Below are 57671 nucleotides of genomic sequence, written 5' to 3' on the forward strand. Positions count from 1 at the left end.
GGGCGGGCTGGCCGGCTTCGGCGATGACCCAGTCGACGCCGGCGTCGCGGGCGGCGGCGATGCGGGCGGCGATGACGGCTGACTGGGCGCCACGATTCCGGTACGTCGGGAGGGTGGCGCCGGCGTTGACGACGCCGGCCGACTGGTGGAGGTAGAGGTTGCCACCGGCCACCAGCTGATCGCCGTCCCAGGCTGCGAAGGGGCGGAATCCGGGGTGGGTCACGCTGGCGGCCAGCATCGCGTCCAGGCCGCCCAGGGGCATCCCGAAGGTGCTGACGATCAGGCGTCCCCACTCGGCCGCGTCTTCCGGCGTGACGGGCCCGACGCGTAGGTCGGTCTTGGCGTCTTCGATCTGGACGTCCGCGATCGGCGCCATCACCTTGACGATCTTGCCGCCCTCGGTCAGGCCGTGCTTGGCGGCGATCTCGGCCCAGTCTCCCGGGAGCAGCTCGGGGGCAAGTTGCAGCGCAGCGATGGGCGCCTGCTCGGCGCGGTAGATGTCGAGGATCTGCCCGATCAATTTGTCCGTGATGGCGGTGAAACCGAGCGCCTTGTTCCAGTAGCCGGTCACGTCGTTGCGCATGACGGTGACCACGCCGTCCCCGAGGCGGTGGGTGCTGATGCCCAGGGCGGTCGCCGCCTCGGCCGGAGCGCCACTCTCGTACTGAAACATGAACTCGGCCTCACTTTGTTCGGCCAGAGCGGTCAGCTGTGCACGGTTCAGGTCAGATGTCATGCCTGCAGGATGCAGCAGGCCGTCGCAGAGTTCGATTCTGCTACCGGATATTTTTGCCAACCGGTAATTTGGAGGGGTGGTAAGCCCTCTCCTGCTCGAATCGGCGCCTGACCAGGCGACCGATGCGGAGCTGGTGCGGGCTGCCCAGCGCGGCGAGGTCGAGGCGCTCGGCCTGCTGCTGACCCGGCATCAGGCGCCGATGCGTGCGGTTGCGCTGGCCTTCCACGGGCACCGGCCGGCGGCTGAGGACGCTGTCCAGGAGGCGTGTCTGACAGCCCTGCGCCAGATCGGGACGGTCCGCGATCCCGAGGCGATCGGTCCCTGGCTGCGGATGCTGGTCCGCAATATTTGCCGGATGCAACTACGCGGCCGGTCCGCGATCCCGGTCGACGACCCCGGCGTCTTCGCTCCCCCGTCGACGGAGGCCGACCCGGCCCAGGTCATCGATGCGCATGCCAGCCGCGACTGGATCTGGACCGCCATCGGCCAGCTCTCCCCCACCCTGCAACTGCCCGTCATGCTGCGGTACTTCACCGAGGCCACGACCTACGAGACGATCGCGAAACTTTGCGGCGTACCGGTCGGGACCATCCGTAGCCGCCTGAGCCAGGCGCGCACCAAACTCTCCGAAGCGCTCCTGGCCACCGCCACCCAGCCCCACGACGACATCGCCGACCTGACCGCCCGGCGCCGTCAGGAAGCGCTCGACATCCTGAAGGCGCCGTACTCCGGTGAGATGGGCTCCGTCCTGGGCGCCTTCTGGCTACCCACCGTCGAGACGTTCTGGCCGACCGGCCGCCACACCGTCGGCTATCACGACATGATCGCCGCCATGGACCGTGACCTCACCGCGGGCGTCCGGCACGAGCTCACCTCGGTTGTTGCCAGCCGCAACCACGTCGTCTGGGAAGCCAATTTGATCAACCCACCCGACGATCCTGAGCACTGCCCGCCCTCGGTTGTCTGGGTTCTCGGGCTCGAATCCGGGCGCGTCTCCACTCTCCGCCTGCACCACCAACCCCGCCCCAACTGACTCGCCACAAACCGTTTCGGCGGTGGCTTTTTGTGGGTAGGTTGACGCGACAGGGGAGGTCTTCGGATGAAGATTATTGCGTTGTCCTGCACGCAAAAACGCTTGCCGTCGATGACGGATGCACTGCTCGAGGCAGCGATCAATGGGGTTGTCAGAGAGGTCGGCAACGCGGAGGTGCAGCGGATTCGGCTAATCGATCATCGCATCCAGATGTGTGAGGGCGAGGACACGTGTCTTGACCCTGCGGTCGGGCGGTGCACGATCGAGGACGATTTCGAGCGGGTGGTCGCGATGGCCGATGGCGCCCAGGCGATGCTGCTCGCAATGCCTGTGTATGCAGGGAATGTGCCTGCGATCCTGAAGATCTTCCAGGAGCGCTTGAAGAGCTTCATGAATGCCAGCCACCGCCCTTTCGGCGATCTCCTCGTGGGCACGATCGTGCATTCGCGAACGATGCTGACTGAGCCTGCCCTCGGGTCGTTGTTCCCGTGGTACCTCCGGCTGAAGAACAAGAACGTCGCCTCCGCATGCTTCACCCAAGGCGATCACCCCGATCTCACGCAGACCGCGGCGTACGACATGTGTGTCGCCGTCGGTCGCCAGCTCGGCATGACGCTTGAGGCTCGAGACCGAGCGCTGCTACCGCTTGCACAATCAGCCGACCGCCCCCGCTGCGGGGCCTGAAGACTCCGCACGCCAAGTGCACCCGTCGCCCGACTGCTCGCAGGACACCGTCACTTCGGGTTCTACATAGCGGTCGGCGATGGCGGTGTTGAGTTCCTGGCAATAAGGACATGGCGAAGAGAACGTCAATACGACGCCCGCCCGCGCAGCGCGTTTGCGATACCGCAGGATCCCGCAGTCGGCGTTGCGCAGAACCGTTCCGGTCGGCTCTGGCTCGCTCGTCACGGCCGAGTCGTACAGCAACAATTGTCGTTGCAGCCGGCCCATAAAGTGATCGGTGGCGGACTCCCCCGCCGGCCGTTGCGCCTGCAGTAGCTGCGCCGTGATGCGCGAGTTCGCGTCGATCCAGCCGGTCAGGCCTTCCTCGCCGTGCTCCCCCAGGATGAATTCCTCGGCCGCAGCCTGCGCTTCGAAGTACCGCTGCCGCCACAGGTCGACCTTCTCCGCCGGGTCGAGTGGCGCCGGTTCAGTCGTCATGTTCGGCATCCAGTTCGGCGAAGACCTCTTGGGCGACCCGCAGTCCGTTGTTGGCGACCGGCCAACCGCCGTAGTAGGCGAGCTGAATGATGACCTCGACAACCTTCTCGCGTGACATCCCCATATGCAGCGCGGCGCCGATGTGACCGCGCAACTCCCAGTCGGTACGTGCCAGCGTGACCGCGGTCAGCGCGACCAGTTCGCGCTCCTCGACGCTCAGGTGCGGGCGGGTCCAGATCTCGCCGAACAGGTGGTCGACGGTGATGTCCAGGAAGTCCGGGTAGTTGCCCGGGCGTGGCTCGCGGCCGAAGACCTGCTGGAACATGGCCTTGCCCTGCTCGTGCCGATTCATCGTTCACTCCCTCGTGATGGGCGGATTCTTGCCAACGTCAACGACGCCACGAAGGCGCCGATCAGCAGTACGGCGCCGCTGCCGAAGGCGGCCGCGATACTCGCGCGCTCGGCGATGAGTCCGACCACGACCGGTCCGACGACAGCGCCGATGTCGGTGCACATCGAGAAGACAGCGACGCCGCTCCCGGCCCGGCCGGCCACGACATCACCGATCAGCGCAGCCGGTGCGGCATTCAGCAGCGCCGACCCGGCGGCGTACAGGCTGAGCAGTACGACGAGCCAGGCGTAACTGTCGATGACCACCAACCCCGTGATCGCGGCGGCAGCGATCCCGGTGCCGGCGATCATCGCGGGACGACGGCCGGCCCGATCGACGATCCGCCCAGCCGGCAGGATCAGCGCCGCCTGGACAAGAGCAGAGATCGTGAACGCCCAGCCGACCAACGTCACATCGTGGGACCACGCGACCACCACTGTCGGGACCAACGCACTGCGCAGCCCGAACAGCACCCAGCCTTGCGACAACGCCGCGAAGCAGGCCACCACATAGCGCCGGTCCTGGAACAGCACCGGCAGACCGACCACCTCTCGGCCTGCCTCCGCACCAGCAGTCCGACTCGTGCGTAGTACAGCCAGCGTCAGTACGGCGGCCGCCAGCAACAGGACGGCGTACACGAGGAAGGGCGTGGACAAGGCGACGAGCGCCAGGAGCCCGCCCAGCGCCGGCCCGCAGACTCCACCGAGCAGGAAGCCCGCCTCGAAGACAGCACTGGCGCGGCCGCGCTGATCGGCCGGGGCGATCGCCAGGAGCATCGCCAGTGCGGACACCGAGAAGAGCACCGAGCCGATGCCACCGAGACTGCGGAAGAGCAGCAACTGCTCGTAGGAACCGGCAAAGGCCATCAGCGCAGACGAAACTGCGCACAGCAGCAGGCCGACGACCAGGACCCGCCGCTCGCCGAAGCGACGCCCGAGCTGACCACAGAACGGACTCGTTGCCAATCGCATCAAAGCGAACAGCGCAACAAGCACTCCGATCTGGGTAGGCCCGGCGCCGAACGTCGCGGCGTACACCGGAAGCACTGGGAGCACGAGCCCCAGCCCGAGCATGACGCAGCCGCCGACAACGCTGAGAACATAGATCTCGCGCGGAAGCCGGGAGACCTCGGCAGAGACGCTCACAGGATGATGCTGAGCTTCCCGTGCTCGTACAAAGTCTCATGATCCAGTACGACGACCCGTTGCCGAATCCGGAACGAGTTGCCGTCGGCAACGAGCTCGAACCGGCATTTCCCGACGTACGCATCGGAGCGGCCATGCCCGAACCGGTGCACGATCAGGTTCGCCGCCACGTCGAGATGCGTGCCGCGATCGGTCAGGATCTCCACATTGCTGAGCATCCGATTCGTCCGCGACCGCGGATTCTCACACCACACCTCGTCGTTGAGGAGCTGCTCGATCCGCTGCCGCAACCGGGCCGCGTCGTCCTCGATGAGTCCGAGCGCACCGGCGACCTCACCGCGTACATCGGTAGCCGGCACCGCGTAGCGAATGTCCTCGGTCAGCATCTCGTCGTACCACTCGAGTAAGCGCCACTCGTCGAGCAGCCGCGCCTCTCGGAACAGAAACTGACTCACCTGATCCCACAACCGCACGTCGATCGTCAGCTCGGTCGTCATCGTGACTCCTCATCGCGCATCAACCGATCCCATTGCCGCCAGAACTCGCGGGCGGGCAGCTCGTCGGTCGTCTCCGGCACCTCTTTGTTCATGCCGCGGGACAGATCCGAGTAGCGAACCGTGCGGTTGAGATAGCCGCGCTGGCACGACTCGACGATCTCGATGTCATCGGGCGTCGCGAAGCCGGCCGGGCCGAGGAACGTCAGGTAGTGACTCTTGCGGAGCTCCCGGATGTCCGGGTCCTCGTCCTTCGGCGCCAGCGCCACCGAAGTGATCGCCATCTGGCCCGCGCCGACCGGATCGATCTTGCGGATGGTGATTGCGATCGCGTCGATGATCATCAGGTTGGGAAAGATCAGTACGGCGCGGTTGGTGCCGGTGATCCGTTCGGCGCGCTCGGCGCCGAAGCGCTCGACGAACCGGGCGGCCGTCGCCTCGATCCGCGGCCGGACCTCCTCCCCGAACATCGGCGTCCAGTAGGCCAGCGGCCGGGCCGCCGCCGGTGGCAGCTCGTTGGCGCCGTGCCCCAGACCGAGTGCGCTGCCGAAGCCACCGCGTCGTCGGGGCGGGGTCGATCCCAGCGACTCCATATAGCTGACATAGCGCTTGTGCAGCGCCCGGAAGTGGTAGATGTCGACGCTGTTCTCCATCATCAGCTTCCAGTTGGCGCGGGCGCCGTGTAGCTGCGCGCCTTGGATCACCTCCATCCCGACCTCGGACTGGTCATCGATCAGGTCGAGGTAGTCCGTCGCGCCCGCCAGGTACTCCGGCAGCGTGCGCTGCTGCTCCGGATCGAAGGTGACGAAGACGAAACCGCGGTAGGTTTCGCTCTGGTGCTGCGCGAGGCCGAAGTCCGCCTTCCGGAAGCTCGGCCCGTACCCGTCCGGGATCGGTACGCCGACAAGGTCGCCCTGATTGGAGAACGTCCAGTCGTGGTACGGGCAGCGGAACGACTTGGCCTGCCCCGACGGCTGTGAACAGATCAGCGCGCCGCGGTGTGTGCAGCTGTTCGCGAATACCCGGATCTTCCCGTCGGATCCGCGCGACATCACGACCGGCCGGCTGCCGACATCGCGGGACACGTAGGAGCCCAACTCGGGCACCTCCGACTCATGGCCGACGTACAGCCAGCAGCGGTCGAAGATCTTGGTCATCTCCGCGGCGGCCACCGCGTCGTCGGTGTAGGCGCGGCGATCCACCCGGAACGAAAGCTGCTCGAGGTCCTCGACCACGATCCGGTCGTCCACCGGCCGCTGCAATTCGATCGTCACTGCTCCCCCTTGACCGTGGCGAGAACCAGCTCGGCAATCCGTACGGCGGAGTCGCCGCACTCCGGCTGAGCAGCCTGCAACCGCTCCCCGTACGCCGGATCCAGCAGGCCGGTGACCGCAGCGGCGACTGCCACCTCGGTCACCTCGGCCGGATCGAGCGCCGTACCGAAGCCTGCGCTGGTCACGAAGGTCGCCTGGATCGGCTGGTCAACAGCCAACGGAATCACCAGCATCGGCGTCGCGGCCCGAATCGACTCCGCGACCGAGTTGTAGCCGCCATGGGTGATGAAGACATCGGCGCGCTCAAGCACCTCACGCTGCGGCACGTACGGCGCGGTGATCACCTCGTCAGGCAGTTTCAGCTCCGCGGCGAGATCGCCCACCGCCGCGATCACCTGGGCACCGGTCGCCACCGCCCCGAGAATCACCGAACGCAACAGCTCCGGCCGCCGGTAGAAGATCGTGCCGAAGGAGACGAACACGACCGGCCGATCGGGGTCGAGCTCGGCCAGCCCCGCGAAGGCGACCTCGTCGCCGCGGGTCCCCGGCGCGCCCGGCAGCCCGACCAGCTGAACGCCGTCGTCGGTCACCCCGGCATCCCCGACGAGCGCGGGAATCGTCGGCATCAGGTTGAGAAGCGGCGATCGCGCTGAATGCGTCTTGGTCGACCACAACACCCCGTGCTCGGTCAGATAACTGCCGACCTGTTCGTCGTACGCCCAACGACCGCGCCGATGCTCAGCCGGGCAAACTCCCCCGAGGTTGGCCCAGATCATCCCGTACGGCGTGCCTGACGCCTCCACACCGGCCATTGCCGCGGCGGTGACCGGCAACGAGTCGACGAGCACGAAGTCCAGGGCAAGCTCGCGCAGAACCTCAGCTGTCCGGCCGGCCACTGGCGACTTCCGGAGCATCGGGCCGATCGCAGCCGGCTCACCGCTCCACGGCGCCATCGCGACCTCGCCGATTGCATGCACTTCCGCTTTGCCCAAGGCCTCGCGGCGTTGGTCGTCAAGCGCGCCGCCGTCAGCCGAGAGCAACAGCAGCGCCACCTCGCTCCCGGCTGCCTGCAGTGCATTGATCACCGGAATATAGGGATTCAGATGACCATGCTGGGTCGTGGTCAGGAGGGCAACGCGCATCAGATCTCCGATCCATCACAAGCAGAAGGACCAGGCATGCAGGCGAAAGCAGCCGACGACGCCCGGCACCAGGACATGGCTCCAGACATCCCCCACCCACCAAAGGGGGAACACAACGATCGACGTAGCCGATCGGGTTCACCACCTGTCCCCAGACAGGTTTGGCAAAGCCTGCCGGGATGTTCCATCGTTGTCAACGTTTCGCCGGGTACCGGTCATCGCCGTAATCCCTGCCAAACAGCGACTTCAAACGGTAATGACAGCTAAGCATTGAGTAACCAACCTCTTGTCAGGCGGCCGCTCCGGCGTCACAGTGCTCCTCACGATTCCCGTCCCAATCGTGAGGAGCAGTGCTGTGAAAAGACGTCTGATGGCTGTGGGTGCAGTCGGGGGGCTACTGGTGTCTGGGCTGGCCGTCGTACCGGCGGCTGGAGTGGCCGCGGCGGGTGAGGCGCGGCAGGTGCGTGATGTCGTGCGCGACGCCGACGGCGGCGAGTTCGTCCGGTACGAGCGCACGTTCGATGGACTGCGGGTCGTCGGTGGTGACCTGATTGTCCAGCGGGGTAAGGCGAAAGCGGAGCTGACCACCTACAACCGCGGGGTGAGTTCAGTTGCGGTGGAGTCGACGAAGCCGAAGCTCAAGTCGGCGAACGGCGAGCTGATCGTCTACGTGACGGCGACCAAACCAGTGCTCGCGTACGACGTGGTGACCCGCAGCGTGAAGCCCGACCAGACCCCGTCCGTGCTGCACACATACACCGACGCGAACACAGGCGCCGTACTGGGCAGCGATGACGAGATCAAGGCAGGCGAAGGCAATTCGACGTACGCCGGGATCGTGTCGCTCGGAACGTCGTACGTCGCCCCCAACTATCTGCTGAAGGACCCGAGCCGGGGCAACGGCTACACCGTCCACGCGGCGACGAACGCGATCTTCACCGACGCCGACGACATCTGGGGTAACAGCCTGCCGACCAACGTGCAGACGGCCGCGGTCGACGCGCACTTCGGCGCCCAGGTCACCTGGGACTACTACAAGTTCGTGCACGGCCGGCTCGGCATCTTCAACAACGGCGTCGGCGCCAAGTCGCGCGTCCACTACGGCAGCAACTACGCCAACGCCTTCTGGGACGGCACCCAGATGACGTACGGCGACGGCGCGGGCAACGTCCATCCGCTGACCTCGCTCGACGTCGCCGGTCACGAGATGAGCCACGGCGTCACGCAGGCCACGGCGAACCTGAACTACTCGAACGAGGCCGGCGGCCTGAACGAGTCGACCTCGGACATCTTCGGCACGATGGTCGAGTGGTACGCCAACAACGCCACCGACCTCGGCGACTATCTGATCGGCGAGAAGGTCGACATCTTCGGCACCGGCGCTCCGCTACGCCGTATGGACAAGCCGTCGTCCGACGGCTCCAGCGCCGACTGCTGGAGCACAAGCGTCGGCGGCCTCGACCCGCACTACTCGTCCGGACCGCTGAACCACTGGTTCTACCTGGCCGCCGAAGGCACCGGCGCCAAGTCGATCAACGGCGTTGCCTACAACAGCACCTCCTGCAACGGTACGACGTTCGCCGGCATCGGCCGCAATGTCGCCGCGAAGGTCTGGTACCGCACCTTGACCACCAAACTGACGTCGTCGAGCAACTACCTCGCCGCCCGCAACGGCGCAATCCTCAGCGCCAAGGAACTGTACGGCGCCGGGTCGGCGCAATGCCTCGGCATCCAGCGCGCGTTCGCCGGCATCAACGTTCCTGCCGGCGCCCAGGTCTGCTAGCCCCGCTAACGTCCGAACGATCGGAGGGCACGGTCTCCGGTTCTTCGGACGTTAAATCACTGCCGCGCTAACGTCCGAACGATCGGAGGGCACGGTCTCCGGTTCTTCGGACGTTAGCTGCGGCGGTGGGGCTGGGGTGGATGGCGAGGTCGGCGACCGGGCTCGTTGAGGTTCTGAGCTTCGGCGGGGTCAGTGCAAGGGCCCGGATTGGTGACCGTTTACCGGAGGGTCGGGGAGTATTACCTGTCGATTCCGGTACGTAGCGCTCCCCAGCCCCCCGCCAGACAGCAGCGCACAGCACTCCTAGGGGATAACCCCTCACATAGGGGGTTGCCCACTCAGATTCTCAGTGGGCAACCCCCCATCTCAGGGGGCAACCACAGCCCAGCAACCCCCAGCAACGAGCCACGCGACCGCAGACCTCGCCAAGCAGCCCAACCACCGCGACGACCAGCCACGCCGCCGTTAATCGGCCGCAGCGGCGACCCGCCATCCCCAGACGCCACCGGCCGAGCCGCTCGCCAACCCACCGCTGACCGCAACATTCCCCGCCGACCGCAACCCACGGACTACCGACCAACCGCGAACCACCCGGAGACAATCCGCCGTACCGGCACCAACTCGGGACCGAAGACACCTCACCACATGTCCACGGTCCCCAGGTGTACACAGTCGCCGCAAATGTCCCGGCACAAGAAAGCGCCCGTCCTGGAGATCCAGGACGGGCGCTTCACCAGAAGAGTGTTACTGCTTGCCCCGTGTTACTTGGTGAGGGCCGACAGCTTCGGGTCGTTCGCGTAGGCCTCGGCCGCGTTGGCCTTGGTCACGATGACCGGCGGCAGCAGGAACGACGGGACGACCTTGGAACCGTTGTTGTACGACTTGGTGTCGTTGACGGTCGGGGTCCCACCGGTCTGCAGCGCCTTGACCATGTTGATGGTCTCGGACACCAGCTTGCGGGTGTCCTTGTTGATGGTGGAGTACTGCTCGCCGGCCATGATCGACTTGACCGACTCGACCTCGGAGTCCTGACCGGTGACGACCGGGAGCGGCTTGCCGGCGCCCTTGACCGAGGTCAGGATCGCGCGGGCCAGGGTGTCGTTCGGGGACAGCACGCCGTCGAGGGTCTTGCCACTGGTGTAGGTCGAGGTCAGCAGGGAGTCCATCCGCTGCTGGGCGCCCTCGGCCTTCCAGCCCTGGATGGCGGTCTGCTTGACGTCGGTCTGCTTCGAGCCGACGATGACGTCACCCTTGTCGATGAGGGGCTTGAGGACCTCCATCGCACCGTTGAAGAAGACCCCGGCGTTGTTGTCGTCCGGCGAGCCGGAGAACAGCTCGATGGTCCACGGGCCGGTCGCCTTCTTGGCCTTCATGCCGTCCAGCAGGGCCTGGCCCTGGAGCTGGCCGACCTTGAAGTTGTCGAACGCGATGTAGTAGTCCAGGTCCGGCGTGTTGGTGATCAGGCGGTCGTAGGCGATGACGGTGACGCCCGCCTCCTTGGCCTGCTTGACCTGGGTGGACAGCTGCGCCGCGTCGGTCGCACCGATGACGATGACCTTCGCGCCCTTGGTGACCATGGACGAGATCTGGCCCTGCTGGTCGGCGACGGTCGTCGACGCACCGGCGTACTGGACGTCGCCCTTGAAGCCGGCTTCCTTGAGGCCGTTGGTGAACAGGTCGCCCGCGAGCACCCAGTTCTCCGAGGTCTTCGACGGCAGTGCGACGCCGATCAGGGAGTCGGCCGCGAAGCCCTTGGCCGCCGGCGCGTCGCCGGGCTTGTTCTCGCCCTCGCGGGAGTTCCCGCAGGAGGCTGCGCCGAGTGCGAGTACGGCGACGGCACCGACCGCGACCGCCTTGGTGATGATCTTGTACATCGTGGATACCTTTCGTGGGTTCCCACCGGACGAAGTCCGGCAGGAGTGTCCGCTTTCGCGGGCGTTGGAAACCTCAGCTGGCGGCCGGGGTCTTGTCGTTCTGCCGGGGCGCGTCTGCCGCAGGCACCGCAGCCGGTACCTCCGCACGACGGAACGGACGAGTGAGCGAGTCGATGATCGAGAACCGGCCCTGACTCTTGTTGTAGACGTCGATCGCGACGGCGAGCAGCAGTACCAGGCCCTTGATCATCTGGACCAGGTCGACACCGACACCCATCAGCTGCAGACCGTTGTTGAGCAGCGCCATCACCAGACCACCGACGATCGAGCCGCTGACGGTACCGAGACCACCCGAGACCGCGGCGCCACCGATGAAGACGGCGGCGATCGCGTCGAGCTCCCAGCTCAGGCCGTCCTGCGGACCGGAGGCCGCGGATCGAGCCACGAAGATCATTCCGGCCAGGGCGGCCAGGATCCCCATGTTGCACATGACGAAGAAGTTGACCCGCTGCAGCTTCACCCCGGACAGCTCGGCGGCGCGGGCGTTGCCGCCGACCGCGTAGATGCGCCGGCCGGAGACCGTGTTGCGGGTGTAGAAGGAGTAGATCAGCACCAGGCCGATCAGGATGATGCCCGAGACCGGCAGGCTGGTGCCGACCCGGCCACCGGCGAACCGCAGGGTGGCGAAGACGATGACGCCGACCATCACGGCCAGCCGCAGACCCGAGATCCACAGCGGAGCGGGCGCGGCGCCCATCTCCTGCCGGGTCTTCCGGGACTGCCACTCACGCCACGCCACTGCGAGACAACCGATCAGGCCGAGCAGCAGCGTCAGGTTGTTGTAGCCGGTGGCGGGCCCGACCTCAGGCAGGTAGCCCGCGCCGATCGTGCGGAAGCCCTCCGGGACCGGAACGGTGTCGGCGTTGCCGATGAACTGGTTGCCACCACGGAACAGCAGCATGCCGGCCAGCGTCACGATGAACGCCGGGACGCCGACATAGGCGACCCAGAAACCCTGCCAGGCACCGATGAGCGCGCCGACCACCAGGCCCAGCACGATCCCGAGCGGCCACGGGATGCCGAAGTGCGCGATCGACTTGGCGACCACGATCCCGACGAACGCGGCCACCGAGCCCACCGACAGATCGATGTGTCCGGCAACGATCACCATCAGCATCCCGATCGCCAGGATGAGGATGTAGGAGTATTGGCTGACGACCGCGATCAGGTTGCCCGATGTCAGCGTGAGGCCGTCGGTCAGGACCTCGAACAGCAGGACGATCGCCACCAGGGTGAAGATCATGCCGAACTGGCGGCCGACAGTGGTGGTACCTCCGAAGAGGTTCTTCTTGAGGTCTTGGAGTCCGCTCATCACGCCGTCTTCTTCGTAGTGGTCATCTGCTTCATCAGACGTTCGGGGTCGGCCTCCGCGCGCACGACCTCACCGGTGATTGTGCCCTCGAACACGGTGTAGATCCGGTCACACAGGCCGATCAGCTCCGGCAGTTCCGAGGAGATCACCACGACACCCTTACCTTCCTCGGCAAGCTTGTGGATGATCCCGTAGATCTCGAACTTCGCCCCGACATCGATCCCGCGGGTCGGCTCGTCGAGGATCAGCAGGTCCGGGTCGCTGAACATCCACTTGGCCAGCACCACCTTCTGCTGATTGCCGCCGGACAGCTTCGAGACACCCTCGTCGACCGACGGCGTCTTGATCCGGAGCTCCTGGCGGTACGACTCGGCAGCCTGGTGCTCGGCCACCTCGTCGATGACACCGTGATGTGCGACCTTGGCCGGCTTGGCTGCCACGATCGAGGTCTTGATGTCGTCGAGCAGGTTCAGGCCGATCGCCTTGCGGTCCTCGCTGACGTAGGCCAGGCCGTGCTCGATGGCCTCCGACACCGTCCGCAGCCGGATCTCCCGGCCGTCCTTGAAGACCTGGCCACCCAGCCAGGTGCCGTAGGAGCGGCCGAACAGGCTCATCGCCAGCTCGGTCCGCCCGGCGCCCATCAGGCCGGCGAATCCGACGACCTCACCCCGCCGTACGGAGAAGTTGGCGTGCTTGGTGACGAGGCGGTCGGTGATCGGGTGCCGCACGGTCCAGTCGCGGACCTCGAAGAAGACCTCGCCGATATTCGGCGTGTAGTCGGGGAAGCGGCTGCTCATGTCGCGGCCGACCATCCCGCGGACGATCCGGTCCTCGTTCACACCGTCGGCCAAGACATCGAGGGTCTCGATCGTCTTGCCGTCGCGCAGGATCGTGATCTGGTCGGCGACCGCCTCGATCTCGTTCAGCTTGTGCGAGATGATGATCGAGGTGATGCCCTGGGTCCGGAAGTCGCGCAGCAGGTCGAGCAGCTGCCGGGAGTCGGACTCGTTCAGCGCGGCGGTCGGCTCGTCGAGGATGAGCAGCTTGACGTCCTTCGCGAACGCCTTGGCGATCTCGATCAGCTGCTGCTTGCCGACGCCGATGTCCTTGATGAGCGTGTCCGGGTCCTCCTTGAGGCCGACCAGCTTCATCAGCTCCAGCGCGCGGCGCTGAGCGGTCTTCCAGTCGATGGCCAGACCCGTCCGCGGCTCGTTGCCGAGGAAGATGTTCTCGGTGATCGACATCCCCGGGATCAGTGCCAGCTCCTGGTGGATGATCACGATCCCGGCGTTCTCACTGGCCCGGATGTCGGCGAACCGCGCCTCAACACCTCGGTAACGGATCTCACCGCTGTAGTCACCGTACGGATAGACGCCGCTGAGCACCTTCATCAGCGTTGATTTTCCAGCACCGTTCTCCCCGCAGATCGCGTGGATCTCGCCCTCGTTCACCACCAGGTTGACGTCGGCGAGCGCCTTCACACCAGGAAACGTCTTGGTGATATCGCGCATTTCGAGCAGAACCGGAGCGTCCCGGTCTGGCATTGGCATCACTGATCCCCGCAAGTCCTGTCGATCACTGCCTGTGGCGAGGACTGTAAATCCAATTGATTTACTTAGTCAACGGTCTGAGGGAGACTGGCGTCGATCAGTGATCTGGAGGGTCAACGGGTGCGTCAAGCAGGAACGAATCTCCCCAAGGTCGGCCGCTACAACCAAGCGGTCGTGCTGGAGCGGATCCAGCGTGCCGACGGCGTCACCCGACAGGAGATCGCCCAGCACACCGGCCTAACCCCGCAAGCGGTTTCCGGCATCGTCAGGCGTTTGATTGACGAAGGCATCGTGCGCGAGGACGGGGCCAGCCGGGAGTACAGCGCGGGCAAGCCGCGGACCATTCTGCGGGTCAACGCCGACGCCGGCCGGGCCATCGGGCTGCACTTCGATCCGGCCGAGCTGACCTGTGTCGTGGTGGATCTGCTCGGTCAACCCTTGGTTACTCAGCGTATGCTGATCGCGCCGGGGACAGCTCCGAATCAGGTCATCGCAGCGATGGCGAAGCTGGTCGAGGAGGTCCTCAGGCTCGCCGAGGTCTCCCCCGACAGCGTCCTCGGTCTCGGTCTGGCGACCCCAGGTCCACTCGACCGCAAAGAGGGCGTCGTGGTCTCGCCGGCTCAGCTGCAGCACTGGGGCCGGGTCCCGATGGCCCGGCTGCTGAGCGAGGCCACCGGTCTGGCGGTGACGCTGGACAACGACGCGTCGGCCGCCGCGGTCGGCGAGCGCTGGGCCGGATCGGGTCGCGGCGTCGCCAACTTCGCCTACTTCTTCTTCGGTACCGGCATCGGTGGCGGCCTGATCCTCAACCAGCAGGTCTACCGGGGTGGCTCGGGCAACAGCGGCGAGTTCGGCCACATGTCCGTCGTACAGGACGGTCTGCCGTGCACCTGCGGCAACCGGGGCTGCCTGGAGACGGTCGCCCGGCCCGCCGCGATCGTCTCCGAGACCCATCGCCGGCTGCAGGCAGGCAGCGCGAGTTCACTGGACCGGCGGTTCCGCGCGGTCCCCGAGTCGGTCGACCTGCGGGCGATCGACTCCGCCGCGATTGCCGGCGACCCACTGGCGGCCAGTGTGCTGGCCCAAGCCGCCGACTACGTCGCAACCGCGGTCGTCAACGTCGTCAACATCACCGACGTCGATCTCGTCATCCTCGGCGGCCCCAGCATCCGCGAGCTCGGGCAGCGCTACACCGACGCCGCTGCCCGGGCCGTCGCCGCGCGCGTGATGTCGAGAACCATCCGCCCGGTCGAGGTCATCCTGTCGCCGCTCGGTGCCGACGCCGCCGCGGTCGGCGGCGCGGCCCTCGTCCTGCACCGCGCCTACTCCCCCCAGCTGTCCGAGCTCCTCTCAGACTGAGCGGGGTTAATCGAGCGCTCGGCACACGTGCGAGCCGGCTGGGCGGGACCCGCGCGAGAGGCTCAGATCCCGTACGGCGAAGGAACGGCGCAGCCAACGGTCGTTGCCGTCGTACCGGGGTACGAACGAGGTGCGTCCGTGGACGGCCTTGCGGTTGTCGACGACCATCAGGTCACCGGCCACGAGGACCATCCCGACCATGACCGAGAGTCGGCGATCGCGTGCAGCGTTGCCTGGGGTTGCTGGGCTGTGGTTGCGGCCGGAGATGAGGAGGCCTGAAAACTGACCCGCCGCGGTGGCTTTCAACGACAGGTCAGCTTGTTCCGGGGTGCTGCGCGCTGTTGTCCGGCGGGGGCGGGGAGCGCTACGCACCGGAATCGACAGGCAGAACTCCCCAACTCCCGAACAATCAGCGAGAACCTACTGCCCCACAGCGGCAGCAGAAACTCGCAAAGGCGGCCCCGCCCACCGTCACCCCAGCTAACGTCCGAAGAACCGGAGCCGGGCCCTCCGATCGTTCGGACGTTGGCGTGAGGGCCGTGCGGTCGGACCCGACCTCTTAGGTGAGCGGCATTGGACTCCACCCACCCGGACTGACTCGCGGCCGAGACGTCAGGACTGTTTGTAGACGCCCACCTCGGCAATCGAAAGCGGTCCACTCTGATTTTCGAGCTGAACGCGGACATAGCGGCCGGCGGCGCCACCAAAATTGAGAGTGGTGGGCGAGCCGGCGGGACCGGCCTGGCGTTTGGCGGTGACCCCGGGTGCGGTGCGGGCGGTAGCCAGGTCCGGCGCGGTAATGGGTGCGGCGGAGACGAGCACCCAGAAGTTGCTCAGGCGGGAGCCGAAATCACCGTCGGTACGGTTGTAGATCTCGACGTCACCGATCGCGGCCGAAGCGCCGAGATCGACCTGCCACCAGGCTTCCTTGGCATCGACGGTGGTGTGCGTGACGGAGTTGTTGAAGTAGCTGCCGTCGGTGTTGCCGTCGACGGCTCGGCCTGCGTCGCCGTTGTAGTCGGTGGAGATCTGGGTGGCCTGCTTGTTCAGCGCCAGGTTGCCCGGGCGGACGGGGTCGGCGATCAGCTCGGCGCCGAGGTACTCGTGCGACAGCGGGTCGCGGTACTTCACGTGCAGCAACTCGACCGGCCCGGCGACGAGATCGAGACCGGCCAGGTTGAGGTCGACCCGGCCGTCACCCCTGACCGTGAACGGAACGGACTTACCCTTGGGCGTCTTCACCCCGACGACCTGGTTGTTCAGGTTGGGCACGGTCAGGAGGTTCGGCTCTCTGGCCGGACGCCGGAAGAGGAACACGTTCATCGTCGAGTCCTGGAACGTGGTCGCCGCGATCGGGCTGGGGCGGATCGGGCCGCCGCGGGTGCCGTAGATCGCCGTACCGTAGGACTTCATCCACTGGCCGACCTCGGCCAGCCGGTCACGCTGCGGTTTGTCCACTTCACCGGACGGCTTGGGACCCACGTTGAACAAGAGGTTCCCGTCACCGGTCGCCGTCGAGATGATCGTCTTGACGATGGTCGCGAGCGACTTCACCTTCTCATTGGGCCGCCAGGACCACTGGTCTCCGATCGTGATGCACGACTCCCAAGCGCGCGCCACGTCGAAGGCCCCGACACGCTGCTCTGGCGTCGAATAGTCACCGGCCAGTGTCGGCTGCGGATCCGCCCAGCCCATCGCGTAGCCGCGGTTGTTGATCAGGATCCCGGGCTGCAGGTTGCGCGGAACCGAGTGGAACGTCGGCGGGCGGTAGTCGCTCAGTTCGGTCGGCGCGATGCCGTCGTACCAGAGGAAGGAGATGTCGCCGTAGTCGCTCATCAGCTGCCGCAGATGGTTCATCATGTAGCCGTAGTACTCGTCGTTCTTGCCCGCGACGATCAGGGGATGCGTCCAGTCCCAGCCGGAGTAGTAGAGGCCGAACTCGATCCCGCGGCGGCGGCAGGCGATCGCGACCTCGTCGACCAGATCCCGCTTCGACTTGCCTAGCGGGGTGGACGCGAGGTCTGGGTAGAACGAGTCCGCAGCGTTCCTGGCCCGGAACATCGGGAAGCCGTCGTGGTGCTTGCTGGTCAGGACCAGATACTTCATCCCGGCCGACACGGCGACGTCGGCCAGTTGCTCGGCCCATCCCTTGGCCGGGAGGAACGACTTGTAGGCCACGTCGTACACGGGGTCGAACAGCTTGGTCGGATCGTTGTACGGCGATGACGTCTCGTCCTTCTTGCCGGCTCGATAGGCCTCTCGCCCCCAGCCGGTTTCGCGGCCGGTCAGGCTGGCCGGGCCGAAATGGACGAACAGGCCGAACCGCAGCCGGGCCAGTGCCTCCTGGGCGTCGACCCGTTGGCCGGTCGCGATCGGCCGGCGCATGGCCGGGGCGGCTTCGGCCTGCGTAGTGCCGCCAAATACGGCGGCGGCCGCGCCGGCCGCGGGCACGCTCAGCAGGATCGACCGGCGGCGGACGCCCTCGGCGGGAGAATCGGATTGCGGCATCGGAATGGCCTTTCGGAGCGCTGGGCGGCGAGGCAACCGAAAATCGGATACGATATTGGAAATTAGAAGCTGCGCAGGCTGCTGTCAATGGCCAGGCGGAGAGGCGACCGTGGATCAAACTCAGGCACCGAGGCTGCAGCCCGCTGCCCGGCTGATGCTGCGCGAGAGCGTCTACGAGTCACTCAAACGGCTCCTCATGGACAACGCGCTGGAGCCCGGCTCACGCCTGTCGATCGACGGCCTCGCCCGCGAACTGGAGGTCTCCCAGACCCCGGTCCGCGAAGCCCTCTTCCGCTGCGAAGCCGAAGGTTTGGTGGTCCGCCGCCCGAACGCCGGCTACCTCGTTGCGCCGCTGATCACCCGCGACGCCCTGCTGGATCTCTACGATCTCCGGCTGCTCCTCGAGCCAACGGCCGCGGCCCGCGCCGCCACCAACGCGACCGACCGCGATCGCCGAGACATCAAGGACGCCGTACGGGCGATGGGCCCTGCCGTCCACGGCGACAGCTACCAGGCGTATCGCGAGTTCGCCGAAGAAGACGCCAAGCTCCACACCACCATCGCCACCGCCGCCGGCAACCCGCTGATCGCGGAGACGCTCGACCGTCTCCGCGCTCACGTCCACTCCTACCGCCTCTACTTCCGCCACGGCATCGCCGAAGTCACCACCACCGAACACCAAGCCATCAGCGACCGCATCCAGGCGCACGACCCGCCCGGCGCCGAACAGGCCATGCGCGCCCACCTGGAAAACTCCCGGACCCGCCTGCTCGCCGCGTACGACGAGACCTTCTAGACGTCTCGGCGGTGGATGGCGACGACCGCGCCAGCCATCAAGGCGACGACCCAGCCGATGAGGACCGCGGCGCCCGCTCCAGCACTAAGGGTGCTGCCACCTGCCATGCCCACCTCGGTGAACGAGGCAGCTGCCGAGCTGGGCAGGAGCTGCAGAACCTTGTCCCAGCTGTCGGGGAGCAGGGCCGAAGCAAGCGCCGGAACGATCAGGAGTCCGCCGACCACCGTGCCGATGCTGCCTGCGACACTGCGCAGCAAGCTGCCGAGGCAAAGCCCCAGTACGGCGACCGCCACGAGGTAGCCGACCATGCCGAGCAGCGAGGACAGTACGCCGTCATCGGTGAGGGCGACGGTCGCATTGCCGTTGGCGCCCAGGATGCCCATGGCAACTCCGTAGGCCCCCATGACCGCGATCACGGCGGTCGGGATCATCACCGCTGCCAGCGCCGCGGACTTCGCGACGATGACCTGCCAGCGCCGCGGCATCGTCGTGACCGTGGCGGTGATCATGCGGGAGCCGTATTCCCGGGCGCCGGCCAAGCTGCCGAGCACTCCGACCAGCAGGACCGCGAGGTTCGCGCCCGACAGCGCGGTCCCCAGCGGGCCGGCGCCGGCGAACGGCGGGCCGCCGTCACCGCCCGGGTCGGTCACCGAACCAGTGGCCATCGCCGCCGCGAGGGCGCCGAAGCCGATCATGATGACCACGACTGTCGCCAGGCCGATCCAGGTACTGCGGAGCGTGCGGACCTTGATCCACTCCGAATGGATGCCTCGGGCGAGGCTCTGGGCGTGGGTGCTGACTGGACGTTCGAGTGCGATGGTCATCAGGCGGCCTTCCGCGTCGTACCGGCGTACTCGACGCTGTCCTGGGTGAGTTGGAGATAGGCAGTTTCGAGCGACGCCTGGGTCGGGGTCAGTTCGTGGATGCGGAGGCTGTGCCCGCTGGCGATGTCGCCGATCTCCGGGGCGGTGCGGCCGCGAACCTCGAAGCGGCCCGGCTCGCGGGTGGTCAGCGTGACGCCGTCGCCGGCCAGCAGCGGCGCCAGCAGGCCGGCGTCGGGAGAAACGACAACGACTGCGCTCCCGCCGCCCGACTCCTCGATGAAGTCCTGGATCGACGAGTCGGCGAGGATCCGGCCCTGGCCGATGACGATCAGGTGATCGGCGACGAGCTGCATCTCGGTCATCAGGTGCGACGACAGCAGCACAGTGCGGCCGTCGGCAGCGAGCTCGCCGAGCAGTTCGCGAATCCATTGGATGCCGTCGATGTCGAGACCGTTGACGGGCTCGTCGAGCAGCAGGACGTCGGGCTCGGCCAGCAGCGCGGCGGCGATGCCGAGGCGCTGTCCCATGCCGAGCGAGAACGACTTCGCCGGGCGGTGGGCTACGTCGGTCAGTCCAACCGAGGCGAGGACGTCCTCAACGCGGCGTTTGCCGATACCGACGGTGGCGCCGAGGGCCAGGAGATGATTGCGCGCGCTGCGGCCGCCGTCGACCGCCTTGGCATCGAGCAACGCGCCGACCTCGGCCAGCGGTGCGCGAGTGGCGGCGTACCGGTTGCCGTTGACGAGTGCGGTGCCAGAGGTGGGGCGGTCCAGGCCGACGATCATGCGCATCGTGGTGGACTTGCCGGCGCCGTTCGGCCCGAGGAACCCGGTGATGATGCCGGGCTTGATGGTGGCGGAGATTCCGTCCACGGCCGTCTTGGCGCCGTACTTCTTGGTGAGTCGTTCCAGCTCGATCATGTTTCCAACCTTGCTGGAGACCTGGGGCGGTTCGCGTCCTCCAGTTGCGGACACTTCGGCAGCCCGGGCTACCACATCCGCGGTAGGACGCCGTAACCAAGTACTACGGCCGGTCGACGACTCGGGCTGCGGTGAGCGTCTACCGTGGCGGGTATGGAACGGTCGGGGATCGGACGGTGGTTTGCGCAGCACCAGATGATCGTGGATGTCGTGCTGGGGCTGTTTGTCGGGACCGCCGCAATCATGGCCGAGCTCCACGGGATGCACGGCAAGAGCGACGGAGTCATCGGATTCAGTGACGTCGCAGCGGTCGTGATCGCGTTCGCTGCCCTGCTGGTCCGTCACAGGTGGCCGCGGCACACGCTGGTGGCGGTGGCCGTTGCCGAGTCGGTGCTGCTGGCAACGACCGGTACCACGCAGCCTGCACTGTTCGTGGCCACCGTGCTGGTCACCCTCACGATGGCGACTCACACTGAGCGCCGCGCCGCGATCCTGCTGGCCGCTCCGGTCGCGATCGGCCTGTACTTCGTCATTGCGTTCTCGACTACCGGTTCTGCGTGGTCGCCGCCGAGCGTCGGGTTGTTGGCGTGGATGGGGATGGCCACTGCCGCCGGTGACGCCATCAGTAGCCGCCGCGCTTACGTCCTCGCAGTAGAGGAGCGGGCCCGGCGCGCTGAGCAGACCCGCGAGGAGGAGGCGGCACGCCGCGTCGTCCAGGAGCGGGTGCGGATCGCGCGGGAGCTGCATGATGTGGTTGCCCACCACATCGCAGTCATCAACGTGCAGGCCGGTGCCGCCAGTCATGTCCTGCACCGCAACCCCCAACAGGCCGACCAGGCGCTCGGCCACATCCGCGCCGCCTGCGAGACCGTGCTCACCGAACTCGCCTCGATCGTCGGCGTCCTCCGGGCGAGCGACGAGTCCGATTCGGCTGCCGAACCCGTGCGGGGGCTGGCCCGGCTCACCGACATGCTGGACGCATTGGCGGCGGCAGGGCTCACCGTCGAGCGCACCCAGGTCGGCGAAGCCCGCGAACTCCCCGCCGTGGCCGACCTCGCGGCGTACCGGATTCTGCAAGAGGCGCTCACCAACGCCCATAAATACGGCACCGGTACGGCGCGCGTGACCATCACCTACTCCCCCGACACCATCGCCCTCGACGTGGTCAACCCGGTCACCACCGAGTCCGTCCCGCCCCGGTCCGGCTACGGGATCCTCGGTATGAAGGAACGCGCCACCAGCGCCGGCGGGACCATCGACGTCCAGCGCCGGCCCGACGGAAGGTTCACCGTGCACGCCGAGCTCCCTGCGCCCACACTGAAAGCAACGGTATGACGATCCGCGTGCTGCTGGCCGACGACCAGGCCCTGATCCGGGCCGGGTACAAGATGATCCTCGACAGCGAGGCCGATCTCGAGGTTGTCGGCGAAGCGGTCAACGGGCGTGAAGCAGTCCTGATGGCGCGCGCCACCCGCGCCGATCTCGTGCTGATGGACATCCGGATGCCGGAAGTCGACGGTATCGAGGCGACCCGGCGCATCGTGGCCGACGAGGATCTGGCCGGCGTACGGATCCTGGTGCTGACCACCTTTGAGAACGACGAGAACGTGCTGCACGCCGTCCGGGCTGGTGCTAGTGGGTTCCTCGGCAAGAACGTCGGTCCGGACGAACTTCTGAACGCCGTACGGGTTGTTGCTTCGGGCGACACCCTGCTGTCGGCCAAAGCCACGCGATCGCTTGTCCAGCATGTGCTTGCCCAGCCGGAACCTGTGCGCGAGGCGAGCACCACGCTCGACCAGCTCACCGACCGCGAACGCGAGGTCGTTGTGCTGGTCGCGCATGGTCTCTCCAACGAGGGCATTGCCGAGCGGCTGCATCTGTCGCCCTCCACCGCCAAGACCCACGTCAATCGTGCAATGACCAAGCTGGGTGTCCGCGATCGGGCCCAGCTGGTCGTGATCGTCTACCAAAACGGCCTGATCCAGCCAGGCCGTCCGCTGTTATAGCTGGTGCTCTAAGGCAACAGCGCTCAGGTGAGCGGCCGGCCCGCCCGAAGGCGACGACGTAGGTCCCAGAGACAGGCGTTGAACGGGAATCGTCGTACCGGGCCTGGAAGACGCCGTACGACGAAGCCGATGGCGCGGAGGGTGGCGTCGAAACGGCGCTGATCTTTTGGTGCCCAGGGCAACTGCATTTCGGTGCGGAGGTGGTCGGGCAGGAAGCCGGTGGTCATGAAGCGGTGGAAGCGGCGGCCGATCAACGCGAGCCAGGAGGGCAGGAACTCCAGGTCGACGAGGGAGGTCAGGTAACGGCGGATGTCTTGGTCGATGCGAATCTCTTGGAGGGTGGTACTCCAGTAGGCCTCGAAGGCCTGTCGGTCTGGCGGCCACATGTCCGGGCGGACTTGGAGCATCGTGCCGAAGACGGCGGCTTCTTGGTAGTGGGGTGCGGCGTCCACCCCGAGGAAGGCGTGCTGGGTGTCCTCGAAACCCTTGTAGAGACAGGCCGCAACCCATAGTTGGAGCTCGGGGTCGAAGGCGTTATAGGCGACCGGGCTTGTTGCGGTAGAGCGGACCTGGGCGTGTGATTTGTTGACGGCATGGCGATACGCGGCGCGTTCGGCATCGGTGCCCATGGTGGCGACGGCGAGGTAGGTGAGCGTGGTGCGCGTTCGTTTCACCGGGTGACGGAAAAGGTTGCCGCTATCAACCTTGCTCTCCAGTACGCCGTACCCGACCGGCGCAAAGGAGAGTTGCATGATCACGTTCGCGGTGCCGGCCAGCAGCGAAACCCCCAGTGCTGTGTTATTCAAAGGTGGCCGCGACGACGTTGCGGTGGTACTCGAAGATGACGCTGGTGCGGGTGGAGGCCACGCTGCGCTCGCCGGAGAGGTGGTCGACGACGAAGCGTCGCAGCTCCGACGAGTCGGGGACGGCGACGTGGAGGAGGAAGTCGTCGGTGCCGCCGACGAAGAACAGCTGGACCACCTGCGGCAGGCCGCGAACGCCGCGCGTGAACTCACTGATGCTCTCCTGCCGGAGGCCGGCCCGGAGCGTGACTCCGATCATTGCCTGCAGCCCATTGCCGATCGCGGACTGATCCACCGCGGCATGGAAACCGGCGATCACGCCATGGTCCAGCAGCGAGCGCACTCGTCCGTGCGCTGTCGACGCGGCGATGCCCGCGGCCTGCGACAACTCGCTGTTGGTCGCTCGCCCGTCGACGGCCAGCCGCGCCAGTAGTTGCTCGTCCACCGAATCAAGCGCTGGAGTCGGAAGATTCTTCGGCCGGGAGGCCGAGTGTGCGCCGGTCGTCGAACGCATGAGCAGATATCTCCGTTTCGATCGGAAAATATTCAGCATCAGGCTAACAAGCCCGAACCTCATGCGACAGTTTCGGGGAATCCGCGAACGGCAAAGGAGAGCAACGATGCGCGTCGGCATCCCTACCGAGATCAAGAACAACGAGAACCGGGTGGCAATCACCCCCGCCGGGGTCGACGCCCTGGTGGCCCGGGGCCACCAAGTGCGCGTTCAGCAAGGAGCCGGTCTCGGCTCCCGGATCTCGGATGCCACGTACGCCGAGGCCGGTGCCCTCATCGTCGACACGGCCGAGGAGGTCTGGGGCGAGTCCGAGCTGGTGACCAAGGTCAAGGAGCCGATCGCCAGCGAGTACGGCTTCCTCCGCCCCGACCAGGTGGTGTTCACCTACCTGCACCTCGCCGCCGACCGCCGGCTGACCGACGCACTGGTTTCTGCCGGTACGACGTCGATCGCCTACGAGACGGTCCAGCTTCCGGACCGGTCGCTGCCGCTGCTCTCCCCCATGAGCGAGGTCGCCGGACGCCTGTCCGTCTCGGCGGGCTCCTACTTTCTCCTGAGCGCATCGGGCGGGCGCGGAACGCTGCTTGGCGGTGTCGCCGGCACGCAGCGAGCCAAGGTTGTCGTGATCGGCGGCGGTGTCGCCGGTGAGCACGCGGCGGCGAACGCCATCGGCCTCGGAGCCGACGTCACCGTCATCGACCTGTCCCTGGCCAGGTTGCGCGAGCTCGAGCACCGCTACTCCGGCCGTATCCGGACCGCTGCCTCCAGCCGCTGGGAGATTGCCGAGCAGGTCGAGACGGCAGACCTGGTCATCGGTTCGGTCCTGATTCCGGGCGCCGCGGCACCCAAGCTCGTCACCGACGAGATGGTCTCCACCATGAAGCCTGGCTCGGTTCTCGTCGACATTGCCATCGACCAGGGCGGCTGCTTCGAAGGCTCCAAGCCGACCACGCACGACGCCCCCACCTTCCCGGTGCACCAGTCGCTGTATTACTGCGTCGCGAACATGCCAGGCGCCGTACCGGAGACCTCAACACGAGCCCTCACCAACGCGACCCTCCCCTACCTCACGACGCTGGCCGACCAGGGCTGGGAAGCAGCAACTCAGCAAGACCCGGCCCTGGCGAAAGGCCTGAACACCGTCGCCGGCCGCATCACCAACGCCGGAGTCGCCGAGGCCTTCGGCCTGGAGTTGGCCACCGTCTAGTTGCGGTAGAGGCCGCTGCTGGGTGGGGAAAGCTTCGCCGTGCGTGAGCGCCGGGCGCCGGGAACCTGTAGTCGTTCGTGCCGCGAAGCGGACGCCGTACGAGATGTCGGTCAGCTGCACGAGGGACTGCGGGTGCTGGCCGAAATCCCGGGCTGGTGGGCCGGGGTGAGCCCCATCCAGGCGTGCGCGGGCGCGGTGGTGCTGACCACCTGCAGTTGTTCGTGCCGCGAAGCGGGCGCCGTACTGGGTGTTGGTCAGCTGCGCGTAGGACTGCAGGTGGTGGTCGAATGCCCGGGCGGGTGAGGGCCGGGTGAGCCCGTCCAGGCGTGCGCGGGCGCGATGGCGTTGACCACCTGCAGTTGTTCGTGCCGCAAGCCCGACCCCGACCAAGGCGCCGACGAGCGACACGAAGGACCACAGGTAGTAGCCGAGATCTCAGGGGAGATCCCCTCAACTCGCCAAACCTCCCGCGATGAGTCTCAGCGGACGGACATTCGCCGTGACTGCGTCCGCCCCTTGTCCCGCGTAACGTCCGAAGGGTCGGAGGGCGTGGTCTCCGATTTTTCGGACGTTATGAGGTTTTGTTCGCGCGGAGCGGGGTTGGTGGTGCGGGCGGCTGGTTTGGGGAGCGTAATGCACCGGAAGTGGTCGGTTCGGCTCCCCGAAGCGGTTTAGGGAGTAGCCGTGCTGACCCGGCGTCCTTCCCTCAACCGGTTCGGGGAGCGCTACGCACCCTCCGCCGCTCCGGCACGCCCAAGCACCGCCAAACGCTCAACGGCTCCTCCGCCAGGTGCTCCTCCCCATCGAAAACCCCGCACCTGAGATCGACCGCGGCTGGCCTCCGGCCGACTCGGGTGGATTACCGTGTGTGGTCATGACCGGAGGTGAGCGGTGGCAGTGACGATGCGGGATGTCGCGCGGCATGCGGGCGTTTCGCCGAAGACCGTCTCCAACGTGATGAACGGGTATCCGTACATCCGTGAGGAGACTCGGGTGCGAGTGCTCGCGGCGATCGATTCGCTCGGGTACCGGGTCAACATCTCCGCCCGGACTCTCAAGTCCGGCCGGACCGGTGTGATCGCGCTGGTGCTGCCCGAGTTGAGCAACCCGTACTTCGCCGAACTCGCCGACGCGGCCATAGCCGCTGCGGGTGAGCACGGCCTGACGGTGATGATCGAGACCACCAACGCCGACCGCGAACGGGAGCTGACCGCGCTCGCGCGGCCCGGCGGCCACCTCGTCGACGGTCTGCTCTACAGCCCGCTCGGGCTGGGCCAGGAGGATGTGGGCGCGCTGCCGACGCGTAGCCCCATGGTGCTGCTCGGCGAGCGAATCTTTCACGGGCCGGTCGACCACGTGATGATCGACAACGTCGAAGGAACCAAGGCCGTGGTCCGGCATCTGCTCGAGCAGGGCCGGCGGCGGATCGCGGTGATCGGCAGCAAGCCCACCGAGCAGATCGGCACCGCCGCCATTCGGCACCGCGCCTACATCGACGCCCACCAGGAGTACGGCGTACCGGTCCCGAAGGATCTGGCCGTTTCGGGCGGGCAGTGGCACCGGTCGAGTGGGGTCGAGGCTGTAAACACCCTGCTCTCCCAAACCCGTGATTTCGACGCGGTTCTGGCGTTGAACGACACCCTTGCGCTCGGAGCGATCCGCGCGCTCACCGCCCACGGCTTCCGGATTCCGGACGACATCGCCGTGGCCGGCTTCGACAACATCGACGAGGCCGAGTACAGCACTCCGACGCTCACGACGGTCGATCCCAACCGGGTGCACATCGCGCGCACCGCGGTCGACCTGCTGGTCCGGCGGATGGGCGGTGACGAGTCCGAGCACGAGGAGCTCGTCGCGCCGTTCCAGCTGCACGTTCGGGAATCGACCTCCGACTGAGGTCTTGACCGGTCCGGGGATGGCAGGCATCCTCTCTTCTACACCGATGTAGTACACCGATGTAGAAGCCCGGAGGAACCCGCCATGACCGACGGCTCCGCCCCCTCGCGCCCGCGCCGCCGAGCAGTTCTTGGCGGGCTGCTCGGCACCGGCGCTCTCGCCCTCACCGGCTGCAGTACCGGACGGCAGAAGGCCCGGATCCGGGAATGGAACCTCTTCGGCGGCGGTGACGGCGCCCGCCTGCAACAGATTCACCAGCAGTACGTCGAACAGCACCCGGACGTGCGATTCGAGGCCCACACGCTCGCCTGGGGACCGCCGTTCTACACCAAGCTCGCGATGTCGGCGGCCGGTGGGCGTGCACCGGAGGTGGCGACCCTGCACCTGTCCCGGCTGAAGGGCTTCAGCCCGACGACCATGCTCGATCCGATCCCCCTCGACCTGCTGAACGAGGCCGGCGTCAGCGAGTCGGACTTCCTCCCGGAGATCTGGAAGCGATGCCACGTCGACGGCGTCCTGTACGCCGTTCCGCTCGACCAGCACCCGTTCGTTCTGTACTACAACACCGAGATCTGCGCGAAGGCCGGACTGCTCGCGGCCGATGGCCGGCTGAAACCGGTGACCGGCGTACCCGCATTCCTGGACATGCTCAAGGCGGTCAAGGAGACGACGGGCAAGTTCGCGGCCTCGGTGGAGACCACCAACCCCTGGCGGATGTGGTGGACGCTCTACGGGCAGCTCGAAGGCAAGTTCTTCGACGAGTCTGGTCAGCGCCTGATCCTCGATGACGACAAGGCGCTCGAAGCCCTGTCCCTGATGGCGAAACTCTCCGCCGACGGGCTGACGCCGCGCTCGGCCAACTACGCCGCGCTCGTGGCTCAGTTCAGCAACGGCGAGGCCGGCTTGAGCTTCAACGGCGAGTGGGAGGTGACGACGTACCAGACGGCGAAACTGCCGTTCAGTATGGCGCCGTTCCCCGTCCTGTACGACGTCCCGCAGTTCGCCGGTGATGCGCACACGTTCGTCCTTCCGCACCAGGCGAACCGCAACCGCGCCGACACGAAGGCGACGGTGGAGTACATCGCCTGGATGCTCAAGAACAGCACGGAATGGGCGGTCGGCGGCCACATCCCGGCGTACCAGCCAGTGATCAAGAGCAAGGAGTATCTGAGCCTCAAGCCGCAGGCTGAGTACCGCAGCGTCGCTCCGAACGTCCTGTTCGACCCCGACGCCTGGTTCAGCGGCTCAGGGGCGCAACTGCAGAACGAGGCCGGTGCGGCCTTCAGCGGCGTCTTCTCCGGTCAGACGACGCCCAAGGCTGCGCTCGCGCAGTTCAAGGCCGCAACCCAGAAGCTCCTCGACACTCCGTCCCCGGTCTAGGAGGCCAGCCATGTCTGTACAGATGCCTTCCCGGCAGTCTTGGCGTGAACGGTGGGCCGGCCTGTTCTTCGTCGGTCCGTTCCTGCTGTTGTTCGCTGTGTTCCTGCTGTGGCCGACGGTCTCCGGGCTGTGGAACAGTTTCTTCAACACGAGCCTGGCCGGTGTCGATCAGGAGTTCCTCGGCCTGCAGAACTGGCGTGAGATGTTCGCCGACTCCGCGGTCTGGTCGTCGCTGAAGAACACGCTGATCTTCACCGCGATGAGCACCCCACCGCTGGTCGTCATCGCGCTCGTGATGGCCTTGCTCGCCAACCGCACCGGTGTCCTCGGCTGGCTGTTGCGGTTCGCGTACTTCGCTCCGTTCGTCCTGCCGGCCACCGTCGTCACCCTGATCTGGGTCTGGATCTATGAACCCGGGTTCGGCCTCGTGAACGGCCTGCTGACGGCCGGCGGGTTCGCCGAGATCGACTGGTTGAACACCGAGAACCGGGCAATGCTCGCGGTGGTGATCACGACCGTCTGGTGGACGGTCGGGTTCAACTTCCTGCTCTATCTGGCTGCCCTGCAAGGGATTCCGGAACAGGTCTACGAGGCGGCCGACATCGACGGTGCGAGTGAGCGGCAGAAGCTGTTCCGGATCACGCTGCCGCTGCTGCGCCGGACGACCGCGCTGATCGCCGTACTGCAACTGGTGGCGTCGTTGAAGATCTTCGACCAGATCTATCTGATGACCAACGGCGGGCCGAACTACGCGACCCGGCCGATCATCCAGTACATCTACCAGAACGGTTTCACGAACTACCGGATCGGTTACGCCTCGGCGATCTCGTACATGTTCTTCGCGATCATCGTGGTCGTCGCCGTCCTGCAGTTCAAGCTGTTCTCCGGCTCGAAGGAGGACAGCGCATGAGGTCGACTTGGACGTTCCCGAAGGTCGCGACCGCCGTCGGCGCAGCGATCCTGGGCGTGATCTGGCTGATCCCGTTGCTCTGGGCGCTGTCCACCTCGCTCAAGCCGGAGCCGGAGACCACCCGGTCGCCGATCACCTGGTTGCCTGAGGCACCGACCGCGGACGCGTACCGCAGCATCCTCGAGCAGGGCGACCTGATCCGCTGGTTCGTCAACAGCAGCGTGGTTTCGGTGCTCGTCACCGTCCTGACACTGCTCGTCTCCGTCCTCGCCGCGTTCGGATTTTCCCGCACCGAGTTCCCCGGTCGCCGGTTGATCTTCGGCCTGGTCGTGGCCGGCATCCTGGTTCCCCCACAGGTTCTGATCGTGCCGCTGTTCCAGGAGATGACCGGCCTTGGCCTGGTCGACACCTACTGGGGCATTATGCTCCCCCAGGTCGTCGCGCCGGTGATGGTCTTCGTGCTGAAGAAGTTCTTCGACGGCATCTCCCGCGACTACGAAGACGCGGCCCGGGTCGACGGCGCCTCCCGTTGGCGGATCGTCTGGAGCGTGATGGTGCCGATGTCGCGGCCGATCCTCGTTGCCGTCGGCATCTTCACCTTCATCGGTGCCTGGAACAACTTTCTGTGGCCCTTCATCGTGACCACCGACCCGTCGATGATGACGATCCCGGTCGGACTCGCCAACGTCCAAGGTTCCTACGGCCTGCGTTACGCCCAGATCATGGCCTCGGCCTTGCTGGGTGGCCTGCCCTTGCTGATCGTCTACGCGCTGTTCCAGCGCCAGGTGGTCCGCGGGGTCGGCGACGCCGGCATCAAGGGATGACACAAAACCTCCACCATGACAGGAGCATTCTGGTGCCCACTGCCCACCTGACCATCGATCCCGCCTTCCCGATCGCCCCGGTGAACCGCCGGACGTTCGGCACGTTCGTCGAACACATGGGTCGCTGCGTCTACACCGGCATCTACGAACCCGACCACGCCACCGCCGACGAGGACGGCTTCCGCAAGGACGTCCTCGAACTGACGCGCGAGCTGGGTGTCTCGGTCGTTCGCTACCCCGGTGGCAACTTCGTCTCCGGCTACCGCTGGGAGGACGGCGTCGGCCCGCGTGAGGATCGGCCGCGGCGCCTCGACCTCGCCTGGCACAGCGTGGAGACTAACGAGTTCGGCCTCGACGAATTCATGCGCTGGTGTGCCAAGGCCGGGGTGGAGCCGATGATGGCGCTCAACCTGGGGACCCGTGGGGTTCAGGAGGCACTCGACCTGCTCGAGTACAGCAACCACCCCGGCGGTACGGCGCTCTCCGACCTGCGCGCTGAGCACGGAGCCTCGCCGTACGGGGTGAAGTTGTGGTGCCTCGGCAACGAACTCGACGGGCCGTGGCAAGTCGGGCACAAGACGCCGACGGAGTACGGACGGATCGCGGCCGAGACGGCCCGGGCGATGCGGATGGTCGAACCGGACCTGCAGCTCGTCGCGTGCGGCTCATCCTCGTCGAAGATGCCGCTGTTCGGAACCTGGGAGCGGGAGGTGCTGCGGGAGACCTACGAGTTCGTCGACTACATCTCCTGCCACGCCTACTACGGCAACGACGACGGCGACACCGCGTCGTTCCTGGCCTCTGCCGTCGACATGGACCACTTCGTCGACTCCGTCACCGCGACCGCCGACCATGTCGGCGCCGAGCTCAAGAGCCGCAAGCGGATCGACATCTCCTTCGACGAGTGGAACGTCTGGTACGGCGATCGCTCCACCCGTACCGACGGTCCGGGCGATCAGTGGGAGGTGGCGCCGCGGCGGATCGAGGACGAGTACAACGTCACCGATGCTGTTGTCCTCGGCAACCTGTTGATCTCACTGCTCCGGCACAGCGACCGAGTCGCGGTCGCCTGTCTCGCGCAGCTGGCCAACGTGATCGCCCCGATCATGACCGAGCCGGGTGGCGCAGCCTGGCGGCAACCGACCTTCCACCCGTTTGCCATCACCTCGCGGCTCGCGTCCGGCCAGGTGCTTCGGGTCGAGACCGACTCCCCCACAGTGACGACGGCCAAGCACGGTGAGGTGACCGCCATCGACGCGGTCGCGACGTACGACGATGGTCGGCTGGCACTGTTCGCCGTCAACCGCTCCACCGAGGGGCCGATCGAAATCACCGTCGATCTCGGCCGGGCCGGCGTGACCTCGATCGACGAGGCAGTCATCGTCCACGACATCGACCCGCTCGCCACCAACTCCGCGACCGCACCCGACCGCGTCTCCGCGCAGCACTTCGATTCAGCCCAGCTGAAGGACGGCAAGCTGACCCTCACCTTGCCCGCGATCAGCTGGTGCGCACTGAGCTTGTCTGCCTGACCCTCTTCAACACCCACCGTTGCCCGCCCGCACCACCAACGGAAAGAGATCACCATGCGTCGCTTGACGAAACAGCTAGCACTCCTGCTCGCCGGAGCCCTTGCGGTGACCACCGCATTGGCTCCGAATGCCTGGGCCGCTTATCCAGGGCCAGGCCGTGTCACCGGGGACATCGGCGTCCACGATCCAAGCTTCGTCAAGCGACCCGGCGGTGGGTACCTGGTGGCGCACACCGGCGACAACACGCTGAAGACCTCCACCGACCGGACCGCCTTCCGCAACGCCGGATCCGCCTTCCCCAACGGCGCATCCTGGACGACCGCCTACACCAACGGCGAGAAGAACCTGTGGGCGCCGGACATCTCCTACCGCAACGGCCAGTACTACATGTACTACTCCGCTTCGTCGTTCGGATCCAACCACTCGGCGATCTTCCTGGCGACCAGCCCGAGCGGTAACTCCGGCACCTGGACGCACCGCGGGCTGGTCATCGAATCCCGTACCTCCGACGACTTCAACGCCATCGACCCTGACCTCGTCGTCGACGACCAGGGCCGCTGGTGGCTCTCGTTCGGATCGTTCTGGTCGGGCATCAAGATGATCGCCCTCTCGTCGTCCACCGGACTGCGATCGGACTCGACCCTGCGCTCACTGGCCGGTCGCAATGGCGGCCCGATCGAAGCACCGAACATCGTCAAGCGCGGCAGCTACTACTACCTGTACGTCTCCTTCGACTACTGCTGCCGCGGCGCCCAGAGCACCTACCGCGTCATGGTCGGCCGCTCCACCTCGGTCACCGGTCCCTACCGCGACCGCAACGGCACTGCCATGACCTCCGGCGGAGGCACCGAGATCCTCGCCTCGCACGGCTCCATCCACGGGCCCGGTCACCAGGACGTCTTCAGTGACACCGACAGCGACATCCTCGTCTACCACTACTACGCAGACGACGGTACGTCGTTGCTCGGCATCAACTGGCTCACCTGGGACTCCGCCAACTGGCCCGTCGTCAGCTGACGCACACGCGTCAGTGGGCCTCAACCGGCTGGGTCCGGGAATCTGCAGTGCGGATCTGGGTGGTGCAAGCCGTGACCAGGAAGGCGAAGACGGCCACGGCGGCCATCCCCCACCGCAGGTCGGTGGCGTTGGTGAGGGCGCCGATGGCCGGTGGGCCGGCCAGTAGGCCCAGGGTGCCCATGGTCGAGACGAGGGTGAGGGCGTTCGAGCCTTCTTTGGCGGCGGCAGCGTAGAGACAGGGCGTGACAGCGGCCATGCCCAGTCCTACACAGGCGAAGCCGACGAGGGTCGGGACGAGGCCGCCGACCAGCAGGGCGGCGGTTAGGCCGGCGCCGGCAACGGTCGCTCCGGTGAGTACGACGAACCGGTCGCCCCAGGCAGCTCGGCGCGCATCGGCGAAGAGCCGGGTGATGAGCATGGTGGCGGAAACGACCGCGATGCCCAGCGGGAGGGCTGCAGTCGGAGCGCCGACGATGTCGCGCAGGTAGAGGGCGGACCAGTCGTTCATCGCGCCTTCGACCACGGTGCCGAAGACCATCGCCAGAGCGAGCCAGGCGATCACGAGGGAGGGCAGCGTCAGCTTGCCCTTGACCTTCACCGTCTCGGTAGCAGGCAGGTCGCTCCGCAGCATGCCTCTCGATGCGAACACGGTGAGGCTCACCAGGACCGCGGCGCCGATCACGAAATGGGTCAGCAGGTTCGTGCTGAACGCAGTGATGCCAGAGGCAAGCAGTGCGGCGGTGAAGATGCCACCGCTGAAGGTCGCATGCAGTTTGGCCATCGTGTTGCGCTCGGCCTGCACCTCCAGCGCCGTGCCCTGAGCATTCATCGCGACGTTGAGACAAGCAACCAGTACGCCGTCCACTAGCAGCACCGCGAATGCCACCGGCAGGTTCGGCACGACGGCCAGCGACAGCAGTACGGCGGTCAGTCCAGCGCAGGACACCAGCGCGAGCCCGCGGGAGCCGAGCCGTTTCATCCCGAACGTGACGACCGGGAACGCGAGCGCGGCACCGATACCAGCGGCCAGCAGGAGCAGACCCACTTCGGCGTCGGACAGGTCGAGCTTGCTCTTGAGCATCGGGATCCGGGCGGCCCAGGTGGAGTACTGGAAACCAAGAAACCCGAACAGTGCTGCGATCGACAGCTGTGAACGGCGGAAGGACATGGAGGGAGCCTTTTCTAGAGGACCTTGGTCAGGTAGCGAGCGTCATCGCCGTAGCCGACGGGGACTGCTGGGGCGGGGCCGAAACCCTGAGCGGACCAGAACGAGGAGGTGCCGGAGAGCGCAATCAAGGAGATCCGCCGGTACCCGGTCGCGACCGCGGTCAGGTGGCCGACCAACTGCTGCCCCAGACCAGTACGGCGAGACTCGGGCGCGACACAGAGATCGTGCAGGTGCAGGTTGTCCGAGCTCGCCGCCGATGGCTGCCCTAGGGCTGGATACTCGCCGTACGGGAAGGGCATCGCGAGCACATAAGCCTGGACAGGAAGGCCGACGACGAAGCACGTCTGGGGCGAGAGCGCTCCCCAGGCCTCCAAGGCGCTCCGGCCCTCCGCCAACCCGAGCGGCTCGTACGCCGCCTTCTCGAGCTCGGCGATGCGCTCCCAATCGTCGGCGGTGATCGGCCGCACAGTTGCTTCAGGCATGGATTCCGACCGGCAGCACGTTCACCGGGAGGGGATCGAAACCGTTGAAGCGCGTCGTGTAGCTGGTGGAGTAGGCGCCACAGGACAAGATCCAGACCGGGTCTCCAGAAACGATCGCCTCCGGCACCAGGGCCGGCTCCGGCTCCTGACCGAAGACATCGTCGCTGTCACACGTCGGTCCCGCGATCACAGCGGCCACCTGCCGACCACTCGGATGCGTCGGGAACACCATCCGGTACCGAACCTGGTCGACCTCGTACAGCCCGTTGAACTTCCCGCAGCTGAGGTACAACCAGCTCTCCCGCTCACCGTCGGGCTGTTGCCGCGTCGACAGCCGTACGACGTGCGCGCGGATCGCACCGTGATCGGCGACCAGGTGCCGCCCGGGCTCCATCACGAACTCGATCGGCCTACCGGCAATCTCCTGCAGCCGCCGCATCCCGGCCCGGATCGTCGCGAAAATCTCGGCCAGGACTGGATTGAGCGCCGTACCGGTCCGGTCGAGGTAGCCCAGGGCGGGCAGACCGCCACCCAGGTTGATCCGGTCGAGGTGGATGCCGACATCGGCCAGCTCCGTCATCGCGAAGGCCAGTTCGTCGAAGGCGTTCTGCCAAGCGGCCGTCGTCATCTGCTGCGAGCCGACATGCACGGACAGGCCCGACGGGACGAGTCCTTGCGCGCGAGCGATCGACAGCACGACGATCGCGTCCCGCACCGAACAGCCCGCCTTGCGATTGAGCCCCCACAACGCGCCCTCGCCCGTGGTCCCCAGCCGGCAGAACACCCGCGACCCCGGCGCGTTCGCAGCGATCGCGACCACATCGGGGACGCTGTCGGTGGCGAAATCGCGAATGCCGAGCTGGTAGGCGTCGGCGATGTTCCGGTCCGACTTCACCGTGTTCCCGTAGTGCACCAGCTCCGGCGCCACCCCGGTCGCCAGCGCCTGCGCGATCTCCTGCGGGCCGGCCGCATCGAAGCCCGAACCCCGCGCGGTCAGCGTCTCCAGTACGCCGTCCACCGGGCACGACTTGATGGCGAACCGGATCGCGATCCCGGGCAGCTCCGCAAGCAGAGCGCCGTACGCGTCCTCGATCCCACCCAGATCGAAGATGATCTGGTCCTCGGCCGCGTTCTCGAGCGCGGTTCGCAGCCGGTCGCTCACCAGGTGACCCGTCACATCAGACCAACGCTCGACGCGACCAGCGACTGCCAGACATCGATCAGTACGGCGAAGTCGTCCATGTCCTGGCGGGCTTCACGCAACAGCGTTTCCCGCTGACCGACGAGACCGTCCGCGAACTCCGCATGCCGGCCGCCCAGCTTCTGGTACGCCGCTCCAAGCCGATCGAGCCGATCGACGTTCTCGTCCACCGGCAGCTCGATGCTCCCCCGGACGAGCCCGGCGATCGCCGCGGCGGAAACGTTGCCCTCGGCATCGCGCACCGAGGGGCCCGCCAGTGCCAGCTGCTCGTAGACATGGTGCAGGTAGAGCATCGAGAGGAAGAACTTCGTCAGCGCCAGCTGGTACGACGCGAAACCGGCATCGGTCTTGCGGTGGCCGGTGTGCAGGTTCACGATGTGCCGGTTGTGCAGCACACCGGGCAGCCCCGCGTCGTGCACCACATGGAACAAGAAGTAGTCCGTGCCGATCGTGTCCGTGGCCGGAGGCAACGGAATCTGTTCCTGGATCCGGTGGAACGCGATGTTCGACATGTCCACCCGCATCGGATCGACGACGGTCAGCGTCGACCGGTCCGCCCGGAACGGTTCCGACCCGGCGCCGACGAAGGACTCCGCGACCAGCTCGCGCTTCTCGGCCTCGGTCGCGTCACCGCGCGCCCACAGGCTCACCACGTCGTAGTAGATCTCCGGATCACGCTGCCGGATGTCGTCGAGGTCGACAGTGGGATCACCGACGATCGACGCTCCCACCATGACCACCGGCAGGACGTCGCTCGCCGGGTCGAGATCGGAGTCCGACACTCGGCCCCGAGCGACACCGGCCGTCGTACCGATGGTCAGCTCGTGGTGGATCGGGAAGACCTTCACCCCGTCCAGCTCTTGGTAGGTGCAGTCCGAGTCGCGGCGGTGCACCGAGTCGCACCCCAGCGCGGCCGCGATCAGGAACGCGCGGTTCGTACAGGCGCCGTACGACCGGATGCCCGGAAGCATCAATCGGAGCACCCGCTCGGGATCGGCGACACCGGCCTTGTCGATCGTCTGCTCGAGGAACACCCGCTGCGCGTCCTCGTCGACATGGACGACGTCGACGCCCGGCGCCAGGACCAGCTCGGCGAGGACGCGAACGTGGTCGGCGTGATCGGCCGGCGCGCTGGAGTCCAGGATCAGCAGCGTCACCTCGACCTCGAAGTGCGAGACCGCGTACGCCGCCTCCTCCGCAAGCTCACGCAGCATCGGAGCGCAGGCCCGGTCGGTGGGCAGAGCCAGGCAGATTCGGCGCATATCAACTCACTCCTTCTCGGCCGGTCGCCCGAGGAGCAGGACAACGCGAGCCGAACCGGTTCAGTTCGGGCGGGTAAATCCGGTGACTTCGATTGCGGAGGGTTTTTTACTGAATTGCTCTCACTACACGACGGCCAGGAATAGCGGCGGAAACGGAGTGGCCACTCATCCAACCAGGCCGTGCAATACAACGCGGCCAGACCGTATCACGGGCCGCAGCGGCGGGAAATACATGATTCACCTGATGGAATCTGTCAATACTTTTTCGGGCCGAACGGCGCTTTTGCGCAATTGACAACGGTTCCGGAACTAATCCGGCGGTGTGCAACATCCGACTCAGCGGCAGGCCGAGGGTGGGCACAGGAGTTATGTCCACCATCACAGGGGCTCCAGTACCCGTGTCTGTCGTTGGTCTGATCGGGAGGCTGGACGGGTCGGAAGGGTGCGAGGCGAACAGGCCTTGTGGATGCGGTCGCGCCCTACCCGATCGACCCGTGTCTCACGTCCAGAAGGACTCCTCATGCCGCGAAATCCGCTCCTCCCGATCCGTGCTCGACACCTGTACCCTGCGCTGGCTCTGGCTGTCGCACTGACAGGTTCGCTGGCTGTCGCCGCGGGAGCGCAGGGCGCTCCGCACTCCCCCAGCGGGCTGCCCCGCCTGGTGACTGGCCAGGAAGCCACCTTGGCAAGGCTGGCCCAGGAGGTCGTGGACGCCAATGTTCCTGGCGTTGCCGTGCGGATCGACAAGGGCGGCGCGCGAGTGATCGAGATCGCCCGGCAGGCGCGCTGGACCAAGACCGACCACCGGCTCACGCCGGGGGACGAGGTCCGGATGGGCTCGAATACCAAGACCATGGTCGCCACCGTGGTACTTCAGTTGGTCGCCGAGCATCGGCTCGAACTGACCGACCCGGTCGGCAAATGGCTGCCTGGCCTCATCCCCAACGGTTCCGCGATCACCTTGCGGATGCTGCTCAATCACACCAGCGGCCTGTTCAACTACACCTACGACCCCGTCGTTCTGAAGGCATTCACCGGCCAAGATCGCCGGCAATGGACGCCGAAGCAACTGATTGCCGCTGCGGTGGCGTACGACCCGCTGTTCGCGCCCGGTACCGCGTACTCCTACAGCAACACCAACTACGTCGCACTCGGCCTGGTCGCCGAGAAGGCGACCGGCCGCCACTTGAACGAGCTGATCCAGAAGCGGATCGCCGCGCCGTTGCACTTGAAGAACACCTACTTGGTCACCAGTTCCGAAGCAACGCAAAACCGCCGTCTCGCTCACGGCTACGAACCCGACGCAGTCCACCTGGCCCCCGTCCTGCCCCCAGGGCTACCCGCCGATACCGCGTTCGCCGGCCCCACCCGGCCCGCCGGGTACGTCGACACCACTCAGATCAATATGAGCACAGAATGGGCCGCCGGCGGCATGGTCTCCACCCTGCAGGACTGGGCCCGGTTCGACACCGCACTGATGTCCGGCAAACTTCTGCCACCCACCCAGCTCAAGGAGATGAAAACCACTGTGGCCGAGGAGAGCGGCAACCCGAACCGCTACGGGCTCGGCCTGGAGAAGAAGGTCACCCCCTGTGGCACCGTCTGGGGTCACGACGGCCAGGTACCCGGCTACTCCAGTCGGGCCTACACAGATGACACCGGCAGGCGCACCGTCTCGGTCGTGACCACGACCATCTTCGGCATCGCGAACCCCAGAGCCGCAGCCGCCAACCAGGCCCTGCTGGATGCCGCGATCTGCACCATGCTCGACAAGGCGCCCCCATCCCTGTCGGCTGCTCAGGCCATCATCGCGCCGACCGCCTGAACCTGAGCACCAGGCGGCGATCCAGCTCCCGGTTGGCAGTCGCGTACGGCGTCGGTGTCAGTGGTTGTACATGGCTTCAAGTTTGGTGCGGCGGGTGGTGACGTCGTCATGATCGTCGCCGAAGACGATCAGATGCAGCGTGGTCTGGTTGATCGTGTTGTCGGTGCGGCGGGTGTCGTGGCCGCCGGTGACGATGAGCCCGCCGCGCTGCAGCGCGGGCCGCAGCTCGGCCAGCAGTGCGCCGATGGGCGCGGAGGTGATGAGTTTCGTCGACTCCGACGGACAGTCCAGGGCGTCGGGGCGGATGGTGTTCAGCGCCAGCAGCGGGATGGACCCGCCGGTGATGCGGAAGTTGAGGTCGAACATGAGGAGTCTGCCGTCGTTCGTCTGGGCGCAGTCGAGGCTGCACATGCCGCGGTAGCCGACGTCGGCGGCGCGCTGGGTGACCGCCAGGCATTCGGTGAGCAGGTCTGCGGGCAGGGGGACGAGCCCGAAGCGGCCGCCGGTGTAGACGCCGTCAGCGTCGATAAGCTGATCGGTCACGGCGAGCAGGCGGGCCTGGCCGTCGGCGGCGACGTAGAGCTGGACGCCCCAGTTGCGGTGGATGTTCAGGTATTCCTCGACGACCACCGCGGTGACGATGTCGGCGAACGCGGGCAGGATCACCGGGTCCCCTGCTCGGTGCAGGTAGACGGAGAGGCTGGCTCCGTGAGCGTCGTTGGTGGCGGCCTTGAGCACCCAGGACTTCTCGGCGGGGGTGGCTTCGGCGAGCTCGTCGACGGTGACGATCTGGCGGCGGGCCTGGAAGCGGGGGGCGACGAAGGTGCCGATGCTGGCTTTGTTGTTGAGGTAGCCGACAAGCTCGGCGCTTTTCACGGAGCGTTCGGCGGGATACAGGGCGGCGGGCTGCGGGTACTCCATGGACATGAGCAGGCCGTCGCTGAGGGCTTCGGTGACGCGGGCGGCGAACTCGGCCTCGGTGCGGAACTCGCGTGGATCGGTGCCGACGGGCAGGCCGCCGTCGCGGAGCGCGGCGAGGAGGTTGGGTTCGGTGCCGCCCGCGCTGGTGATGACGGGGGTGTCGGCGGCGATGGCGAGGGGGCGGGCGGAAATCCAGTCGCGGGTATTGCGGTCCCTGCTCCACAGCACGGTCGGTTCCTGGGCGGGGCGTGCGCAGACGGCGATACCGGGGCCGTAAATGTCGGTGAGGGTGCGAGGATCGGCCAGGATCGGCGTGAGCGCAGATGCTGTAATAGGAGATCTCCCTTGTGGGGGTGGTTCTTGTACCCGGTCCTGGGCGTGGAGTGTTGCGAAATGACCAGGAGTGGTGAAACGCGCCTGGATGAGGTTGCGTCCGCTCCGGGTGCAGGCGCGCCCGCAGGTGTGAACCCGGGGCGCGCGTATACCTCAACTGTCTCACGCGAGCGCAAGGCTCGGAGCTGTCTCCTCGGCCCCAAGCGCGACTCGCTCGGAGGTTACCCAGAGTCATCGACATCGAATCCTCGTTGCGCTGCGGCACGAGCCGGCTAGAGCGTCACCCTAGTGATGCCGCGGGCGATTCGGAGGTAGTCGTTGGCGTTCCCGGGGTCTGCGTGGGCTCCGGGCTCGGTGTGGGGGTCGGCTCTGGCGTGGGAGTTGGCTCTGGTGTGGGCGTGACCGGCGGCCTGACGGGCGTGACGGGAGGCTGGTACGGCGGTTTGGGCTGCTTCGGCGGTTCGGGCGTCTGCACCGGCGGCCGTACGACGATCGGCGGGGTGGCGGGCCGCGGCGGAATCGGCGTCGTCGGCGTCACCGGGACCGGCTGGGTCGGGGTATCGACCGGGTCGACGTTGCCCTGGTCGTCGGCCGGCGGCGTGATGACACCAACCCCGTCCGGAACCTGGACTGTCTGCTGACTGTAGGACTGCATCCAACGCAGCACCGTGGACACATACTCCATCGAGTGGTTGTAGCGCAGCACCGACTGCACCAGCCCCTGCGGATCACCCAGATTCGCACCGCCCCAGCACAGGTAGTTCCCGGCTGCGCGTGCCGCGTCGTACACGTTGTGCGGGTCCTTCAAGCCATCACCGTTGCCGTCGGCACCGAAACTCTTCCAGGTCCCGGGGATGAACTGCATCGGCCCGACAGCCCGGTCCCACTGCGCATTCCCGTCGTACCGGCCCTGATCGGTGTCGGCGATCGCCGCCATCCCTGGCCCGCCGTCCAGCACCGGCCCAAGAATCCGACCGCGAGTGTTGCCCTGAGCATCAACCCGGCCGGCGCCCGCGTGGTCCGACTCGACTTTCCCGATCCCGGCCAGCAGCGGCCAGGTCAGATGGCAGCCAGGCATCGACACACTCAGATCCTGCGCAACCCGCTGGTACGCCGCCAGCACGGTCCCCGGGATCCCGGACGTGTCCCCCACGTTCCCCGGAATCGGCTGCACTTTCCCATCGGTCGTCCCAGTCTCCGGTACGACGGTCTCGGGCAGCTGCTGCACCGGAAGCTGCCCATCCACCCCGGGCCCCGCCGGCAACTCGGCCGGCTGGTCGATGAACCCGCTCAACGCGGTCGAGTCCACCACCAGCTGGCTCGCCGTACTGCCTCCACCCGACGCCACGACCAGCGCCATCACGCCAAGCGGCGCAGCGCATGCCCAGCCCGCGATCAGCTTGATCCGCCAACTGTCACTCCGGCTGATCACCCGAACCGTCCTTCCACGTAGTCCGCCGTTCGTGGGTCCTCGGGGGTGGAGAAGATTTTCTTCGTCTCGCCGGCCTCGACGATGACGCCGGGAGTCCCCTGCTCGGCCAGGAAGAACGCACAGGTCTGCGACACCCGCGCCGCCTGCTGCATGTTGTGCGTGACGATCACGATCGTCACCTCGCGCCGCAGTTCGTGGATGGTCTCCTCGATCCGCCGGGTGGAGGTCGGGTCGAGGGCCGAGCACGGCTCGTCCATCAGCAGTACATCGGGCCGTACGGCGAGCGACCGCGCGATGCACAGCCGCTGCTGCTGGCCGCCGGACAACGCGCCGCCCGGCGAGTTCAGCCGGTCCTTGACCTCTTTCCACAACCCGGCCTTGGTCAGGCATTCCTCGATCAGCGCGGTCCGCTCACCGCCGCGGACCCGGGTGCCGGTGAGCTTGAGCCCAGCGGTGACGTTCTCCGCGATACTCATCGCCGGGAAGGGGTTCGGCTTCTGGAACACCATGCCGATCCGCTTGCGGGTGTCGGTGATCCGCCGTACGGGCTCGTAGATGTCGTCGTCGTCGAGCAGCACCCGCCCAGCCAGCGACGCACTCGGCACCAGTTCGTGCATCCGGTTGAGGATCCGCAGAAACGTCGACTTGCCACAGCCGGACGGACCGATCAACGCCGTCACCTGCCCGGCCTCCATCTTCAGCGAGATCCCGGCCAGGACCTTGTGGCTGCCGAACCACGCCGACACCTCGTCGCTCTCCAGCACGCTTCCGCCGATGATCGCCGGCAGTTCGGCGGTCTCCGCATCCGGGGCGGTCGGCACCACAGGCAATACGGACGTCATGCGCATCCTTCCGATCGGATCAGGAGCTCAGCCACGGCGACGGCCCCGGCGGAGCAGTCCGGCGAGCCCACGCCGTACGGGGTGACCGGGCTGGGCGATCAGGCGGATCCCCGGCGAGGCAACCCCAGCGGCGAGGCCCGCGACCAGCAGGGCGGGGAGGCCCCAGGCCAACCAGCCAAGGGAATCGCCTTGGGTGGTGGCCGCGACCGGCTTGATGCTGCCCTGCGCCTGCGGCTTGTTCGACGGGCCGCCACTCGGCGTTGGAGCGCCAGGCGTCGTCGGGGTCGCGGTCGGCTTGTTGCCGTTGTCGCCACCACCGTCCTGTCCCGGACCGTTGGTGTTGCCGGTCGGAGTTCCGGTGGGCTTCGGCGTCGGCTTCACCTCGGGCAGCGGACCGCCCGGCGGGATCGGCGGAGTGGCCGTCTGGTTCGCGACGGCGTCGGCCACCTTGTTCGCCTGGTCCCGCATCGGCTGGGTCAGCGCGAGATAGCCGTCCGGCAACTGGCCGGCCTCCTGCCCGTACTCCTGACCCTCATGCGTGAGCCAGCGCAGGTTGTCGGCGTACTGCCTGGCCAGACCCGACGGCAGCGACGAGGTCGGGACGGCCGCGTAGCTGATCATCGTGCCCGGGTAGCCGCGCTTGTCCATCGACTTGTAGTTGAGCGTCCAGACGCCGGACTTCTGGTCGGGGGTAGCACCGTCCAGCGCGTACCCCATCGACTCTGCGGTCGGAGCGATGTACTCGCCCTCGCTGTTGCGCAGGTTGGCGATCGGTACGCCGGTCTTCTGCAGCTCGGAAGTCGCGGACAACGTGAACATGTTGCGCGTGCCGAACTCCTGCGCAACCTCACGCTTCGGCACGATCGGAGCGTTCGGGTCGCTGGTGTTCGCGCTCTGCGGCGACTGGGTCAGCGGCCAGGCGGCCATCGTCACGTCCGCGCCGTTCGCCCACGAGTTGGTGTTCTGCGCCCACAGCGACTGCGGGGCGAAGCCGCTCCAGACACCGTTGTTCGTCGGTGCCTGCCAGCCGTCGCGCAGAGTGTAGTCGTCGGTCGGCAACTGCCAGCCGCGGTACGCCTTGTTCACCGTCATGCCCCACGGGTCGCGCTGGCCTTGCAGGAAGGCCCGCGCGGTCGGGTCCGCCCAGATCCAGCGGGTCACCGCAAGCAGGACGTCGGTACGGAACACCGGCATCGCCAGCTGGGTCCCCGGAGCGGCGTCGGCACCGGCGAAGCCCTGCGCGCCCGGATTGAGCTGCCGGAATTCCGGGTCCCGGAAGATGTTCGCCGGGTTGGTGCCGGTGTTCGGGTTCACCGCGAATCCGTTGAGCCCCTTGAACAGGCCGCCGTACGACTGCGTGAGCAGCTTGGCCACGAGCCGCTGGTTCAGGTTCAGGTCGGTGACCGTGCCCGCGACGTTGTCGACCTGCTTGTCGATCGTGTAACCGATCGCGAAGCCAGACACGGCAATCGGCGCGTACGCCGTCTTCCGATCGGTCGCTACCGGGTCATCCGCAGCGGCCGGCTCAGTGACGATCGCGCCGTCCGCGGCGTACTTCGACGGCGAGGCCGGGTCGCGCTGGCCGAGCTGACGCAGCGCGTCCGGCTCCCAAGCGCGGGTGAAGTCGAGTGCCGCCGAGCTGGACTTCTGGCAGCGGGCCGGAACCCAGCGCCGCATGACCTCGGCGGAAAGCTCGGAACCGAGGAACTTGGCCTCGTCGTTGCGGCCGGCGCAGTTCGGCAGGCTCGGGCTGAACGACAGCTTGAAGACATACCGCTCATACCAGTTGGCCAGCAATTGCCAGTTCGCGATACCGGCCTTACCCACCTGCGCCTTGCACGCGTTGACCGTCGCCGCCGGTACGCCGTCCTCGGCAGTCAGGCATGGCCGATCCTTGACCGGTACGACGACCAGCGAGCAATCCTTCGTCTCGGAGCAACCCAGCGACGGGTTCTCCGCGGCAGTGTTCACCCACGTCTGTACGGCGCCAGTGCCATCCGACTGCGTCAGCCCACGCCGGAAGTTTCGCGTGCCCGGCGTGAAGTCGTCGATCGGCACGATCAGACCGCCCGAGTCCGCAGCCGCCGCCATCGGCAAGGTTGCCCAGGTCCCGTTGGCATTGTGGATGGCGTGCGGATTGCCATCGGCCTTCTTGAACGGAATCCCCAGGAACCGGCCGGTCGGGTTGGCCGGGTTCTGCCACCACTCCGACGTCTCGGTCGGCGCGTAGTGCGTGGCCCGGGCTTGCAGCTTACTGAGGCCGGACGCGTCACCGTTGGCGTTCAGCGAACCCATCCAGCAGTCCTCACGCGACGGGTTGGCACCACGGCACTGCATCACCAGCACGGGTTTGGTCACTCCGGCGCCCGGATCCGTGGCCGACGGGTCGAGTCCCTTCCAGGACACCGTGATCGCCTGCCGGCTCAGGTCGTCGGTCCGGCTGACCGTGACATCACCGCCACCCCGGCTCAACGTCACCGGCGACTGCGACGGGTCGGCGAACAACGCCGTGTCCGTCGGCTGCGGCGATACTGCTGCCGCATCGCGCTCGTCGACGTTCCGGGCCACCGCAGTGACCGGCGCGATCGCCAGCAGTGCCAGCACAAAGGCACCGGCAAGCAGCGTGAGTTTCCTCAGCCTCACAGGAAAATCCCTCCCCAGGATTCGGACACGACGCGATTGGCGGCACGTGCGTGTCGACGGTGTCAGCGTGTCCAGGCGGCGGGTCGCGGTGGCAGCCGCAAGGTGAACTGGACATGAAACGACCCCGGTGGGCACGGAATGTCCGTGCCCACCGGGGCTTTGGTGCGCTAAGGCAGATGTCAGAGCACGCCGCAGGTGCCACCGTTGGCGGCGTCGCCCAGCGGCAGGAAGCCGTTGGCCTTGACGACGTCACCGGCGGTGGTGGTGGCCGGGTCGGTGTCGGCGTCCTCGCAGATGTACGGGGTGCCGCCGAGCGAGGAGAAGCCGAAGCCGTCGCCGAAGACGTCGGCCAGGTTGGCCGGAACCGAGCCGCCCACGGTCTTCACGACGTTGTAGAGGTTACGGTCGTAGCTGCTGGCGCCGGCGCCGATCGCGCCGAGGAACGTGCCGCTCTTGTCGGTCGCGGAGAGCAGGTTGTAGCGGCCGACGGAGAACGGCGCGATCGCACCGGCGTTGTTCTTGACCGGGGTCGGGCTGTGCTCCTGGACCGGGCTGCCGCCGACGTTGTCCTTGACGCAGGCCGGGAGGGTGGTGGCCGAGATGCCGACCTGGGTGGCCCAGAAGGTCCGGGTGCCCGATCCGGCCTGCGGGATCAGCGGCAGGATGGCCAGGTTCGGGCCACCGACCTGGTTCCAGTTGGTGATGGTGCACTTGTAGATGCCCTCGAGCTGCGCGTCGGTCAGCGTCGCGACACCGGTGACACCGGAGTGCGCGGCCCAGCGGACGCTGTCCTTGGCGAACGGCAGGAAGGCAAGGTTGGCGCAGTCGCCGGTCGCCGGGCCACGCGAGGAGCGGGCCGCGGAGATCGACGCGTTGCCGCACAGGGCGGTGATGCCCGCGCCCGAGCCGTTCGGCCGGGTGATGGCGGTCTGGCCCGAGCGAGTGACGATGGTCGACGAACCGGTCGCGTCGAAGGTCTGGAGCTTCGCCGACGGGGTCGGCGTCCGGCCGTTGTAGACGGCAGCGAGGTCGTTGAGCACGTTCTCGCTGGTGTCCGAGCCGACCAGGACGAGGTCGTTGCTGTCGGCGGTGAACGGCTGGTCCGCGTTGGCGGTCAGGGCGGAGGTGGCGACGAGGGCGACCGCGGCAGCGGCGATCGCGGTGACACGGGCGGTACGGGTGAAACGCATCAGGGGAATTCCCTTCCTCACAAGCGCTTTCGCGAGCCGGGTGGGGTCGCGGTGCCGGTTTGCGGTCACACCCCTAATTCATCCTGCCCGGATCACCAGCAGGTCGCTGTTCGGTTAACCGGACATGACCCGCTGGCTAGCCGGAAACGTTAACTACTCAGCAAGGACGGTGTTCAACAGGGATAGGAGATCCCCCACGAAATGGCATTCAGGGCGTTCTGGCTACCGGTCAGACCGGCTGCCGGGTTGAAGGTGTCGGTGCCGAAGTCGGTGTCCACGTCGTCCGCCGTACCGCCGAAGCCGTCCGGACCCACGCCGTACAGGCCGGGGAAGTTGCCGTCGGCATCGAGCAGGGTGGCGGTTGTGCTGGCCGGGTCGGCCGGGAAAGCGCCGTACAGGGCACCGAGTTCGCGGCTGGCGAGGTTGCCCAGCGCGCGGCCGATGAAGGTGATGCGGTCGGAGTTGGTGGTCAGGTAGGTGTTCAGGCTGAGCGGCCCGGCGGCTGCGCTGATCCGGTCGAGCTGGACCAGTGCGGTCTCCTCGTGGGCAAAGTTGCCCGGGTCGATCGACTGCGCGGTGCCGACCCGGCCGATGCCGGATTCGGAGGTCTTGCCACCGATCACTACACGGGTCACGTTCGGGGTGCCGAACGTGTCGGTGCTGTCGGCGCTGGTCTTGATGCGGAGGTTGACGTCGTACCCGGCGCGGACGGCGTCGGTCCGCAGGTTCTCGCGAACGGTCGCCGTCGCCTTGGCGATCACGGCCGCTTCATCAGTTGCGGTCAAACCCCAGTTGGGCAGGTACGACGCCAGTCCGGACAGCTGCCGGACTCCGGAGCCACCGAGCGGGGCGAGGTCGATCGCGCCACCGTCGAAGTCCAGGAACACGGTCTGCGGAGCGTTGTCCACGGCCGGACGGGCGATCCCCAGGTTCAGTTGGTACGGGCCGAAGCCGTCGGTGACCGAGACGGCGTACCAGCCGGCCTGATCGGCGACGACCGCCAGATCGACGGCACCCCGCGGGAGCGTGGACGCGGCCGGCAGCTTGCCGAGACTGTGCAGATCGGTGCCCACAGCAACCGATCCGTTCGGGCGGAGCACGGTGAGACGATCACCGGAGTTGGTCAGGGCAGCACCCAGGACGTCACCGGCGGCGAGCTTGACGGCGTAGAAGTCCTTGTCGATCGGGGCTGCGGCGATCAGCAGTTCGTACTCGCCGGTGTCGGCGCCACCGAGGCCGCTGCCGGAGTTCTGCGGGTCGGCCGGGAAATCGCCGACCGCACTCTTGCCCGCGACAACGACGTAGTAGGTGCCGCTTGCGGTCAACGGGTACTGGAGTTTGCTCAGCGCACCGGCGCCGCTGTCATCATCCGATGCCAGCAATTGCCCGGCAGCGTCGTACAGGCCGACGACGGTGTTGGTCGAGGCCGGCGAACCGTCAGTGCTGACGGTCAGGGTCTCACCGGCTTGGCCGGTCACCTGGTAGAAGTCGAAGTCGTTGGTCTTGTCGCCGAGCGGGCCATGCGGACCGTCGCCGAGGGTGCCGCTGGTCGTGACGGCTCCGCGCCCGCTGATACCGGTGGCTGTGGCCAGCGCGATCGAGCCGTTGTCCTCGCTACCGGCCGCGATCTCGGCCGGAGCCGGTGACAGCGTGCCGTTGACGGTGGTAGCGCCGTACAGGCGTTCTGCGGCGGTCCGGCTGTCGTTCTCCCCCGCTGCCGTGACCGCCTCTCGCTCTTGATGGTTGGTGGTGGTGACTTGCGCGGACGAGACCCCCGGGGTGGTGGCAAGCAGTGCGGCGACCAGCGCGGCACCTACCGCCATCCGGTGGATTCGTGCGTTCATCAGCTTTCCCCTCCAGGAACTGATCTGCTCAGATCAGATTCGGAAGCATGGCGGCGATCTGTTCGAACACCCGCCATGCGAGCGCGACGACAACCGGCGCGCCGATCAGGTAGGACTCCCAGCGGCCGATCCGGGACCGGAACCAGACGAAACCGGCGGCGACCGCGATCAGTGCCTCCAGCCACAGCACCAGCGTCAGTACGCCGGACAGGTCGGTCCCGAAGGCCTGCTGGGAGTCGGAGACCCGGGACAGTCGCCCGCCCGGGTCAGGTAGTGCCGTGCCTTCGGCCAGTTCGGCGTCGATGTACACGGTCGATGACGGCACCGGGCTGCCCTCGGCGGTGACCAGAGTCAGCCGAGATGCTCCGGCTGCCAAGACCGCGGGCAACGGGTCCCCTGCCCGACGCACGGCTTTCACGTCGTAGTTGAATCGGCCTTCGCCGGTGACGACCTCGAACCGGGTGCCAGGCACCAGCTTCGGCAAACTACGGAACGGCGCCCCAAAGGTCAGCCCGCGGCCATAGATCACCGAGACACCGGCCTGGCCGGGCAGCGGGGTGTCGGAGCGATGCCCCGGCCCGTCCCGCAGGACCGAGCCACTGGTTCCTTCGTTGATCACCTGACGCAGTTGCAACCCTGGGATGTCGAGGACCGCGACCGGCGCCCCGACGACCACGTCCGGACCCACCGGAGCGACAGCCTCGGCGAGCTGACCACGAATCTTGTCGTAGGCAACGTCCTGCGCCCGGTTGAACTGCAGTGCGCCGAGCAGCAGCACGTAGACCATGAAGGCGATGATTCCGAGCGCGAACAGCCGCGTCGCATCGGCCGCCAGCTGTGGCCGCAGGTCGAGCTCGGCCTGGACGCGGGCCTTCAACCGGGTGCTCGCGACCGCCACGCTCACTGACTGGCCCGCTTCTTCTGCAGATACCGCGAGACGAGCGTCGGCACCAGCAGGACGAGCAGGATCTCCACAGCGGTCAGTACGCCGAGGTTGCGCAACATGCCGTTGCCGCCCCGATCGCCGTTCAGCTCGGTGACATTGCCGGTCGGCTGGTAAGCACCGTTGGTGTTCCCGCCGGCGTTGATCACCTGGCCGGTCTCGGGATCGATCGCCGTACTGGGGCCGGTCGTCGGTTGCCCGGTCGTCGGCTGGTTCCCGTTCTGGTTCGGCTGACCGTTGTTGTCGCCGTTGCCGTTGCCGGTCCCGTTCCCCGTGTTGTTCCCGTTGTTGTCGCCGTTACCGTTGCCGTTGTTGTTCCCGTTGTTGTTGCCGTTGTTGTTGCCTGGGCTGTTCGGCTTGCCGCTGACGCACTTGCCGCCGACCGCCGGGCCCGCGCCGTCGCGATCACAGGCCAGCGGCTGCGGGGCGATATCGGCCAGCACGTTCCGGTTCAGGTTCTTCCCGTCGAACGTCGGGTTCCCGCATTTCTTGATGTCGGTCGCCGTCGACGGGCTGCCCGGCACTTTGGCCACCTGCTGGAACGCCGAGCGGACGAGGTTGAGCGGTAGCGGCGAATACCCGAGCGGCGCCGCCTTTTGTTGCCCTTGGCACAGGAAGTACGACGCGAAGTCCGCGAGCGTCTGGCCCTTCGACGGGCTGAGGTTCGACGTCGGCAGGATCATGTAGGAGTACGACGACAGCGGGTACGTCCGCGGGTCCGGGTTGTTGTAGACCCCGGGCAGTTTCTGCGTGAGGTAGTTCGGGCCGGGCGTGGTCTCGATCTGCGCCTTCGTGAGCGCCACGGCGGTGTTGTAGGCCGTCGGCGACGTGTAGTAGCCGGCGTTGTTGCGGACCTTGGCCACCGGGTACGACTTACCCAGCGCGTACGAGTACTCGACGTACCCGATCGCACCGTCGGCGTAGCTCGCGGAGATGTAGCCGGCCATCTGGCTCGACCCGCCCTGCGCCTTCACCCCGGCGAAGTTCTTGGTCGGGAAGTACGACGTCTGCCCACACGACCGGCCCTGCGTCGAGCGGCAGAACGCGTCCCACAACGGCTTGTGCTGAGTGTTCATCCAGATCGTGAACTGTGCCGTCGTACCGGAGCCGTCCGAGCGCACCACCGGGATGATCTTCTTACTGGGCAGGGCCTTCCCGTTGTTGTCCCGGGTGACCTGTGGGTCGCTCCAGTTGGTGATCTTGCCGGTGAAGATCTTCGTGATCGTGTCACCGGACAGCCGCAGGTCCTGGTACAGCTGACCCCGGATCCGGATCTGATACATGAACGCGGTGCCACCGGCAACGATCGGCATGTAGGCGAAGTCCCGGCCGGCGGAGGTGTCGGAGGCGCCGGTGAGCGGGTCGACACCCTGGTACGGGATCTCGCTGACCGCGAAGTCGACCAGCTTGTTGGCGAAGTCGAGCCGGCCCCGGGACGAGCCGCCCCCGCCGTACTCGACCCGCATCCCGCGCGGCTCGACGTCGCGGATCCACTGGTCCAGCGCGTTCTGCGACCAGGTCGACCCGGTGCCGTAGATCGGCGCGTACGCCGTACTGCCGGCGGCCGCGGGCAGGGCCGCGAACGCGATCGTCAGCAGCAGGGCGACCACGAAGGCGCTGAGCCGTCGCATCGACTGTCCTTTCATCGGTGCAGGCCTTTCATCGGGCGCCGGACCGGCCACGACCGGCCAACCAGCGGGAGAACGCGAACAGCAGCAGGACCAGCACCAGCAGCAGCGCGGCAGCGCCGAACGCCCGGCTGATGTAGTTGTTCTCCGGCGACTGCGACATCTTGAAGGTGAACAACGGCAGCGAGGTCATCGGGCCGGAGAACGGGTTGAGATTCAGGTACGTCGTATAGCCGGCGGTCAGCAGCACCGGCGAGGTTTCGCCGATCCCACGAGCCGTGCCGAGCACCAACGCGGTCGCGAGACCTGGCCGGGCGGTCGGCAGCACCACAGACCAGACCGTGCGCCACTGGGTCGCACCGAGCGCCAGCGACGCCTCCCGCAGTCCGCTCGGAACCAGCCGCAGGACGACCTCGGAGGAGCGCGCGATGATCGGCAGCATCATCACCGAGATCGCCATCGCGGCGACGAAGCCGGACAGCCGCATCCCGAAGCTGATCAGCAGGACGACGTACGCGAACAAGCCCGCCACGATCGACGGGAGCGCGGTCATCGCCTCGACCACCGACCGCACCAGCCGGGACGCGCGGCCACCGACCTCGGTGAGGTAGACCGCGCACAGGACGCCGAGCGGCAGCGTGACGGCGATCGCCATCGTGATCTGGATCAGGGTCCCGGCGAGCGCGTGCAGTGCACCACCGGTACTGAGCGGCTCGAGCGGGCCCGCCGTACGGAGATCTTGGGAGAAGAAGTTCCAGTGCATCAACGCGGGGGCGCCGCGGATCAGCGTGTAGCCGATCACGGTGGCGAGCGCGATGCCCACCAAAGCGGCTCCGCTGTGGGCCAGCAGGACGGCGAATCGGTCTGCAAGCACCACGCGTCCGCGCCGCAGGCCGGTCAGGAGCAGGTAGAACGCGGTGAAGCTCAGCCACCAGCAGACGATGAAACCGAGGGTGCCTTCGGTAGGCAGGATGCGGCTGTACAACACCCACGTCAGCGACAGCCCGGCCAGGGCCGCACCTCCGAGGCTCGCACGATCCTGTACGTCGACTACGCGGAGCTTGCGGCGTTCCGGCTCCGGCGGGGGCTCGACCTCGATCGGCTCCACCGGCTCGATCGGGTCCGGCGGGTCGATCGGCGTCCGGCTGGAGGGCAGGGGCGGCAGGAACGGACTTGCACCGTTGCTGCCGGGCCGCGGTGGTTCGTAGCGGGGACCCGTCGAGGGCAGTGTCCTCATGGTGGGTTCAGATCTCCGTTCCGGCGCCACTGCGGCTGCGGGCGACGACGAAGCCCGCGATCAGGTTGACGATGAGCGTGATGACGAACAGAACCAGCCCGGCCGCCATCAGGGCGTTCAGCTGGGATCCCTGGGCCTCGCCGTACCGGAGCGCGATCATCGACGAGATCGTGATCGAGCCGGACTGCAGGACGTGCCAGTTGATCTCGAACAACGGCGACACGATCATCACCACCGCGATTGTTTCGCCGAGCGCACGGCCGAGGCCGAGCATCGTGCCGCCGATGATGCCGCCGCGACCGAACGGCAGCACGACGGCCCGGACGACACCCCAACTGGTCGAGCCGAGGGCCAGCGCCGCCTCACGCTCGCCGCGCGGAGTCTGTTCGAAGACCTCCCGCATCACCGCGCAGGCGATCGGCATCACCATCATCGCGACCACGATTCCGGCGATGAACGCCGACGACGCGTACGTCGCACCGTCGAACACGGCCGCGTCCGGGTCAGTGTCGACCTTGAAGATCGGAATCCAGCCGAAGAAGTCGGTGATCCAGCGCGAGACGTGGATGATCCACGGCTGCAGCAGGAAGAACCCCCACAGGCCGTAGACGATCGAGGGCACCGCGACCATCAGGTCGATCACCGCTACCAAGCTCTTCTTCAACCCGCGCGGCGCCCATTCGGTGATGTAGAGCGACGTTGCGACCGCCAGCGGGAACGAGATGGCGATCGCGATCGTGGCGATCACCACCGTCCCGAACAGAATCGCCGCGACACCGATCTGGTTCGCCTCGGGCTGCCAGGACTGCTCGGTGAAGAACTTCCAGCCATACGTCTGCAGCGTCGGTTTTGCCTGGTATGCCAGGAAAATCCCGATCCCGCCGGTGATCAGCAGCACCAGCCCGCCACCTCCGCGGGCGATCAGCCGGAAGATCGTGTCGGACGGCGCGAGCGACGACCGCAGTTTGCGCGGTGGTGGCTCGACGGTCGAATCGCTCACCGCTGCTCCCGTTGCGTTCCCGAGGTGACCTCGGCCAGCTCAACCGCTTGTGTGAATCGATGGAACGCCCGGCGAGCGTCGATCTGCCGCGAGAACACCCCCGGACATCGAACATTCGGGCCGTCCTGCGCAGCCAGCTCCCACCGCCAACGCCCCTCCGGATCCCTGCGCAGGGCAGGCTCCGCCTCGCGCGCCAGGCGCCGTACCGCGGCCAGCTCTTCCTGCGGAGACCGTCGCCCACCGCTCCCCAGCGCGAGTGGGCGATTGTTGCCGGAAAGCAGTCGCCACAGCCGTTCACCTCCCCGCGGATCCTCGAGAAACTGCATCCGCACCACCACCTTGCTCCTCCAACCTCTCCCCCAGAGCAGTCAGTCAGGTGGAGCGTGGCCAGTACCGAACAACGCGTGGTGAACCGAACCGAAGCGGAGCATGAACACGCTTTTCGGTTCCGGCCAGGTCCGAAAGTCAGTCACGCAAAGCTATTTCAGTTCGGCGGAGGTCTTTCCGAGGAGGCGGCGGGCGACGATGAGTTGCTGGATCTGCTGGGTTCCTTCGAAAATGTCGAGAATCTTATGGGTACAGGCGGGGCGGATCGGCCCAACCCTCTGATTCGCCCTCTGACCTGCGGTTTCCTTGCTCAACGGTTGGCGTCACTGACCACCGCTTGCCAGTGGTTCCCGGAGCAGTGACGGAGCAGGCGGACACGGTTTGGCCACTCCAAGCACCGTCCTAGATGAAGTACCTGGTGGCCCCGGGGGCCAGCAGCCTCAGAGGAGCCGATCGAGGTCTTTCGAGAAGGCGTCGAGGAGTGCTGCCCGAGCTGCGGCAAGGTCAGCCATGGCACCGACGCGGTCCGGACTTGAGGCTGCCGAACGAGCCAGCGGGCCGGCCAAGCGTTCAGCAATACCCAGGACATCGTTGAGTTGCACGGCCGCGATCTCCCGCGACTGGAAGGCCACGGGAACAGCTGCTCTGTGGAGACCAGCCAGCGCGGTGACGAGCCCACCTGGGCCTTGGGCCTGGTCAACGGCACCCAGGAAGGCATCTAGCTGGAGCACCAGATTCGTGTAGATCTCGCTACGTACGTCGTAGCGACGCTCGGCCCGTCGCGCGTCCAGCTCCCGCCGCTCTCGCCTGCGCGCTTGAGTTCCGCCGAGGCCGACGCCCGCGATGACAAAAGAGCCGCTGATGATCGCTGAGGCAAGTGGGAGCCAGGTCGAGTTCATGGCGATCACCGTACTGGCGCCCGCTCGTTCCGACACGGTAGGCCACGAAGCACCGCGCACGTGTCGTGGCTACGATGCTCGTGTACAGCAACTACTTCAGGAGAAGGCACTTGTCGACCGCAGACCGGCTACTCGTCCCAGTCGGCCCGGATTCCGCACCATGGCGAACGATCTCGCCGCACCGGACCGTTCTGGTGATCGTTCACACGGTCACTGCGTGGAACAGGTTCGCGGACATTCTCCCGGTCTTCGACTCGGACCGTCGCGTGCAACTCGTCTTCACGTTCCCTGACGCGTCGGCGGTGTCTGCTGGTATCGAGGAACACCTCGTTGCCCAAGGCACACGAGTGATCCCCTGGGAACGTGCTCTGGCGGCCGACTTCGATCTCGCGCTGTCAGCACACCACAGCGGTGACCTGCACAAGGTCCGCGCGCCGCTCGCCGTCCTGTCACACGGTATGGGGTATACTAAATACTCGCACCGGGACACCGGGACACCGGGACACCGGGACACCTACGGCCTCAGCGCCAGGTGGCTTCTGCGTGGCGGGGAACTCACGCCGGCCTCGATCATCCTCACGCATCACGAGCAACTCGATCGGCTAGCCGCTGTCTCAGCGGAAGCTCTGTCGTCAGCATTCGTCGGCGGTGACCCATGCTTCGACCGCCTGATGGTCAGTGCACACCGTCGCGAGCACTATCGACGCGCGCTGGGTGTGCACGACGACCGCACGATTGTCGCAGTGACTTCAACCTGGGGTAGTCGGTCTCTTTTCGGCACCAACCCCGACCTCATCGCCACCCTGGCCGCCGAGCTCGAGCTCGATTCGTACGTCGTCGCTGTCATCCTCCATCCGAACACCTGGTACGCCCACAGCCCCGCCCAGATCCGCCTCTGGCTCGGCGATTGCCTCCGCTCGGGCGTCAGGCTGATCCCACCCGCCGAAGGATGGCAGCAAACGATCCTGGCCGCCGACATCACCATTGGCGACAACGGCTCGGTCAGCGGCTATTCCGCCGCTGCCGGACGACCAACCCTCCTGGCGACCTTTCCGGTCGCAGACGTCGTCCCCACATCAGCGATCGATGCCCTCGGCCAGTCATCAGCCAGACTGAACCTTCACGCAGCCTTCGAGCCGCAGATCATTGCGGCAGGCCCTCCAGACCCACGGATCCGCGCGCTGACCACCTCCGTACCCAGCGAGGCGAGTGCACGTCACCGCGCCGAGTTCTACCGCCTGATGCACCTACCCGAACCGCAGTCGCCCGCGATACTCCCCCAGTACGACGCCGATCAGCTGCGTCCGATGACCCAGCCTGTGAGTTCCTGGTGGGCCTCCACGTCGAAAGATGCCGACGGCAACTACACGGTACGGCGCTGGCCGGCCTCCGTGGTCGGACGCCCGGACTACTCCCCAGAGGACATGCCGCGACATCTGGTCGCTTCGGCCGATGAACCCCGCCGCGATCTCTTCGCCAACGCCGCAATCTGCGTCGTTAACGGACCGGCAGCAACGCCCAGCACGGTATTCCGGGAACGCCCTGCGTGCTCGATGGTTGCCGTGCGCACCGGACCGGCAACCTGCTCGCTAGTACACCGGACTGGCTGGACCGCCGATCTGGCGGTGTTCTCCGCCACCAACCATCCGGTCGATCCGGCAATCCCCACGTCAGTCATCCACGACCAACTAGCCGCCCAACGCACCCCACCCGAGACCTTCGAGATCCTCCTCGGCTCGACACAGATCACCGCTGCGCTGAGCCAGGTCTCCTCAAAGGCCGAGTGACTCGATCGCCCGCAACACCTCATCCGCCTCGGCAGCGCCGAGTTCGGTGTAGAGCTCGTGCGCACGCCGGTAAGCAACCAGCGCCTCATCGGCTCGACCTCGGCCAGCCAGCGCAATCCCCAAGCCGAAACGCGCGTCCGCCTCTCCTCGCCGCAGTCCATCCTCAGCGAAGAGCTCTGCCGCCTTCTCGAAACACTCGACTGGGTCCTCACCGACGGATAGGCTCTTCGCCGCAAATCCCAGCACCATCAGGCACTTCGCGCGGTTCTCGACTTCGGTCGAACCATCGAAGAAGCTCAGCGCTCCACCGGCCCATCGCGCCGACGCCTCAGGATCCGGCACGATCGCCGCCGTACGGGCCCGCTGAAGGCCCAGCAACGCGATCATCCGGGGCGGCTGATCAGCGGGCATCGTCTCGCCAGCAAACTGCACGACCTTCTCGGAGTCGTCGTAGTACCGGAACGCCTCATCAATCTTGGCCGCTGCGGCCTCGGAGTTCTCCTCCGCCATGGCGAGCTTGGCTTCGGCAGTAGCTACCTTGCCCAGCCACTCCAGGGCACTCTGCTCCCCCATCGCGTGCCCGATCTCGCGCGCGCACTTCAACGACTGCAAGAAGCTGGCCCGCGCCGCCTCGAACTCCTCTTTCGCAAGATGAGCAGACCCTCGATGCGAGGCGAGTTGCGTGATCGCAGCGGTGTTGTCAGTCAGCTCCGCAGATCTGAGCCCTGCTTGAAGACAGTCGAGCCAGAGATCGAGACGCCCCTGATGATGGGCATACTTGTACAACCCGAGACAGAGCCGCACCGCCACCTCATGCTGCCCGTTGCCTGCCGCGGCCGCCACGCAGGCCAACACCGACGCCTGCTCAGCCCTGAACCAGACCAGTGCCTCACCACGATCGACAGACACCAACGCCGACTCGGACAGCGCTCCGACCCTCCAACGGTTCGCCAAGGCGCCATCCCGCGGGTCCAGCTCGGACAGGTACCAATCCGTCACCCTAGCCACTACTGCGGCCCGGCCGTCTCGATCCTCGATCCGGCTCACAGCATCGGGCCGCAGGAGCCGGAAGTACGCATACCGTCCCGGGCTGGCCAGCCTCAGCATGTTGCCGTCCACCAGCTTGTCTATGAGCCCGGCAGCGACCTGCGCTTCGACATCGAGAGCCGCCGCGGCAGCTCGGGCACCGAAATCAGGCCCTGGAATGAGCACCAACAGCCGGTAGGCCCGACGCAGCTCGTCGTCCAATGCGGCATAGACCTGGTCCGCAAGCCACTTCGCCTCACTCTGCTCAAGCACACCACCACCTGAGTTCTCAGCATCTCCGATGATTCGTTGGGCGAGATCGGGGCGGCTGCCCACCCGCGCGGCGAGCCTCCGGATCAGCAACGGGTGACCCTCGCACAAGGCGACCAACTTCTGCAGCACGTCGGACTCAACAGTTGTCGCGGCATCACCAAGGCGCTCGACCATCAACTGCCATGCCGCATCCGGCGGGAGCTCATCCAACGCGACAGCCCGAAAGTCATATGCCGCCTGCAACTCCCACAGGTTCGACCGTGACGTCACAACCACCGTGACGCCTGGAGATGCCGGGATCAACAGCCGAACCTGCTCCGCCGACATCACATCCCGGATGACCATCAGATACGTCTGCGCCACCGACCGGCGCTGAAGCTCGTGAGCACGTGCATGGTCGGAAGCCGGCAGCTCGCTCTCCTGCGCACCAAGACCGATCAAAGCCTGCGCCAGCAGATCTCCCACCGCAACAGGCAACCCGTCGGCCTGGCGCGCCACCACCTCGACGTAGTTCCGCTTGAAGTCCTCCACGTTCTCGTGGAAGAACTGCGACGCCAGACTCCACCGCCCGGACTGCTCAATACCGTGGATGTAGAACCGACACGGCGCCTGCGTCTCCAGGCTCGCCTTCAAATGCCGCACCATCAACGCACGCTGAGGCACACGATCCACAAAAGACGCCACCCGCTCAGGCCACGGAGTCGCAGCAACCATCAGTCCATCCCCCAGCACATGATCAGTAGCGTTGCGTAATCATAGACCGCCTCCCAGGGGCAGATGGGCCCCGTCTCCAGACCCAACTCAGGCCACGATCTCGACGACCTAATAAGAGTTCATACTTGCATCTGACTCAAGGAGCTAGTAAGACTTCAGGCATGAGGATGACACTTCAGACCCAGCTGATCCTGCAGGCCCTCCTGCGCGAGCCGGCGAAGGAGTCCTGGGGTCGCAAGCTCG

At 66.7% G+C, this 57671-nt stretch carries 52 protein-coding genes (1 of these 52 running past the window's edge); 19 read left to right on the top strand and 33 right to left on the bottom strand.

Annotation, left to right across the window (positions count from 1 at the left end; all coding sequences use genetic code 11):
- A partial coding sequence (locus E1263_RS12680; RefSeq protein ID WP_132167457.1) for a GNAT family N-acetyltransferase occupies positions 1 to 736 on the bottom strand: 736 nt, incomplete at its 3' end.
- Positions 737 to 812: 76 nt separating this feature from the next.
- On the opposite strand from E1263_RS12680, the gene E1263_RS12685 reads away from it, so the two are divergent.
- Together E1263_RS12685 and E1263_RS12690 are read left to right on the top strand one after the other, a co-directional pair.
- Positions 813 to 1769, top strand: a complete 957-nt coding sequence (locus E1263_RS12685) for an RNA polymerase sigma factor (protein ID WP_132167458.1) — start codon at positions 813 to 815, stop codon at positions 1767 to 1769.
- A gap of 66 nt (positions 1770 to 1835) precedes the next feature.
- A complete protein-coding gene (locus tag E1263_RS12690; protein WP_132167459.1) occupies positions 1836 to 2453 on the top strand; it encodes a flavodoxin family protein in 618 nt (205 codons plus the stop codon).
- On the opposite strand, the gene E1263_RS12695 is transcribed toward E1263_RS12690, so the two are convergent.
- The 6 genes from E1263_RS12695 to E1263_RS12720 are packed head-to-tail and all read right to left on the bottom strand — an operon-like array spanning position 2424 to position 7376.
- The gene (locus E1263_RS12695) at positions 2424 to 2930 is read right to left on the bottom strand and encodes a hypothetical protein (protein WP_132167460.1); all 507 of its coding nucleotides are present in this window, start codon (positions 2928 to 2930) and stop codon (positions 2424 to 2426) included. The genes E1263_RS12690 and E1263_RS12695 overlap by 30 nt on opposite strands.
- On the bottom strand, positions 2920 to 3282 hold the full coding sequence (locus E1263_RS12700; RefSeq protein ID WP_132167461.1) for a carboxymuconolactone decarboxylase family protein: 363 nt from the start codon (positions 3280 to 3282) through the stop codon (positions 2920 to 2922). The genes E1263_RS12695 and E1263_RS12700 overlap by 11 nt, the downstream gene beginning before the upstream one ends.
- Entirely contained in the window at positions 3279 to 4466 is a 1188-nt protein-coding gene (locus E1263_RS12705) for an MFS transporter (protein ID WP_132167462.1), read from the bottom strand. Before E1263_RS12705 ends, E1263_RS12700 begins: the two co-directional genes overlap by 4 nt.
- Complete coding sequence (locus tag E1263_RS12710; RefSeq protein ID WP_132167463.1) at positions 4463 to 4963, bottom strand: aromatic-ring-hydroxylating dioxygenase subunit beta; 501 nt, start codon at positions 4961 to 4963, stop codon at positions 4463 to 4465. Before E1263_RS12710 ends, E1263_RS12705 begins: the two co-directional genes overlap by 4 nt.
- Complete coding sequence (locus E1263_RS12715) at positions 4960 to 6234, bottom strand: aromatic ring-hydroxylating oxygenase subunit alpha (protein WP_202868851.1); 1275 nt, start codon at positions 6232 to 6234, stop codon at positions 4960 to 4962. The genes E1263_RS12710 and E1263_RS12715 overlap by 4 nt, the downstream gene beginning before the upstream one ends.
- Positions 6231 to 7376, bottom strand: a complete 1146-nt coding sequence (locus E1263_RS12720) for a nucleotide disphospho-sugar-binding domain-containing protein (RefSeq protein ID WP_132167464.1) — start codon at positions 7374 to 7376, stop codon at positions 6231 to 6233. Before E1263_RS12720 ends, E1263_RS12715 begins: the two co-directional genes overlap by 4 nt.
- A 355-nt stretch (positions 7377 to 7731) precedes the next feature.
- Between E1263_RS12720 and E1263_RS12725 the strand changes: the two genes are divergently transcribed.
- Positions 7732 to 9159: a M4 family metallopeptidase gene (locus E1263_RS12725; RefSeq protein ID WP_238161209.1), complete on the top strand. Its 1428-nt coding sequence runs from the start codon at positions 7732 to 7734 to the stop codon at positions 9157 to 9159.
- Between the two features lie 761 nt (positions 9160 to 9920).
- Here the strand turns inward: E1263_RS12725 and E1263_RS12730 are convergent.
- From E1263_RS12730 to mmsA, 3 genes are all read right to left on the bottom strand, one after another.
- Positions 9921 to 11033: a substrate-binding domain-containing protein gene (locus tag E1263_RS12730; protein ID WP_132167465.1), complete on the bottom strand. Its 1113-nt coding sequence runs from the start codon at positions 11031 to 11033 to the stop codon at positions 9921 to 9923.
- Between the two features lie 73 nt (positions 11034 to 11106).
- Positions 11107 to 12405 carry a multiple monosaccharide ABC transporter permease gene (gene mmsB, locus E1263_RS12735; protein WP_132167466.1) on the bottom strand — a complete coding sequence of 433 codons (1299 nt, stop codon included), beginning with the start codon at positions 12403 to 12405 and terminating at the stop codon, positions 11107 to 11109.
- Entirely contained in the window at positions 12405 to 13955 is a 1551-nt protein-coding gene (mmsA, locus tag E1263_RS12740; protein ID WP_272949659.1) for a multiple monosaccharide ABC transporter ATP-binding protein, read from the bottom strand. Before mmsA ends, mmsB begins: the two co-directional genes overlap by 1 nt.
- Before the next feature lie 120 nt (positions 13956 to 14075).
- On the opposite strand from mmsA, the gene E1263_RS12745 reads away from it, so the two are divergent.
- Positions 14076 to 15314 carry an ROK family transcriptional regulator gene (locus E1263_RS12745; RefSeq protein ID WP_132167467.1) on the top strand — a complete coding sequence of 413 codons (1239 nt, stop codon included), beginning with the start codon at positions 14076 to 14078 and terminating at the stop codon, positions 15312 to 15314.
- Positions 15315 to 15320: 6 nt separating this feature from the next.
- Here the strand turns inward: E1263_RS12745 and E1263_RS12750 are convergent, their stop codons facing one another.
- Both E1263_RS12750 and E1263_RS12755 read right to left on the bottom strand, forming a co-directional pair.
- Positions 15321 to 15515 (bottom strand): TauD/TfdA family dioxygenase, encoded by a 195-nt coding sequence (locus E1263_RS12750; RefSeq protein ID WP_132167468.1) that lies wholly within the window; start codon positions 15513 to 15515, stop codon positions 15321 to 15323.
- Between the two features lie 411 nt (positions 15516 to 15926).
- Entirely contained in the window at positions 15927 to 17822 is a 1896-nt protein-coding gene (locus tag E1263_RS12755) for an alpha-L-fucosidase (RefSeq protein WP_132167469.1), read from the bottom strand.
- 109 nt (positions 17823 to 17931) lie between these two features.
- Between E1263_RS12755 and E1263_RS12760 the strand changes: the two genes are divergently transcribed.
- The gene (locus E1263_RS12760; RefSeq protein WP_165956588.1) at positions 17932 to 18618 is read left to right on the top strand and encodes a GntR family transcriptional regulator; all 687 of its coding nucleotides are present in this window, start codon (positions 17932 to 17934) and stop codon (positions 18616 to 18618) included.
- Here the strand turns inward: E1263_RS12760 and E1263_RS12765 are convergent.
- Both E1263_RS12765 and E1263_RS12770 read right to left on the bottom strand, forming a co-directional pair.
- Positions 18615 to 19442 (bottom strand): ABC-2 transporter permease, encoded by an 828-nt coding sequence (locus tag E1263_RS12765; RefSeq protein WP_132167471.1) that lies wholly within the window; start codon positions 19440 to 19442, stop codon positions 18615 to 18617. The two genes, E1263_RS12760 and E1263_RS12765, sit on opposite strands and share 4 nt — an antisense overlap.
- Positions 19442 to 20362, bottom strand: a complete 921-nt coding sequence (locus E1263_RS12770) for an ABC transporter ATP-binding protein (RefSeq protein ID WP_132167472.1) — start codon at positions 20360 to 20362, stop codon at positions 19442 to 19444. Before E1263_RS12770 ends, E1263_RS12765 begins: the two co-directional genes overlap by 1 nt.
- A gap of 153 nt (positions 20363 to 20515) precedes the next feature.
- Between E1263_RS12770 and E1263_RS12775 the strand changes: the two genes are divergently transcribed.
- Both E1263_RS12775 and E1263_RS12780 read left to right on the top strand, forming a co-directional pair.
- On the top strand, positions 20516 to 21697 hold the full coding sequence (locus E1263_RS12775; protein WP_132167473.1) for a sensor histidine kinase: 1182 nt from the start codon (positions 20516 to 20518) through the stop codon (positions 21695 to 21697).
- Positions 21694 to 22368, top strand: a complete 675-nt coding sequence (locus E1263_RS12780) for a response regulator (RefSeq protein ID WP_132167474.1) — start codon at positions 21694 to 21696, stop codon at positions 22366 to 22368. The genes E1263_RS12775 and E1263_RS12780 overlap by 4 nt, the downstream gene beginning before the upstream one ends.
- A 23-nt stretch (positions 22369 to 22391) precedes the next feature.
- Here E1263_RS12780 and E1263_RS12785 read toward each other — a convergent pair whose 3' ends face one another.
- A complete protein-coding gene (locus tag E1263_RS12785) occupies positions 22392 to 23174 on the bottom strand; it encodes an oxygenase MpaB family protein (protein ID WP_132167475.1) in 783 nt (260 codons plus the stop codon).
- On the bottom strand, positions 23167 to 23685 hold the full coding sequence (locus E1263_RS12790; protein WP_132167476.1) for an Lrp/AsnC family transcriptional regulator: 519 nt from the start codon (positions 23683 to 23685) through the stop codon (positions 23167 to 23169). Before E1263_RS12790 ends, E1263_RS12785 begins: the two co-directional genes overlap by 8 nt.
- Positions 23686 to 23791: 106 nt before the next feature.
- Here E1263_RS12790 and ald point away from each other — a divergent pair, with 106 nt between their 5' ends.
- From ald to E1263_RS12830, 8 genes are all read left to right on the top strand, one after another.
- Positions 23792 to 24892 carry an alanine dehydrogenase gene (gene ald, locus E1263_RS12795; RefSeq protein ID WP_132167477.1) on the top strand — a complete coding sequence of 367 codons (1101 nt, stop codon included), beginning with the start codon at positions 23792 to 23794 and terminating at the stop codon, positions 24890 to 24892.
- A 39-nt stretch (positions 24893 to 24931) separates the two neighbouring features.
- On the top strand, positions 24932 to 25195 hold the full coding sequence (locus E1263_RS12800; RefSeq protein ID WP_132167478.1) for a hypothetical protein: 264 nt from the start codon (positions 24932 to 24934) through the stop codon (positions 25193 to 25195).
- A 588-nt stretch (positions 25196 to 25783) separates the two neighbouring features.
- Complete coding sequence (locus E1263_RS12805; protein WP_238161210.1) at positions 25784 to 26788, top strand: LacI family DNA-binding transcriptional regulator; 1005 nt, start codon at positions 25784 to 25786, stop codon at positions 26786 to 26788.
- Positions 26789 to 26872: 84 nt separating this feature from the next.
- Positions 26873 to 28168, top strand: coding sequence for an extracellular solute-binding protein (locus E1263_RS12810; protein ID WP_132167479.1), 1296 nt, complete (start codon positions 26873 to 26875; stop codon positions 28166 to 28168).
- 10 nt (positions 28169 to 28178) lie between these two features.
- Positions 28179 to 29078: a carbohydrate ABC transporter permease gene (locus tag E1263_RS12815; protein WP_132167480.1), complete on the top strand. Its 900-nt coding sequence runs from the start codon at positions 28179 to 28181 to the stop codon at positions 29076 to 29078.
- On the top strand, positions 29075 to 29902 hold the full coding sequence (locus E1263_RS12820) for a carbohydrate ABC transporter permease (protein WP_132167481.1): 828 nt from the start codon (positions 29075 to 29077) through the stop codon (positions 29900 to 29902). Before E1263_RS12815 ends, E1263_RS12820 begins: the two co-directional genes overlap by 4 nt.
- On the top strand, positions 29899 to 31434 hold the full coding sequence (gene arfA / locus E1263_RS12825) for an arabinosylfuranosidase ArfA (RefSeq protein WP_420323381.1): 1536 nt from the start codon (positions 29899 to 29901) through the stop codon (positions 31432 to 31434). Before E1263_RS12820 ends, arfA begins: the two co-directional genes overlap by 4 nt.
- A 63-nt stretch (positions 31435 to 31497) precedes the next feature.
- Positions 31498 to 32451, top strand: coding sequence for an arabinan endo-1,5-alpha-L-arabinosidase (locus tag E1263_RS12830; protein WP_202868852.1), 954 nt, complete (start codon positions 31498 to 31500; stop codon positions 32449 to 32451).
- Positions 32452 to 32461: 10 nt separating this feature from the next.
- Here the strand turns inward: E1263_RS12830 and E1263_RS12835 are convergent, their stop codons facing one another.
- Genes E1263_RS12835 through E1263_RS12850 form a run of 4 tightly spaced genes read right to left on the bottom strand, consistent with a single transcriptional unit; the run spans position 32462 to position 36564 of the window.
- A complete protein-coding gene (locus E1263_RS12835; protein ID WP_132167484.1) occupies positions 32462 to 33619 on the bottom strand; it encodes an MFS transporter in 1158 nt (385 codons plus the stop codon).
- 14 nt (positions 33620 to 33633) lie between these two features.
- Positions 33634 to 34101: a GNAT family N-acetyltransferase gene (locus E1263_RS12840; protein WP_132167485.1), complete on the bottom strand. Its 468-nt coding sequence runs from the start codon at positions 34099 to 34101 to the stop codon at positions 33634 to 33636.
- Positions 34094 to 35263 carry a type III PLP-dependent enzyme gene (locus E1263_RS12845; protein WP_202868853.1) on the bottom strand — a complete coding sequence of 390 codons (1170 nt, stop codon included), beginning with the start codon at positions 35261 to 35263 and terminating at the stop codon, positions 34094 to 34096. Before E1263_RS12845 ends, E1263_RS12840 begins: the two co-directional genes overlap by 8 nt.
- An 11-nt stretch (positions 35264 to 35274) precedes the next feature.
- Positions 35275 to 36564: a DUF6271 family protein gene (locus E1263_RS12850; RefSeq protein WP_132167487.1), complete on the bottom strand. Its 1290-nt coding sequence runs from the start codon at positions 36562 to 36564 to the stop codon at positions 35275 to 35277.
- 520 nt (positions 36565 to 37084) lie between these two features.
- Here E1263_RS12850 and E1263_RS12855 point away from each other — a divergent pair.
- Complete coding sequence (locus tag E1263_RS12855; RefSeq protein WP_132167488.1) at positions 37085 to 38389, top strand: serine hydrolase domain-containing protein; 1305 nt, start codon at positions 37085 to 37087, stop codon at positions 38387 to 38389.
- 57 nt (positions 38390 to 38446) lie between these two features.
- Here the strand turns inward: E1263_RS12855 and E1263_RS12860 are convergent, their stop codons facing one another.
- From E1263_RS12860 to E1263_RS12910, 11 genes are all read right to left on the bottom strand, one after another.
- A complete protein-coding gene (locus tag E1263_RS12860) occupies positions 38447 to 39538 on the bottom strand; it encodes a hypothetical protein (RefSeq protein WP_132167489.1) in 1092 nt (363 codons plus the stop codon).
- A 385-nt stretch (positions 39539 to 39923) separates the two neighbouring features.
- Entirely contained in the window at positions 39924 to 41075 is a 1152-nt protein-coding gene (locus E1263_RS12865) for a lytic transglycosylase domain-containing protein (protein WP_238161211.1), read from the bottom strand.
- Positions 41072 to 41917 carry a phosphate ABC transporter ATP-binding protein gene (locus tag E1263_RS12870; RefSeq protein WP_132167490.1) on the bottom strand — a complete coding sequence of 282 codons (846 nt, stop codon included), beginning with the start codon at positions 41915 to 41917 and terminating at the stop codon, positions 41072 to 41074. Before E1263_RS12870 ends, E1263_RS12865 begins: the two co-directional genes overlap by 4 nt.
- 27 nt (positions 41918 to 41944) lie before the next feature.
- Positions 41945 to 44560 carry a hypothetical protein gene (locus E1263_RS12875; protein WP_132167491.1) on the bottom strand — a complete coding sequence of 872 codons (2616 nt, stop codon included), beginning with the start codon at positions 44558 to 44560 and terminating at the stop codon, positions 41945 to 41947.
- Between the two features lie 179 nt (positions 44561 to 44739).
- Positions 44740 to 45750, bottom strand: coding sequence for a substrate-binding domain-containing protein (locus E1263_RS12880; RefSeq protein ID WP_132167492.1), 1011 nt, complete (start codon positions 45748 to 45750; stop codon positions 44740 to 44742).
- A 173-nt stretch (positions 45751 to 45923) separates the two neighbouring features.
- The gene (locus tag E1263_RS12885) at positions 45924 to 47594 is read right to left on the bottom strand and encodes a PPC domain-containing protein (RefSeq protein ID WP_132167493.1); all 1671 of its coding nucleotides are present in this window, start codon (positions 47592 to 47594) and stop codon (positions 45924 to 45926) included.
- A 28-nt stretch (positions 47595 to 47622) separates the two neighbouring features.
- Complete coding sequence (locus E1263_RS12890; RefSeq protein ID WP_132167494.1) at positions 47623 to 48498, bottom strand: sortase; 876 nt, start codon at positions 48496 to 48498, stop codon at positions 47623 to 47625.
- A complete protein-coding gene (locus E1263_RS12895; protein WP_165956589.1) occupies positions 48495 to 50168 on the bottom strand; it encodes a substrate-binding domain-containing protein in 1674 nt (557 codons plus the stop codon). Before E1263_RS12895 ends, E1263_RS12890 begins: the two co-directional genes overlap by 4 nt.
- A gap of 28 nt (positions 50169 to 50196) precedes the next feature.
- A complete protein-coding gene (gene pstA, locus E1263_RS12900) occupies positions 50197 to 51402 on the bottom strand; it encodes a phosphate ABC transporter permease PstA (RefSeq protein ID WP_132167496.1) in 1206 nt (401 codons plus the stop codon).
- 7 nt (positions 51403 to 51409) lie between these two features.
- On the bottom strand, positions 51410 to 52402 hold the full coding sequence (gene pstC / locus E1263_RS12905; RefSeq protein ID WP_202868854.1) for a phosphate ABC transporter permease subunit PstC: 993 nt from the start codon (positions 52400 to 52402) through the stop codon (positions 51410 to 51412).
- On the bottom strand, positions 52399 to 52728 hold the full coding sequence (locus E1263_RS12910; protein WP_132167497.1) for a hypothetical protein: 330 nt from the start codon (positions 52726 to 52728) through the stop codon (positions 52399 to 52401). Before E1263_RS12910 ends, pstC begins: the two co-directional genes overlap by 4 nt.
- Positions 52729 to 52785: 57 nt before the next feature.
- Between E1263_RS12910 and E1263_RS42685 the strand changes: the two genes are divergently transcribed.
- A complete protein-coding gene (locus E1263_RS42685) occupies positions 52786 to 53091 on the top strand; it encodes a hypothetical protein (protein ID WP_165956587.1) in 306 nt (101 codons plus the stop codon).
- Between the two features lie 78 nt (positions 53092 to 53169).
- On the opposite strand, the gene E1263_RS12915 is transcribed toward E1263_RS42685, so the two are convergent.
- On the bottom strand, positions 53170 to 53628 hold the full coding sequence (locus tag E1263_RS12915; RefSeq protein WP_132167498.1) for a hypothetical protein: 459 nt from the start codon (positions 53626 to 53628) through the stop codon (positions 53170 to 53172).
- Positions 53629 to 53738: 110 nt separating this feature from the next.
- On the opposite strand from E1263_RS12915, the gene E1263_RS12920 reads away from it, so the two are divergent.
- Positions 53739 to 55415, top strand: a complete 1677-nt coding sequence (locus E1263_RS12920; RefSeq protein WP_132167499.1) for a hypothetical protein — start codon at positions 53739 to 53741, stop codon at positions 55413 to 55415.
- On the opposite strand, the gene E1263_RS12925 is transcribed toward E1263_RS12920, so the two are convergent.
- On the bottom strand, positions 55401 to 57359 hold the full coding sequence (locus E1263_RS12925; protein ID WP_165956590.1) for an NB-ARC domain-containing protein: 1959 nt from the start codon (positions 57357 to 57359) through the stop codon (positions 55401 to 55403). The two genes, E1263_RS12920 and E1263_RS12925, sit on opposite strands and share 15 nt — an antisense overlap.
- 230 nt (positions 57360 to 57589) lie before the next feature.
- Between E1263_RS12925 and E1263_RS12930 the strand changes: the two genes are divergently transcribed.
- Positions 57590 to 57671 carry the start of a PadR family transcriptional regulator gene (locus tag E1263_RS12930; protein WP_202868855.1) on the top strand. 245 nt of this gene lie beyond the right edge of the window, so the window shows 82 of its 327 coding nt (coding positions 1–82); the start codon lies at positions 57590 to 57592; the stop codon falls past the right edge of the window.

Origin of the sequence: Kribbella antibiotica (genome assembly GCF_004349055.1) — a bacterium.
Taxonomy (GTDB): domain Bacteria; phylum Actinomycetota; class Actinomycetes; order Propionibacteriales; family Kribbellaceae; genus Kribbella; species Kribbella antibiotica.

Coding starts and splice junctions, on each gene's coding strand:
- E1263_RS12690 (WP_132167459.1), top strand. CDS start 1,836: ATGAAGATTATTGCGTTGTCCTGCACGCAAAAACGCTTGCCGTCGATG.
- E1263_RS12695 (WP_132167460.1), bottom strand. CDS start 2,930: ATGACGACTGAACCGGCGCCACTCGACCCGGCGGAGAAGGTCGACCTG.
- E1263_RS12700 (WP_132167461.1), bottom strand. CDS start 3,282: ATGAATCGGCACGAGCAGGGCAAGGCCATGTTCCAGCAGGTCTTCGGC.
- E1263_RS12710 (WP_132167463.1), bottom strand. CDS start 4,963: ATGACGACCGAGCTGACGATCGACGTGCGGTTGTGGGATCAGGTGAGT.
- E1263_RS12720 (WP_132167464.1), bottom strand. CDS start 7,376: ATGCGCGTTGCCCTCCTGACCACGACCCAGCATGGTCATCTGAATCCC.
- E1263_RS12730 (WP_132167465.1), bottom strand. CDS start 11,033: ATGTACAAGATCATCACCAAGGCGGTCGCGGTCGGTGCCGTCGCCGTA.
- mmsB (WP_132167466.1), bottom strand. CDS start 12,405: ATGAGCGGACTCCAAGACCTCAAGAAGAACCTCTTCGGAGGTACCACC.
- mmsA (WP_272949659.1), bottom strand. CDS start 13,955: ATGCCAATGCCAGACCGGGACGCTCCGGTTCTGCTCGAAATGCGCGAT.
- E1263_RS12750 (WP_132167468.1), bottom strand. CDS start 15,515: ATGGTCGGGATGGTCCTCGTGGCCGGTGACCTGATGGTCGTCGACAAC.
- E1263_RS12755 (WP_132167469.1), bottom strand. CDS start 17,822: ATGCCGCAATCCGATTCTCCCGCCGAGGGCGTCCGCCGCCGGTCGATC.
- E1263_RS12765 (WP_132167471.1), bottom strand. CDS start 19,442: ATGACCATCGCACTCGAACGTCCAGTCAGCACCCACGCCCAGAGCCTC.
- E1263_RS12770 (WP_132167472.1), bottom strand. CDS start 20,362: ATGATCGAGCTGGAACGACTCACCAAGAAGTACGGCGCCAAGACGGCC.
- E1263_RS12775 (WP_132167473.1), top strand. CDS start 20,516: ATGGAACGGTCGGGGATCGGACGGTGGTTTGCGCAGCACCAGATGATC.
- E1263_RS12780 (WP_132167474.1), top strand. CDS start 21,694: ATGACGATCCGCGTGCTGCTGGCCGACGACCAGGCCCTGATCCGGGCC.
- E1263_RS12790 (WP_132167476.1), bottom strand. CDS start 23,685: ATGCGTTCGACGACCGGCGCACACTCGGCCTCCCGGCCGAAGAATCTT.
- ald (WP_132167477.1), top strand. CDS start 23,792: ATGCGCGTCGGCATCCCTACCGAGATCAAGAACAACGAGAACCGGGTG.
- E1263_RS12810 (WP_132167479.1), top strand. CDS start 26,873: ATGACCGACGGCTCCGCCCCCTCGCGCCCGCGCCGCCGAGCAGTTCTT.
- E1263_RS12815 (WP_132167480.1), top strand. CDS start 28,179: ATGTCTGTACAGATGCCTTCCCGGCAGTCTTGGCGTGAACGGTGGGCC.
- E1263_RS12820 (WP_132167481.1), top strand. CDS start 29,075: ATGAGGTCGACTTGGACGTTCCCGAAGGTCGCGACCGCCGTCGGCGCA.
- arfA (WP_420323381.1), top strand. CDS start 29,899: ATGACACAAAACCTCCACCATGACAGGAGCATTCTGGTGCCCACTGCC.
- E1263_RS12835 (WP_132167484.1), bottom strand. CDS start 33,619: ATGTCCTTCCGCCGTTCACAGCTGTCGATCGCAGCACTGTTCGGGTTT.
- E1263_RS12840 (WP_132167485.1), bottom strand. CDS start 34,101: ATGCCTGAAGCAACTGTGCGGCCGATCACCGCCGACGATTGGGAGCGC.
- E1263_RS12850 (WP_132167487.1), bottom strand. CDS start 36,564: ATGCGCCGAATCTGCCTGGCTCTGCCCACCGACCGGGCCTGCGCTCCG.
- E1263_RS12855 (WP_132167488.1), top strand. CDS start 37,085: ATGCCGCGAAATCCGCTCCTCCCGATCCGTGCTCGACACCTGTACCCT.
- E1263_RS12870 (WP_132167490.1), bottom strand. CDS start 41,917: ATGACGTCCGTATTGCCTGTGGTGCCGACCGCCCCGGATGCGGAGACC.
- E1263_RS12880 (WP_132167492.1), bottom strand. CDS start 45,750: ATGCGTTTCACCCGTACCGCCCGTGTCACCGCGATCGCCGCTGCCGCG.
- E1263_RS12885 (WP_132167493.1), bottom strand. CDS start 47,594: ATGAACGCACGAATCCACCGGATGGCGGTAGGTGCCGCGCTGGTCGCC.
- E1263_RS12895 (WP_165956589.1), bottom strand. CDS start 50,168: ATGCGACGGCTCAGCGCCTTCGTGGTCGCCCTGCTGCTGACGATCGCG.
- pstA (WP_132167496.1), bottom strand. CDS start 51,402: ATGAGGACACTGCCCTCGACGGGTCCCCGCTACGAACCACCGCGGCCC.
- E1263_RS12910 (WP_132167497.1), bottom strand. CDS start 52,728: ATGCAGTTTCTCGAGGATCCGCGGGGAGGTGAACGGCTGTGGCGACTG.
- E1263_RS12915 (WP_132167498.1), bottom strand. CDS start 53,628: ATGAACTCGACCTGGCTCCCACTTGCCTCAGCGATCATCAGCGGCTCT.
- E1263_RS12925 (WP_165956590.1), bottom strand. CDS start 57,359: ATGGTGCGGCATTTGAAGGCGAGCCTGGAGACGCAGGCGCCGTGTCGG.